Annotated in this window: 44 protein-coding genes and 1 riboswitch (2 of these 45 only partly in view); of the genes, 15 read left to right on the forward strand and 29 right to left on the reverse strand. The window is 70.6% G+C overall.

Annotated features, from left to right (window positions below; translation table 11 throughout):
* The 9 genes from ABH940_RS01040 to ABH940_RS01080 all read right to left on the reverse strand — a co-directional run.
* Positions 1-198 carry the 5' portion of an ABC transporter permease subunit gene (locus ABH940_RS01040; RefSeq protein WP_370065529.1) on the reverse strand. Its footprint begins 522 nt before the window's first position, so 198 of the gene's 720 nt are visible here — the first part of the coding sequence; its start codon is at positions 196-198; its stop codon lies off the left edge, out of view.
* A 17-nt stretch (positions 199-215) separates the two neighbouring features.
* Positions 216-1,136, reverse strand: a complete 921-nt coding sequence (locus ABH940_RS01045) for an ABC transporter ATP-binding protein (protein ID WP_370065192.1) — start codon at positions 1,134-1,136, stop codon at positions 216-218.
* A gap of 12 nt (positions 1,137-1,148) precedes the next feature.
* A complete protein-coding gene (locus ABH940_RS01050) occupies positions 1,149-2,060 on the reverse strand; it encodes an ABC transporter permease (RefSeq protein ID WP_370103953.1) in 912 nt (303 codons plus the stop codon).
* Positions 2,053-3,006: an ABC transporter ATP-binding protein gene (locus tag ABH940_RS01055; RefSeq protein WP_370065188.1), complete on the reverse strand. Its 954-nt coding sequence runs from the start codon at positions 3,004-3,006 to the stop codon at positions 2,053-2,055. Before ABH940_RS01055 ends, ABH940_RS01050 begins: the two co-directional genes overlap by 8 nt.
* 142 nt (positions 3,007-3,148) lie before the next feature.
* Positions 3,149-4,147, reverse strand: a complete 999-nt coding sequence (locus ABH940_RS01060; protein ID WP_370065186.1) for a hypothetical protein — start codon at positions 4,145-4,147, stop codon at positions 3,149-3,151.
* Positions 4,144-4,971 carry a hypothetical protein gene (locus ABH940_RS01065; RefSeq protein ID WP_370065185.1) on the reverse strand — a complete coding sequence of 276 codons (828 nt, stop codon included), beginning with the start codon at positions 4,969-4,971 and terminating at the stop codon, positions 4,144-4,146. Before ABH940_RS01065 ends, ABH940_RS01060 begins: the two co-directional genes overlap by 4 nt.
* Positions 4,968-5,783 carry a hypothetical protein gene (locus tag ABH940_RS01070; protein ID WP_370065183.1) on the reverse strand — a complete coding sequence of 272 codons (816 nt, stop codon included), beginning with the start codon at positions 5,781-5,783 and terminating at the stop codon, positions 4,968-4,970. The genes ABH940_RS01065 and ABH940_RS01070 overlap by 4 nt, the downstream gene beginning before the upstream one ends.
* A gap of 38 nt (positions 5,784-5,821) precedes the next feature.
* On the reverse strand, positions 5,822-6,601 hold the full coding sequence (locus ABH940_RS01075; RefSeq protein WP_370065181.1) for a hypothetical protein: 780 nt from the start codon (positions 6,599-6,601) through the stop codon (positions 5,822-5,824).
* A gap of 350 nt (positions 6,602-6,951) precedes the next feature.
* A complete protein-coding gene (locus ABH940_RS01080) occupies positions 6,952-7,839 on the reverse strand; it encodes an LLM class flavin-dependent oxidoreductase (RefSeq protein ID WP_370065179.1) in 888 nt (295 codons plus the stop codon).
* Between the two features lie 290 nt (positions 7,840-8,129).
* Between ABH940_RS01080 and ABH940_RS01085 the strand changes: the two genes are divergently transcribed.
* The 3 genes from ABH940_RS01085 to ABH940_RS01095 all read left to right on the forward strand — a co-directional run bounded on the left by ABH940_RS01085 (position 8,130) and on the right by ABH940_RS01095 (position 10,184).
* Entirely contained in the window at positions 8,130-9,383 is a 1,254-nt protein-coding gene (locus ABH940_RS01085; RefSeq protein WP_370103955.1) for a hypothetical protein, read from the forward strand.
* Positions 9,384-9,513: 130 nt separating this feature from the next.
* Positions 9,514-9,795 (forward strand): hypothetical protein, encoded by a 282-nt coding sequence (locus ABH940_RS01090; protein ID WP_370065175.1) that lies wholly within the window; start codon positions 9,514-9,516, stop codon positions 9,793-9,795.
* Positions 9,792-10,184 (forward strand): type II toxin-antitoxin system VapC family toxin, encoded by a 393-nt coding sequence (locus ABH940_RS01095; protein WP_370065173.1) that lies wholly within the window; start codon positions 9,792-9,794, stop codon positions 10,182-10,184. Before ABH940_RS01090 ends, ABH940_RS01095 begins: the two co-directional genes overlap by 4 nt.
* Positions 10,185-10,456: 272 nt before the next feature.
* Here the strand turns inward: ABH940_RS01095 and ABH940_RS01100 are convergent, their stop codons facing one another.
* Entirely contained in the window at positions 10,457-11,659 is a 1,203-nt protein-coding gene (locus tag ABH940_RS01100; RefSeq protein WP_370103956.1) for a serine hydrolase domain-containing protein, read from the reverse strand.
* 247 nt (positions 11,660-11,906) lie between these two features.
* Between ABH940_RS01100 and ABH940_RS01105 the strand changes: the two genes are divergently transcribed.
* Positions 11,907-12,668: a MarR family transcriptional regulator gene (locus ABH940_RS01105; RefSeq protein WP_370065169.1), complete on the forward strand. Its 762-nt coding sequence runs from the start codon at positions 11,907-11,909 to the stop codon at positions 12,666-12,668.
* Here the strand turns inward: ABH940_RS01105 and ABH940_RS01110 are convergent.
* Positions 12,658-15,978, reverse strand: a complete 3,321-nt coding sequence (locus ABH940_RS01110) for a BTAD domain-containing putative transcriptional regulator (RefSeq protein ID WP_370065167.1) — start codon at positions 15,976-15,978, stop codon at positions 12,658-12,660. The two genes, ABH940_RS01105 and ABH940_RS01110, sit on opposite strands and share 11 nt — an antisense overlap.
* A gap of 82 nt (positions 15,979-16,060) precedes the next feature.
* Between ABH940_RS01110 and ABH940_RS01115 the strand changes: the two genes are divergently transcribed.
* A complete protein-coding gene (locus ABH940_RS01115; protein ID WP_370065165.1) occupies positions 16,061-16,873 on the forward strand; it encodes an HAD family hydrolase in 813 nt (270 codons plus the stop codon).
* Between the two features lie 48 nt (positions 16,874-16,921).
* Here ABH940_RS01115 and ABH940_RS01120 read toward each other — a convergent pair whose 3' ends face one another.
* The 3 genes from ABH940_RS01120 to ABH940_RS01130 are packed head-to-tail and all read right to left on the reverse strand — an operon-like array spanning position 16,922 to position 21,016.
* The gene (locus ABH940_RS01120) at positions 16,922-18,754 is read right to left on the reverse strand and encodes a GAF domain-containing protein (RefSeq protein WP_370103958.1); all 1,833 of its coding nucleotides are present in this window, start codon (positions 18,752-18,754) and stop codon (positions 16,922-16,924) included.
* Between the two features lie 59 nt (positions 18,755-18,813).
* On the reverse strand, positions 18,814-20,298 hold the full coding sequence (locus tag ABH940_RS01125; RefSeq protein ID WP_370103960.1) for an ATP-binding protein: 1,485 nt from the start codon (positions 20,296-20,298) through the stop codon (positions 18,814-18,816).
* A 40-nt stretch (positions 20,299-20,338) separates the two neighbouring features.
* The gene (locus ABH940_RS01130) at positions 20,339-21,016 is read right to left on the reverse strand and encodes a response regulator transcription factor (RefSeq protein WP_370065159.1); all 678 of its coding nucleotides are present in this window, start codon (positions 21,014-21,016) and stop codon (positions 20,339-20,341) included.
* Between the two features lie 127 nt (positions 21,017-21,143).
* On the opposite strand from ABH940_RS01130, the gene ABH940_RS01135 reads away from it, so the two are divergent.
* On the forward strand, positions 21,144-21,794 hold the full coding sequence (locus ABH940_RS01135) for a hypothetical protein (RefSeq protein WP_370065157.1): 651 nt from the start codon (positions 21,144-21,146) through the stop codon (positions 21,792-21,794).
* Positions 21,795-21,837: 43 nt separating this feature from the next.
* On the opposite strand, the gene cydD is transcribed toward ABH940_RS01135, so the two are convergent.
* The 9 genes from cydD to ABH940_RS01180 form a co-directional block, all read right to left on the reverse strand.
* A complete protein-coding gene (cydD, locus tag ABH940_RS01140) occupies positions 21,838-25,266 on the reverse strand; it encodes a thiol reductant ABC exporter subunit CydD (protein WP_370103962.1) in 3,429 nt (1,142 codons plus the stop codon).
* 51 nt (positions 25,267-25,317) lie between these two features.
* Positions 25,318-26,313: a cytochrome d ubiquinol oxidase subunit II gene (gene cydB, locus ABH940_RS01145; RefSeq protein WP_370065152.1), complete on the reverse strand. Its 996-nt coding sequence runs from the start codon at positions 26,311-26,313 to the stop codon at positions 25,318-25,320.
* A gap of 37 nt (positions 26,314-26,350) precedes the next feature.
* Positions 26,351-27,892 (reverse strand): cytochrome ubiquinol oxidase subunit I, encoded by a 1,542-nt coding sequence (locus ABH940_RS01150; RefSeq protein ID WP_370065150.1) that lies wholly within the window; start codon positions 27,890-27,892, stop codon positions 26,351-26,353.
* Positions 27,893-28,207: 315 nt separating this feature from the next.
* On the reverse strand, positions 28,208-29,734 hold the full coding sequence (locus tag ABH940_RS01155; RefSeq protein ID WP_370065148.1) for a sensor histidine kinase: 1,527 nt from the start codon (positions 29,732-29,734) through the stop codon (positions 28,208-28,210).
* Complete coding sequence (locus tag ABH940_RS01160; protein ID WP_370065146.1) at positions 29,709-30,416, reverse strand: response regulator transcription factor; 708 nt, start codon at positions 30,414-30,416, stop codon at positions 29,709-29,711. The genes ABH940_RS01155 and ABH940_RS01160 overlap by 26 nt, the downstream gene beginning before the upstream one ends.
* A gap of 259 nt (positions 30,417-30,675) precedes the next feature.
* Positions 30,676-31,386 (reverse strand): hypothetical protein, encoded by a 711-nt coding sequence (locus tag ABH940_RS01165; protein ID WP_370065144.1) that lies wholly within the window; start codon positions 31,384-31,386, stop codon positions 30,676-30,678.
* Positions 31,379-32,596, reverse strand: a complete 1,218-nt coding sequence (locus ABH940_RS01170; protein WP_370065142.1) for an ABC transporter permease — start codon at positions 32,594-32,596, stop codon at positions 31,379-31,381. The genes ABH940_RS01165 and ABH940_RS01170 overlap by 8 nt, the downstream gene beginning before the upstream one ends.
* On the reverse strand, positions 32,593-33,393 hold the full coding sequence (locus ABH940_RS01175; protein ID WP_370065140.1) for an ABC transporter ATP-binding protein: 801 nt from the start codon (positions 33,391-33,393) through the stop codon (positions 32,593-32,595). Before ABH940_RS01175 ends, ABH940_RS01170 begins: the two co-directional genes overlap by 4 nt.
* Entirely contained in the window at positions 33,390-34,763 is a 1,374-nt protein-coding gene (locus tag ABH940_RS01180) for an efflux RND transporter periplasmic adaptor subunit (protein WP_370103964.1), read from the reverse strand. Before ABH940_RS01180 ends, ABH940_RS01175 begins: the two co-directional genes overlap by 4 nt.
* A gap of 205 nt (positions 34,764-34,968) precedes the next feature.
* On the opposite strand from ABH940_RS01180, the gene ABH940_RS01185 reads away from it, so the two are divergent.
* Entirely contained in the window at positions 34,969-35,571 is a 603-nt protein-coding gene (locus ABH940_RS01185) for a hypothetical protein (protein WP_370065136.1), read from the forward strand.
* A 247-nt stretch (positions 35,572-35,818) separates the two neighbouring features.
* Here the strand turns inward: ABH940_RS01185 and hisC are convergent, their stop codons facing one another.
* The gene (gene hisC, locus ABH940_RS01190) at positions 35,819-36,910 is read right to left on the reverse strand and encodes a histidinol-phosphate transaminase (protein WP_370065134.1); all 1,092 of its coding nucleotides are present in this window, start codon (positions 36,908-36,910) and stop codon (positions 35,819-35,821) included.
* Between the two features lie 312 nt (positions 36,911-37,222).
* Here hisC and ABH940_RS01195 point away from each other — a divergent pair, with 312 nt between their 5' ends.
* The 3 genes from ABH940_RS01195 to ABH940_RS01205 all read left to right on the forward strand — a co-directional run bounded on the left by ABH940_RS01195 (position 37,223) and on the right by ABH940_RS01205 (position 41,385).
* Positions 37,223-38,332: a LacI family DNA-binding transcriptional regulator gene (locus ABH940_RS01195; protein ID WP_370065132.1), complete on the forward strand. Its 1,110-nt coding sequence runs from the start codon at positions 37,223-37,225 to the stop codon at positions 38,330-38,332.
* Between the two features lie 342 nt (positions 38,333-38,674).
* A complete protein-coding gene (locus ABH940_RS01200; protein ID WP_370065130.1) occupies positions 38,675-40,174 on the forward strand; it encodes a metallophosphoesterase in 1,500 nt (499 codons plus the stop codon).
* 287 nt (positions 40,175-40,461) lie between these two features.
* Complete coding sequence (locus tag ABH940_RS01205; protein ID WP_370065128.1) at positions 40,462-41,385, forward strand: hypothetical protein; 924 nt, start codon at positions 40,462-40,464, stop codon at positions 41,383-41,385.
* 30 nt (positions 41,386-41,415) lie between these two features.
* Here ABH940_RS01205 and ABH940_RS01210 read toward each other — a convergent pair whose 3' ends face one another.
* The gene (locus tag ABH940_RS01210; RefSeq protein ID WP_370065126.1) at positions 41,416-42,444 is read right to left on the reverse strand and encodes an aspartate-semialdehyde dehydrogenase; all 1,029 of its coding nucleotides are present in this window, start codon (positions 42,442-42,444) and stop codon (positions 41,416-41,418) included.
* Between the two features lie 280 nt (positions 42,445-42,724).
* Positions 42,725-43,111, reverse strand: a complete 387-nt coding sequence (locus tag ABH940_RS01215; RefSeq protein ID WP_370065124.1) for a hypothetical protein — start codon at positions 43,109-43,111, stop codon at positions 42,725-42,727.
* 330 nt (positions 43,112-43,441) lie between these two features.
* Between ABH940_RS01215 and ABH940_RS01220 the strand changes: the two genes are divergently transcribed.
* Positions 43,442-44,194: a hypothetical protein gene (locus ABH940_RS01220; protein ID WP_370103966.1), complete on the forward strand. Its 753-nt coding sequence runs from the start codon at positions 43,442-43,444 to the stop codon at positions 44,192-44,194.
* A gap of 85 nt (positions 44,195-44,279) precedes the next feature.
* Here ABH940_RS01220 and ABH940_RS01225 read toward each other — a convergent pair whose 3' ends face one another.
* The 3 genes from ABH940_RS01225 to thiC form a co-directional block, all read right to left on the reverse strand.
* Positions 44,280-47,579, reverse strand: coding sequence for an N-acetylmuramoyl-L-alanine amidase (locus ABH940_RS01225; protein ID WP_370065121.1), 3,300 nt, complete (start codon positions 47,577-47,579; stop codon positions 44,280-44,282).
* A gap of 338 nt (positions 47,580-47,917) precedes the next feature.
* Complete coding sequence (locus ABH940_RS01230; protein ID WP_370103968.1) at positions 47,918-50,953, reverse strand: protease pro-enzyme activation domain-containing protein; 3,036 nt, start codon at positions 50,951-50,953, stop codon at positions 47,918-47,920.
* A 364-nt stretch (positions 50,954-51,317) separates the two neighbouring features.
* Entirely contained in the window at positions 51,318-53,141 is a 1,824-nt protein-coding gene (thiC, locus tag ABH940_RS01235; RefSeq protein ID WP_370065117.1) for a phosphomethylpyrimidine synthase ThiC, read from the reverse strand.
* A riboswitch (TPP riboswitch) is annotated at positions 53,137-53,274 on the reverse strand. Its footprint overlaps the gene before it by 5 nt.
* 80 nt (positions 53,275-53,354) lie before the next feature.
* Between thiC and ABH940_RS01240 the strand changes: the two genes are divergently transcribed.
* From ABH940_RS01240 to ABH940_RS01255, 4 genes are all read left to right on the forward strand, one after another.
* Positions 53,355-54,677: a YibE/F family protein gene (locus tag ABH940_RS01240; RefSeq protein WP_370065115.1), complete on the forward strand. Its 1,323-nt coding sequence runs from the start codon at positions 53,355-53,357 to the stop codon at positions 54,675-54,677.
* Positions 54,678-54,957: 280 nt separating this feature from the next.
* Complete coding sequence (locus tag ABH940_RS01245; protein ID WP_370103970.1) at positions 54,958-56,508, forward strand: hypothetical protein; 1,551 nt, start codon at positions 54,958-54,960, stop codon at positions 56,506-56,508.
* A 37-nt stretch (positions 56,509-56,545) separates the two neighbouring features.
* A complete protein-coding gene (locus ABH940_RS01250; RefSeq protein ID WP_370065527.1) occupies positions 56,546-56,767 on the forward strand; it encodes a hypothetical protein in 222 nt (73 codons plus the stop codon).
* Between the two features lie 191 nt (positions 56,768-56,958).
* A protein-coding gene (locus tag ABH940_RS01255) for a flotillin family protein (RefSeq protein WP_370065111.1) crosses the window boundary here: on the forward strand, positions 56,959-57,671 show its 5' portion. The gene runs 736 nt beyond the window's last position; the window shows 713 of its 1,449 coding nt (coding positions 1-713); it begins with the start codon at positions 56,959-56,961; its stop codon lies off the right edge, out of view.

Below are 57,671 nucleotides of genomic sequence, written 5' to 3' on the forward strand. Positions count from 1 at the left end.
CAGGCCGACCAGCGGGACCATCGTGCCGAGGGCGAGCGTGCCCAGGATGTTGGACGCGGTGCTCTCGTCCTGGCCCGCGACCGCGCGGATGACCACCGAGAGGACGATCAGCAGCAGAGGCAGGCCCAACAGCAGCAGGCCCCGGCGGCGGCCGAGCAGGCCGCGGACGGTCAGCCGGGCGACAGTGACGTTCATGATGAGGTCTCGGCCTTCCGTTACTTGGCGGCGACGAGGTAGGAGAAGACGCTCTCCAACGACTCGTCGGCCGGGGAGACGGTCAGCAGGCGGATGCCTGCCTCCTTGGCGACGCGCGGGACCAGCTCGGTGAACCGGTAGAAGTCGATCGCCTGGATCTGCAGGGCGCGCTCCTTCCAGTCCAGTTCGATGCCTGCCGTCGAGCCGTCGGCGATCAGCGCCGCCGCGAGGGCGCGGTCGTCGCTGGAGCGGACGGTGTAGCGGTGCGGACGGTCCGTCATCAGGCGGCGGATCTTGCGGAAGTCACCCGAGGCGGCGTGGCGACCGGCCACGACCACCTCGATGTGGCGGGCCAACTGCTCCACCTCCTCCAGGATGTGGGAGGAGAAGAGGACCGTGCGGCCCTCGCTGCCGAAACGGCGCAGCAGCTCCATCAGGTGCATCCGCTGGCGCGGGTCCATGCCGTTGAAAGGCTCGTCGAGGAGCAGTACGGCCGGGTCGTGGACCAGCGCGGAGGCCATCTTGACGCGCTGCTTCATGCCCTTGCTGTACGTGGAGACCTGCCGGTCCTGCGCGTACTCCATCTCGACGGTGGCCAGCGCGCGCTTGGCCGCCTCGCCCGGGGCGGGCAGGCCGTGGAGCTCGGCGTTGGCCAGCACGAACTCCCAGCCGGTGAGGAAGTCGTACATGGCCTCGCGCTCGGGCACCAGGCCGATCTGGCGGTAGGCCCCCTGGTTCTTCCAGATCGGCTTGCCGTCGAGGACGACGCTGCCCGAGGACGGCGGCAGGAAGCCGCTCATCATGTGGATCAGCGTGGACTTGCCCGCGCCGTTCGGCCCGAGCAGGCCGGTGACGCCGGGCTCGATCGTCATGGTGACGTCGTTGACCGCGACGACATTGCCGAACCAGCGGGACGCCCGGTCGATGCTGATGGTGGTCATGGTTCTGCCTCCTCAGATCTTCCGGTAGCGACGGACCAGCAGGGCGAAGGTGCCGCAGACGAGCACGGCGATCCACACCAGGAAGACCACGCCGCCCAGGGTGCTCGGCACGCCGATGTTGGGGCGGTCGTTCGGCACGTTGAAGATCCACTGGACCGTGGAGTCGATCAGCATGCCCGGGTTGAGCATCGCCACCCAGTGGCCGGACACCTCATGGCCCTTGAACCGCATCACGCCGAAGATCGCCTGGGCCAGACCCTGGGAGACCATGAACGTCGCGATGATCGCCGCGACCCCGAAGCCACGACGCGGCGTCAGCGAGGCGAGCAGCGAGCCGATACCGGCGTAGACCAGCGCATAGAGCGCAGCGGCCAGCACGCCGTAGCCGAAGTGCTCCAGGTTGTAGGTGAAGGCCATCGAGCCCAGCATCGAGCCGATCCACATGATCAGCATCGGCAGCATGGTCAGGATGAAGATCGCCGACGCCATCGCCGCGAACTTGGCGCGCACGTAGTCGGAGGAGCGCAGCGGCCTGGAGAAGTAGAGCGGCACCGTCATGAAGCGGAGGTCTCTGGAGAAGAGGACCGGCGCCTGCGCGGCGGTGAAGACCGCGATCACGAACTGCATGATCGTGAGGTAGTAGGTGTACTCGATCGGCAGCTTGCCGGACTTGAGGTAGACCGAGACCGCGACCATGATCACCGCGGGCAGCGCCATGATCACACACATGGCCATGGGCAGGATCTTCGACTTGCCGGACCGCCCCAGGCCGAACGCGCCGCGCAGGCTGGAGGTGTAGAGCGAGCGGGTGGCGTAGCCGGGGCCGAGGCGCGGGCCCTCGTAGTGGCGGTAGCCGATGTCGTGGATGACGTCGGCCCGCGCGCCCTCACGGGTGTGGGCGTCAGGGGTGCGGATGTCAGACATGGGCCACCTCCTCCTCCACGGCGGGGTTCACGGCGAAGACCTCGGAGATGTGGTGGCGGCGTTGCTCCAACCGCACCAGGCCGACGCCCAGGTCCGCGACGGCGTCGCGGATCGCGTCGTAGACCTCGTCGCCGGTCAGCTCGACCAGGACGACGTGGCCGCCGTCCACCGTGGCGTTGAGGCCCGCCTCGGCCAGGCGCGCCAGCAGCGCGGCGTCCGCGTCGAACTCCGGCTCGCCCTGGCGCTCCGTCACCTCGACGGCGAGCATCTGGGTGTAGGCCGTCATGTCGGCGGTCGAGGAGCTGCGCAGCAGCTTGCCGCCGTCGATGACGACGACGTGGTCGCAGGTGCGCTCCAGCTCACCGAGCAGGTGCGAGGTGACCAGCACCGAGATGCCGAACTCGCTGTGGACGCGCCGGATCAGGCCCAGCATGTCGTCGCGGCCGACCGGGTCGAGACCGTTGGTCGGCTCGTCGAGCAGCACCAACTGCGGGTCGTGGACCAGCGCCTGGGCCAGCTTGACGCGCTGCTTCATGCCCGTCGAGTACGTGCCGATCGGGCGGTAGCGCTCCTCGTACAGCCCGACGTGGCGCAGGATGTCGGCGGTGCGCTCACGCGCCGCCGTGGCCGGCAGGCCGGACATCCGGGCCATGTGGACGACGAACTCGGTGGCGGTGACGTCCGGGGGGAGGCAGTCGTGCTCCGGCATGTAGCCGACGCGCTCGCGGATGGCGCCGCCCTCGGTGGCGACGTCCAGCCCGAGCACGCGCGCGGTGCCCTCGGTGGCCGGGGAGAGACCCAGCAGGATCTTGATGAGTGTGGACTTACCCGCGCCGTTCGCTCCGACCAGCCCGACGACTCCGGACTGCACCTCGACGGTGAGGTGGTCCAGAGCAGTGACCCGGGGGAACCTCTTGGTGAGGTTGTCCGTAGTGATGACAGACACAGGATGAGGCTAGTCAGAATGTCGGCCCCGTCACATCAGGTCGACGGCTGACTTTTCCCTGGTCCTGCCCTTAGCCCTGGGATGTACGCGGCCGGGGTCGTCCCCTAGGGGACGACCCCGTTCCGTGGCACGGCGGGACCGGTCAGGCCGAGAGCAACTGGTCCTGCAGCTCCACGACCTGGCGGAAGTCGACCGTGGGGATCTGCCTGGGGTTGGTCATCTCGATCAGCGCCTCCGTGTCGCCCACGGTGACGTACGCGTAGATCACGGCAGCGTGCCCGTCCTCGGCGTCGAGCGAGCGTACGGTCGCGGTGATCGACCCGAGGTCCACCCCCGTCGCGTCCTGTGCGAGCGAGGCGGACGCCAGGTACACCCCGTCGGCCTCGACCGAGTCGACGTCGCTCGCGGTGCTGCCGGAGCGGAACTGCTGCAGGTAGATCTGCGTGTGCGTGCCGTCCGGCATGGTCCAGCCGGTCGCCGCGATGTGCCGCAGGCCCGCGTCGTCGAACGCGCCGAGCAGCGAGGCGCTGGTGCTGTACATCTTCAGGAACGACGCGGTCGGGTACCAGCCGTTCCGGCCGGGGAGGGTCGCGTCCGGGGTCGCGCCGTCCGGTGCGGGCACCAGCAGTTCACGCAGGTCGACGCTGTGGACGTGCTCGCTGTCGGCCGGGGCCGGGGCTCCCGTGGGCAGCTCCGGCAGGCTCAGCGCCGGGAAGGTCCAGCGGCCGTCCGCGGGCGTCCGCAGTCCCGGGATGTCGGTCCGCGCCGGCACCGTCACCAGCGCGGCGGTCACCGCACCGGCCACCAGCAGCACGGCGGTCGCACTGCTCCACCGCGCGAAGGTCCGCAGCCACGTCCGCTCCTTGCGCGGCTTGGGCGCGTACGCGGCGGGCAGCGCCCACACGGTGGCGGGCACCGGCTGCGGCGGAACGCCGGGGTGGGGCGCGGGCGGCGCAGCCGGGACGGGCTGGGGTTGCGGGGTCGCGGCCGGGACGGGCTGGGGTTGCGGGGTCGCGGCCGGGACGGGCTGGGGTTGCGGGGTCGCGGCCGGCTGCGCGGTCGCGGGCGGCTGCGGAGTCGAAGGCTCGGGCTCGCGCTCCGGTTCGGGCTGGTGGAATTCGTCGGGATCGGTCGTCGTCATACCTGGGCCGCCGGGGTCGCGAGTCGGGAGAGTTGCTGGCCGAAGAGGTCCGCTGCCGCCGCCTGGTCGAGCGGGGCCACGCCCTCGATCTGCATGGTGATCAGCAGGTCGCCCTCGGCGTCGTCGCAGCGCAGCACGCCGAGCGAGGAGCCGTACGGGTTGGGCGGCAGGTAGCAGTGCGCGTGCGGGAAGCCCGACACACTCGGGCCGCCGCCGTCACCGCCGGTGGCGCCGCGCAGGGTGGCCAGCGCCGTGGACGCGGCGTTGCTGCCCGGCTTCTCCTGGATCAGCGTGATCTCGGCGGACAGCCCGTCGTCCGGGTCCGCGTAGCTGCGCAGCGCGTAGCCCTGGAGGCCGGACAGGCCGAGATCCGAACTGAGGGTGCTGCGGTTGCCCGCGCTCAGGAACCGGTACTCGGCGGTGAACGCCGACGCGTACTGGGACGGCGTCAGCACGGTGTCGTTGCCGAAGGTCCGGTCGTCGGGACCCGGCTCGTCGGAGGACGGCACCGGCAGCAACAGCTGGTCGAGCGAACCGAAGTGGCTGCCGTCCGCACGGACGCCGTAGCTCGGCGCGGCGGGCGACGCGGTGCCCGCCGCCGTCGCCGGGGACGTGCTGGACGACGACCGGGTCGCCAGGATCAGCGCACCGGTGCCGCCGCCGACCGCGACCGCGGACAGCACGAACGCGGCGGCCAGCGCGACGAACCGCCCACGTCGGCGCGGCTGTCCGTCGGAAGCTCCGGGCGCGTCGGTCGCGCCGGACTCGGCGGTCTCCGCGGACGGATCCGTCTCGGCGGGCGGGGGGAAGGCCTCGGTGCTCACAGGCGCTCCAACTGGCTCTGCATGATGGACATGACCACCGACTGCGGGACGGAGTTGGGGCTGTCCGCGAAGATCTCGACCATGATGTCGCCGTGACGGGCGTAGCCCACGCCCTGGTAGTAGCTGCCGCCGTTTCCGTCGCCGTGGGACTTCGTCCCGGCGTACACACCGCTGTCGGACGTACCGGGGACAATCGCGGGGCTCACCCCGGTGTCGGTCGCGGAGAAGCTCAACTGGCCCTCCATCGCGGTCCTGAGCTGGGACTCGTCGGACTTCTGGAACTGCACCAGCCGGACGCTGACGCTCTGGTCGCCGTTCTGGACCCACTGCACCTCGGCGGCGCGGCGGAAGCCGTTGGTGAGCAGGTAACGGAACTCGCTGCCGGGGTTGGTGTAGCCGTTCGCGTAGGAGCTCAGGGACAGCCAGCCGTCGGGGGTGTCCGGGACGTCCCACGGCTTGCTGCCGGAGGGCGCCGGGACGAGCAGTGCGGTCAGGTCACCGTCGGTCCGCACCGCGTCGTCCTCGCTCGCGGTGAGGGCGGGCGCGGCGCCGCGCGCAGCCGGGTACCGCGGTTGTGCGCCGACCAGCGGCGGCAGCGGCGTCGGCGGACGCCCGGCCTGGATCGCGTAGCCGATGCCGCCGCCTCCGGCGATGCCGAGCACCAGTGCGCCGGCGACCAGCGCGACGAGCTGCCCACGCGACCAACGACGGCGCTGCTTGGGCGGTTCGGCCGCTGCGATGTCTTCACTGGGGGGTCCGGCGGGGACATCGTCGGGGTCGACCGCCGACGGCCCGGGCACGGGAGTGCTCACTTCTTCTCCTGGTCGATGCGTCGTCGTCGGTGACTGACTCACTGGCCCGTGCTCAGGCGCTGCTCCTGACGCTGCATCAACTGCGTCAGGAGGGAACGGCTGGGCGTGCCCGAGCCGGTGATGTCGATCTCGTACTCCACGTCGCCGACGTGCGAGACGCCGATGATCTGACCGTTGCCGCCGTTGCTGCTGCTCGGCGCGAACGACTGGCCCTTGGCGTCCGAGATCCCGGACACGCTGAAGGAGTCGCCCTGGTTGAAGGTCAGCCCGCTGACCCAGTCGGAGGCGTGACCCGAACCGTCGAAGTGGATCAGCTCGACCTTGACGGTCCAGACCCCGTCGTTGGTCAGGAAGCTGCGCGTTGCGCCGCCCTGGCAGCCGAGCTGGTCGAGGACGGAACGGCTGGTGGAGGGGTCGTTCATCACCTTGGCGATGTCGCCGCAGCTCTCGCTCGCGCCGTTCACGTCGTTGTAGACCTGCGCGCCGTCGGGGACGGGCAGCAGGAAGAAGCGCAGATCGCCGCTGTGGACGCTGCCGCTGACGGAGCCCTTGACCGTCGGGCCGGGGGTCGGCGTCGGGGACGTCGGAGCAGCCGTGGTGGGGGCGGCCTTCGGCGACGGGGTCGCCTTCGCGTCGGCGGAGGCAACCGGGCTGGGACTCGCCGCGGCGGCCGTGGCACCCCCACTGCCGCTACCGCTGCCTCCGGCCGCGACGACCGCGCCCGCAGTACCGGCGGCGAGCACCAACCAGCCCGCGACACCGAGGGCGATGTACGCGCCGCGTCGCGAGGTCTTCTTCCCGGACGACCCGGTCGGCACCGGAGCGGGTGGAACCGCCGGATATCCGGGCGGCTGGCTTTCAGGTCCCAAGGAAATTCCCCAACGATGCGATACGGGGCAGTCGGGTCGGAGCAGCGCACATCCCGTCACGGAGACCGGCGCCACGACCCTTGCGAGCTGCGAGTATGCCGCGCCGCACAGGAACTGCCCAACTTCTTTATGCGATCGATACCGGCCACGGGATCGCTCTCCCGGATACGCCCCAATTATCCGCAGCAGTTCCACCTTTGACGTGCGGAGAACAAAACGCGGGCCCCGCTGAAAAGCGGGACCCGCGTATGCCGACGAGCAGTGCTCCGCGTCAGCTGAGCTGCGTCAGCCGAGCTGCCTCAGCTGAGCTGCGCCAGACCGTCCGTGGCGATGCGCTCGAAGACCGCGAGGTCGTTCTCGAAGATCGAGTCCGGCACCGGCCAGTGCACGACGAGCTCGTCGATGCCGAGGTCGCGGTAGGTGCCGGCCCAGTCGACGAACGCGTCGACGGAGGCGAGGGGCCGCTCCGCCGTCGAACCCTGGAGCAGCATCTTGTCGATGCTGCCGAAGTCGCGCCCCTGTGCCTCGCACGCGGCGCGGAGCTTGCCGAGCTGCGCCTCGATCACGGCCGGAGCCTGCTCCACCGGCACGTCGCCGGGCCCACGCGGGTCACCGTAGGTGACCCAGCCCTGCCCGTACTTCGCCGCCAGCTTGAGCCCGCGCGGACCGGTCGCGGCGACGTAGAACGGCACGCGCGGCTGCTGGACGCAGCCGGGGATGTTGCGTGCCTCGACGGCGGAGTAGAACCGGCCCGGGGCGGTGGTCGTGTCCTGCGTCAGCAGCTTGTCCAGCAGCGGCAGGAACTCGTCGAACCGGTCGGCCCGCTCCTTCGGCGTCCACTCCTCCTGCCCGAGCGCCGTCGCGTCGAACCCGACCCCACCGACCCCGATGCCGACGGTGACCCGTCCGCCGGAGATGTCGTCGAGCGTCATCAGCTCCTTGGCCAACGTCACCGGATGCCGGAAGTTGGGCGAGGTCACGAGCGTTCCGAGCCGCAGCCGCTCGGTCGCGCAGGCCGCCGCGGTCAGCGTCGGAACGGCCCCGAACCACGGCTCGTCACGGAACGACCGCCAGGACAGGTGGTCGTAGGTGTACGCGGCGTGGAATCCGAGTTCCTCGGCCCGACGCCAGATCTTCTGTCCCTCGCTCCACCGGTGGATGGGGAGGATCACCGTACTCAGACGCATACCGCCGACCCTACGCGTTCGCTCTGGCAGGTGAGTTTGCGAACACCCCGCGTGACGGCGCCTGCGCGATCGCTAGCGTGGGCGCCGTGGACGTGCTGAGCAAGGCCGAACTCCAGGCGCTGATCGAAGAAGCCACCGTCGACGCCTACGGCGAGGACGAGCAGTGGACCTGCCCTTGCCAACGCCTCTGCCGGACGGCCCCGAATGGATCGAGGCCTACCGCCACTGGGCCGGCTGACGCCAAGCCGTTCGGACAGCACGTCCAACCGACTTGCCAGGGAGGGCAGGACATGGGGAGCACCACACAACGGGGCCACGGCATCAGCGATCGATCGCTCCGTGCCCTCCTCAAGCGCAGCGCCGAGTTGAAGGGTGAGCTGGTCGCCTTCGCACAGAGCCGACGCTTCGACCGATGGTTGACTCCGGCTCTGCTGGAAGCAGCGGGGCCCGAGCGGCGGCTGGGCGAGCTCGAGGCAATCCGGATCATCGACAACTTCATCCTGCGGTACCGCCTGCCGGACAGCTCAACCGTGGTGGACAAGTTCGTCGCCGGGCGACGGGACCTGGCCGAGAGCGACCGGCAGATGCTGCTCGGCTGGCGTGACCCGGTGGAGGGAATCTTCGAGATCCGACGCAAGGACGGGGACGCCGTCGTCCTGCTGAACCTGATCGACGACCTCGAGTACCGCACATACTCCAATGTCGGCCGCGCCGCGTTCCGCAGCGTCACCAAGGGTGACTTCCTCCTCGCCACCCTGGTGCCCGTCCACTCCGTCGATGGGGTGTGGCTGGCCTCCGGGGCCTTGGCGCCCTACCCGAAGACCAGCGCCACCGAGATCGCCCGGGCCGCGCTCGAACTGGCCACCAGTCATCCCGCACTCGTCTTCCGCAACCCCGAGAAGATCGAGCAGGGATGGGAGTCCATGCGGGCGGACCGGGCCGCGTTCGTCGAGTTCTGCGGTGGCGACGAGCTGGTCCTTTCCCCTGCCGACGGCGAGGACCGACTCAACTCCTACTACCGGCACCGGCAGGAAGCCACCATCGCCCAACTGCCCGAGCGCGCCCGCAGCAGGCGGCTGCCCAGCTTGGGCATGCCGTTCTTCGAACTTCCGCAGGAGCTCGCGGAAGCAGACACCGTCGGCGTCATCTACGACGACATCGACGGACTGAACTTCTACGCGGACTACGGGATGCTGCAGGAACTCTTCGCAGACCCAAACCTCACCGGGCGCAAGCAGCACCAGGATCTGCTGCGCACCTACCTGCGCGAAGAGTCGATCGCACCACTGCCGATCCGCCGACTGGCCGCCGCCCACCCAGAGACCGCCGACGCGGTCTTCCGCAAGCTGCTGCGAAAGCCCGGCTTCACCTGGTCCGAACACGGCGAGGATCTGCTACGCCGACGCAAGCCCTGGTACTACGCCCAAGAGCCGCGCCCCGGGGTGTCCGTGATCGGCGAGCGCCTCAGCGAACTCACCGCCAACGGCAGACAGCCTGCGCTCACCCGGGCGCGGCGCGTACCGCGTCAGCCCGATCGCCCGTGACAGGGAGGTCGACCTTCAGCGGCGGAGACTGCGGAAGATGCGAACTCCTTCGAATTGCCGTTCGCAGCTGCGCCGTGCCCGGCAGGTAGACACAGAAGCGTGTTAATACGCCATGTAATACACTGCTGCCATGGATGAGCCTCGCCGCGGCAAGACCCGCGTCACCAGCGTCTCCCTCCGCACCGAGACCCTGGAGGCCATCCGAGCGCGCGCGGGAAAGCAGGGCGTCTCCTCATACATCGAGAAGGCCGTGCAGCGACAGCTCCAGCGCGAGGCGATTGACGAGTTCATCGCAGCTGCCGAGGCCGAGCACGGGCCCGTCGATCCAGCAGAAGTGGCGGCGCGAGCTGAGCGCGTCCGGGCCCACCACGCCAGCCACCGAGGCGAATCCACTCCGGCGGACGCCGCGTGAGCGGCACTCTCGTTCTCGACAGCGAGGCTCTCTCCAAGCTCACCCGCCGACACCGCGACATGACCGTCTGGCTGGACGTCGCTCGCACTCTTGACCTGCTGGTTGTCACAAGCGCGGCCACGCTCGTCGAGGCACGCGATCCGAAAGTGCCGCAGGCGGCATTCGACCACGCCGTCTCACTGGTCAAGGTGCGCCCTGTCACGGAGGACGTTGCACGCGCCGCGAGCAAGCTGCTCACAGCCGAAGGGCTTCACGGCCACAAGTACGCGATCGACGCAATGCTCGCCTCGACGGCTCACCTGGAGCACGGCGACGTGACCGTCGTGACCAGCGACACCGAGGATCTACGCCGACTGTGCCACCGACGCATCGCAGTGGAACCGATCTGACCGGGCCACACCAGCAGCAGCACCCGCAGCTCAGACTGTGATGGGTGAACGAGGCTTGACCGAGGTCACGAGCGTTGGGACCGGAAGAGCGGGAGCAGCGACGGGGCAGAAGTCTTCATTAGACGCAGACTATCGTGCGCTTAATGCATACGCCTGCTTGAGGTGGGACTCCGCCGCAGATCAGACCCAGATGAGTGAATAAACGTTGGTGCCGGTCCGCGGCCCTCGACCGGCAGCAGGTCCGTCACGTCACGTGGGTCGAGCCCGTCCAGTCACCGCGCGGTGGCCGCCGGTGCGGGTGTGCAGAATTCCGACTCGAGCTCGGCGGTGAAGACGCCGACCGGGCTGCCGAAGGTGCCGTTGGCCCAGTCGCCGTTGACCTCGGTCGAGAGGAGGTGGCGGCCGTCGCGGGTCCCGAAGGTGTAGGACCACGAGCCGTCGATCGCGCCGCCCATGCCCCACACCGTGCCGCAGGAGAGGTTCACCGAGGCGACGCCCAGGCCGTACGTGGTGCCCGGGATCCAGTTCTTTCCCGGGTCCAGCATGGTGAACATCTCGCGCTGCTGGGTGGGCGGCAGCATCCGTCCCTGGAGCAGGGCGCGGAAGAAGGTGATCAGGTCGCCGTCGGTGGAGATGATGTCGCCCGCGCCGAAGCCCCAGGAGGGGTTGAGGTCGGTCACGTCGTAGAAGGGGGCGTTCGGGTCCTGCTCCATCAGCTTGGAGTAGAACCGGCCGTGCGGGCCGTCGATGCCCGTGTCGTCGCCGGTCGGCTCGTAGGTGTTGGAAAGGTGCAGCGGCCCGGTGATGCGCCGGGCGATTTCCTTGGCCAGGCTGTGCCCGGTGGCCTTCTCCACGATCAGCCCGGCCAGCACGTAGTTGGTGTCGGAGTACTCCCAGCCAGCCCCGGGGGCGAAGCTCGGCTTGCTGGCGACGGCGATCTCGACCAGCTGTCGCGGGGTGAAACTGTCGAAGCGGTTCGTCAGGAAGGCCTGGCCGACGAACTCGTCAGCCAGCTGCGGCGCGTTGGCGTAGTTGGAGATGCCGCTGGTCATGTCCAGCAGCTGGCGGATCGTGATCTCGGATCCGTCGTAGCCGTTGCCGTCCACCAGGCCGGGCAGCCAGTGCTCGACCGTGTCGTCCAGGCTGAGCTTGTGCTCGGCCTCCAACTGGAGGACGACGGTGGAGACGAAGGTCTTGGTGGTGCTGCCGATCCGGAACCCGTCCTGCGGCTGGAGCTTGCGCCCGGTGCTCAGGTCGGCGGTGCCGGCCTGGCCGAACCAGGTGGAGTCGCCGTTCTCGATCTGGGCCATCGCGCCCGGCAGACCGGCCTGGGTGACCGCCTGGTCGAGCACGGACTGGACTCCGGCGTGCTGGGCTCCGGCACGCGGGGCGTCCTGGGCGAAGGCGGCGGGAGCGGTCGCCAGCATGGCTCCGGTGAGGACGACGGTGACGGCGGCGCGGACGGTGTTCTTCACGGTGGTTCCCCCTGATGCGTTGTCGTACTGCAGGATTTTGCTTCGCGGTCTGTGAAAGACAGTAGGCCGATCTTTGCCGATCAGGCAACGGTCCAATGGCTCAACATGCCAGTTATTGCAGGTGAATGACGGTAAATCATTGCAATGAGCTTGACGATTAATGCAATGGACTCCCGCATCCGTTGCAATGGGCTCTGGATGAACGCATACTCGGCCGCAGCACAGTGGAAAGAAGGGGAGCGTCGACATGCCAGGTGCCAGGCTGACCCAGGACGACCGCCGCAGGATCGCCGTCGGACTGGCGGAGGGCCTCGCCTACGGGGAGATCGCCCGCCAGTTGGCGCGTCCGACGTCGACGGTCACCCGCGAGATCGCCCGCAACGGCGGCCCGTCCGGCTACCGCGCGGACAGCGCACAGCGCGGTACCGCACAGCGCTCGCGGCGCGGCAAAGCGGCGCCGCAGCGGCGGCCCGACGGCGGAGTGCGCGGCGGCGCGGACGGCCGTGATCCGGCCGCGGTCCAGGAGTACGCGACGCAACTCGCGGAGCTGCTGGTGCACATCGGCCTGCCGCGGATGGTCGCCCGGGTACTCACCTGCCTCTACGTCACCGACAGCGGCAGCCTGACCTCGGCCGAGCTGGTGCAGCGACTGCGCGTCAGCCCGGCGTCGGTGTCCAAGGCCATCGGCTACCTGGAGGGCCAGGCGCTGGTGCGGCGCGAGCGGGACGAGCAGGGCGAACGGAGCGAACACGGCCGCCGCGAGCGCTACGTCATCGACGACGACATCTGGTACCAGGCCATGCTGGCCAGCGCCCAACGCAACGCGATGCTCGCCGAGTTCGCCCGGAACGGCGCCGAGCTGCTCGGTCCGGCCACGCCGGCCGGAGCCCGGCTCGACACGGCCGCGGTCTTCCTGGAGCACACGGGAGAGGACCTCGTCCGCGCCGTGCAACGACGTCGCGACGAGGAGGGAGGGGCAGAGGAGGGACAGTCAACGGTCAGTCGGTGAGGAGTAGCCCCGTCACGAACGCGACCGCGTCCTTCGGATCGCGCAGCGCGCCGCGCGCGAACGCGGCGTCGTACGCGGTCGCGCCCAGCTCCTCGCGAAGGGACTCGCTGAGCCCGGCGACGTGACGTCGGGTGCCCGGGAGGGACAACGACTCGGCCACGCCGCACAGTTCGGCCGCCGTGCCGGGGCGGCCGGAGGCCGACTCCAACGCCGCCGCGGTGACCGCGAGTTCGCCGTAGGCGGGCAGGTTGCGGGTCCGGGCGACCACCTCGGACGCGGCACGGAGGCAGTCCCCGGCCTCCCTGCGGTCGCCCTCGCGGAGAGAGATCCGAGCAACCGTCATATGTGCTGCTGCCTCTGTCAGTTCGCCGCTCGTCCAGCCAACCAACCTGCTGGCCATGGCCGATGCGCAGAGCTCCCGGGCCCGCGCGGTCTCGCCCCGGTGGAGGGCGACCTCCGCCAGGCCGAGCCGGGCCTGGGCCAGGTTGTCGCTCACGCCGAGCGGCTCGACCAGGCGGACGGCGCGCAGCAGGTCGGCCTCCGCCGCCTCCAGGTCGTCCGCGCGGATGCTGAAGTCGGCGCGGCTCCAGAGTAGTTCGGCCATGTCCTCGACGGACTGCAGCTCGCCCGCGAGGGCCAGCGCGCGGTCGGTGCAGGCGGAGGACGCGGCCCGGTCACCACGGCGTCCCATCGCGCGGGCGAGCTCCATCAGGGCCATCACCATGCCCCACCGCTCGCCCTGCTGCCGGAAGCAGCCGAGCGCCTCGCGGAACTCGCGCTCCGACTCGGCCAGGTCGGCGCGGAGGAACCAGTGCTGGAACCCCATCCCGGTGTGCAGCAGGCCGCGGTACCAGGGGTCGTCGCCCAGGCTTGCGATGGCCTCGTTCTGCGCGGCCGTCGAGAGCTCGTCCGGAACGCCGACGAACGGCGCCCACTGCACGATCAGGAACGGGAACCGCAACGGATGCGCGAACATCAGCCGGTCCATGACCGGGCGGCACAGGTCGACCGCGGCGGCCAGCTCCGGGGTGTCCATGCCGCCGGAGATCGCGGTCATCACGGCCAGCACGAACTGCTCGTCCCGACCGGGCGGGATCACGCCACCGAGCCCGTCGAGCAGCCGGACGGCCAGGGCGCGACCCTCGGTGCGGAGGCCGCGCAGCATCCAGTAGCCGGACAGCGCGGCGAGCAGGTCCAGCGCCTGTTCGGGGTCGGTGGCGACAGCGTGCCGCAGCGCGGCGGTGAGGTTGCTGTGGTCGGCTGACAGGCGTGCCAGCCAGTCGAGTTGAGCGGCGGTGCGGAGCTGCGGCTCGGCCGCCAGGGCGAAGGCGGCGAAGTGGGTCAGGTGCGCGTCCGCGTAGCGGCGCTGCTCGTCGGCCGCGGCGAGCCGTTCGGCGGCGTAGGCGCGGACGGTCTCCAGCATCCGGTAGCGCATGCCGTCCGCGACCGCATCACCGCTGTCGCCTGCCGGGGCCTGATAGGCCACCACCAGGGACTTGTCGACCAGCGCGCCCAGCAGGTCAAGGGTGCCGTCGCCGGCGACGGGGTGGCCGCCGCAGACGGCCTCGGCGGCGTCCAGGGTCCAGCCGCCGCTGAAGACCGAGACACGGCGCAGGAGTTCGCGCTCCGGCTCCGGGAGCAGGTCCCAACTCCAGTCCACCACCGCACGCAGGGTCTGCCGGCGCGGCTGGGCGGTCCGGCTGCCGCCGGTGAGCAGACGGAACCGGTCGTCGAGCCGGTCCGCGATCTGACGTGGCGTCAACATCCGTAGCCGGGCAGCGGCCAGCTCGATGGCGAGCGGCAGGCCGTCCAGGCGGCGGCAGATCTCGGCGACGGCCGCCGTGTCGGCGGGATCGAGGGTGTCCGGCGCGAAGCCGGGGCGGACGGCGGCGGCGCGCTCGGCGAAGAGGCGCAGCGCCTCGCCGTCCGGGAGCGGGTCCAGCGGGCGGACGTGCTCGCCGGGGACGGACAACGGCTCCCGGCTGGTGGCGAGGATCCGCAGCTCCTGGCAGGCGCCCAGCAGGCTCTCGGCGAGCGGGGCCACCTCGGCGACGATCTGCTCGCAGTTGTCCAGTACCAACAGCAGGTCGCCGCGCCGGGCCAGTGCGGGGGCAAGCCGGGCGACGGCGTCGCCGGTCGGCGCGGTGGGGCCGAGGACGCCCGCCTCGCGCACTCCGAGCGCCCCCAGCAGCGCCTGCGTGAGCCCGCTGCCGTCGCCGACCCGGGAGAGGTCGGCGAAGCACGCGCCCCCGACGCCGTCCCCTGAGCTGGTGGCCTCCTCTGAGCTGGTGCCGCGCCGAAGTCGGCGCGCGGCGAGTTCGAGGGCGAGCCGGGTCTTGCCGGTCCCGCCGGGGCCGGTCAGGGTCACCAGCCGCGCGGTGCGGAGCGTGGCGTCGAGCGCGGCGAGCTCGGGTTCGCGGCCGACGAAGCTGGTCAGCGGACGCGGGACGGGAGGCAGGGCCGTGATCGCGGGCACGGACCCGCGCGGGGCCGAAGCCTCCGCGACAGCGGCCTCCCGGACAGCAGCCTCCAGGACAACTGCCGCCGGGACAGCCGCCGACGCCCGCAACGCCGGGTCGGCGCGGAGGATGGCCAGGTGCAGCTCGGCCGTCTCCGGTCCGGGATCCGCGCCCAGCGCGTCGGCAAGGGCCTCGCGCAGTGCCGCGTACGCCGCGAGCGCATCGGCCTGGCGTCCGGCGGCATAGAGGGCGCGCATCAGCAGCGTGGTCAACCGCTCGCGCAGCGGATCCGCCGCGACGGCCTGGCGCAGTTCGGCGATCACCTCGCCATGGCGGCCCAGACGCAGCGCGGCCTCGGCCCGGGTCTCGACCGCGCCCAGCCGCAGCTCGGTCAGGCGGACCACCTGCCCGGCGGCGAACGGCACGCCGCCGACGTCCGAGAGCGGCTCGCCGCGCCACAGCCCGAGCGCCTCGGTGAGTGCCGCATGCGCCTCCGCCGCCGCGCCGGCGGCCAGCGCGGACCGGCCCTCGGCGGCGAGCCGCTCGAAGACGTGCGCGTCGACCTCGTCCGGCGACACCGACAACCGGTAGCCGCCGGGCCCGCCCTCGATGGTGGCCCCGACCTGCGCCAGCGCTCCCCGCAGCCGGGAGACCTGCGACTGCAGCGCGTTGGCGACGTTGTTCGGCGGCGACTCGCCGTAGAGGCCGTCGACCAGCCGGTCGGTGCCGACCGTCCGTCCGGCGTCCAGCAGCAGCAGCGCGAGCAGCGCACGACGGCCGGGACCGCCGAGGGCGAGCTCCCCGCTGTCGCCGGTCCACGCCTGGGTCGTACCGAGAATGCCGAACCTCACCCGGTGATTCTGTCCCATGGGACACCGGGCGGGAGGGAGGTTCCGCCGGAAGATCCACACTGGAGGATGTGAGGATGGAGGGGTGATCCCCTCCCTCATCGCCACCGATCTCGACGGCACCCTGCTGCGCAGCGACGGCACGGTCTCGGCCCGCACCGAGGACGCCCTGCGTCGCGCCGAGGAGGCGGGGATCTGCATCGTCTTCGTCACCGGCCGCCCGCCGCGCTGGATGGGCGCGGTCAGTTCCGCCATCGGCCCGCACGGCGTGGCCATCTGCTCGAACGGCGGCGCGCTCTACGACGTCCGGCGCAAGGAGCTGCTGTCCACCTCCCCGATGCGCCGCGAGGACGCGCTGGCCACGGTGACGGCGCTGCGCTCGGCGCTGCCCGAGGTCAGCTTCGCCTTCGAGTATCCGGCGGGCTTCTCGCACGAGCCGCAGTATCCGCGCACCCTGTGGGACATGGACGCGGCCGAGCAGGTCGCCCCGGCGGAGGAGATCCTCGCCGGTCCGGCCGGGGACCAGGTCTTCAAACTGCTGGCCAAGCACCCGAGCCTGGACCCGGACGCGTTCCTGCGCCTGGGCCGCGAGGTGGTCGCCGACTCCGGCGAGGTGACCCGCTCGGCGTCGGTGGCGATGCTGGAGATCGGCGCGGTCGGCGTCAGCAAGGCCACCGCGCTGGCCCGCTGGTGCGCGGAGCGCGGCATCCCGGCCGAGCGGGTGGTGGCCTTCGGCGACATGCCCAACGACCTGCCGATGCTCGCCTGGGCGGGCACGGCCTACGCGGTCGCCAACGCCCACCCCGAGGTGCTGGCCACGACGGCGCGGCACGCCGCCGACCACGACGAGGACGGCGTGGCCCGGATCGTCGAACTCCTGCTGGACGGCGGCGTCTGAGGCGTCCAGCCCCGGCTGCCCTGGACCCCTCTCACCGCACGGCGGTTCTCACAGCACGGCGGTCCAGGAGACCGTGGTGCCCTTTCCGTTCGGGCCCGGTCCGTGCCAGGCGGAGCCGGAGAGGGCCTCGGCCCGCTGACGCAGGTTGCGCAGCCCGCTGCGGCGACCGCCCTCCGGGATGCCGACGCCGTCGTCGGTCACGGTGAGCAGCACGGCGGGCCGACCGGCCGCGCGCAGGGCCGAGTCGGGGTCCTCACCGTCGACGACGGTGTCCCGCACCGCCCCGGCCACCACCCCGGCCACCGGCGGCGGACTGTTCGTCAGGTGGCCCTCGGCGTCGATGTGGACGGTGCTGTCCACACAGACCTCGACCTTCGACGACCGCGCGTGGCGCGCCGCATTTGAGAGCATCTCCCGTAGTGCCGCCGTCAACTGACGACCCGTCGGCTCACCGATCATCGACTCGATCGGCCCCACGAACGTGATCGACGGACGGAAGCCGAGCGGTCCCACCGCCTGTGCGCCCTCGCGCAGCAGCTTGCTGCGCAGGTCCTCGTCGCCCTCCGGGGTGTCGTCGTGCTGGAGGGCGTAGATGGTGGTGCGCACCTCCTGGATGGTGGCGTCGAGTTCGTCGACCGCCTTGCCGAGCCGGGTCCGCACCTCGGGGACCTCGGCCAGCCGGGCCGCGCTCTCCAGCATCATGCCGGTGGCGAACAGGCGTTGGATGACCAGGTCGTGCAGGTCACGGGCGATCCGGTCGCGGTCCTGGTAGACCGCGAGCCGCTGCTGGTCGTGCTGGCCCTCGGCCAGCCGCAACGCCAGCGCCGCCTGGGCGGCGAAGCCCTCCGCCAGCGCCTGCTCGTCCGGGGTGAACGGGGGCAGGTCACGTCGACGCCAGACACTGACCGCGCCGAGCACCCGGCCGGCGCTGCGCAGCGGCAGCGTCATGCTCGCCCCGAACGCCCTCCGGACGGTGGAGCGGACCTCCGAGTTCTCCCGCATGTCGTCGATGATGACGCTGTCCCCGGCCAGCAGCCGGGCGGTCCGCTCGCTCGGCGGGATCAGCTCGCCGGTGACGAAGTCCGAGGCCTCACCGGACGCGTGCGAGATGCGCAGTCCGCCGTCGCCGGTCGGCAGCAGGATCATGCCGATCGCCGCGTCGGCCAGGTCGCGCAGCAGTTCAGCGGTGGTGATCAGCGCGATCTGCGCGTCCTCGGCGGTCAACATCACCGTGGTCACCTCGCGGGAGGCGGCGATCCAGCGCTCGCGGCGCAGGCCCTCCTCGTAGAGGCGGGCGTTCTCGATGGCGACCCCGGCGGCCGCCGCCAGCGCCTCGACCACCTGCTGGTCGGCGGAACTGAAGTGCCGTCCGTGGTGCTTCTCGGTCAGGTAGAGCGTGCCGAAGAAGTCGTTACGGACCCGGATCGGCACGCTGAGGAAGGTGTGCATCGGCGGATGGCCGTGCGGAAAGCCCGCCGCGCTGGGGTGCTGGGTCAGGTCCTCCAGCCGCAGCGGCTCGCAGTGGTCGGTGACGTAGCCCAGCAGGCCGAGCCCGCACGGCGGCCCGCCGATCTCCAGCTCCTGCTCGGCGCTGATGCCCACCTGGATGAAGTCCGACAGACCGTGGGTGTGCGGGGCGAGCACGCCCACCGCCGCGTACTCGGCGTCGACGAGATCCGCCGCGGTGGAGGCGATCCGCTGCAGCGTCGCGTGCAGGTCCAGCCCGGAGCTGACCGCGACGACGGCCTCCAGCAGCTCCCGCATCCGGTCGTTGACGGCGGCGACGGCGTGCAGGCGCTCGGCGACCTCCGACACCAGGGCGTCGACCTCGAGCGAGCCGAGATCGGGGCTGAAGTGTCCCTCGCTCTGTTCCATGGCCATGGTCAGAGCCTAGTTTGTCCGGATTGGCCTGCTCCGGATTGGTCAGCCGGGCCGGGTTCTCACCTGGGGAGGCGGGCCTCGAAGGTCGTGCCTTCCCGAGGGGTCTCCTGGTCGACGACGCCGAGGGTGCCACCGTGGTGGTGGGCGATGTCACGGGCGATCGGCAGGCCCAGGCCCGCGCCGCCGTGGTCGCGGCTGCGGGCGTCGTCGAGACGGGTGAACCGTTCGAAGATGCGCTCCCGGTCGGCGGGGTCGATCACCGGACCGTCGTTGCGGACCTCCAGCACCGCCTGCTCCCCCTCGGCGCGGACCCGGACCTCGACCGAGGCGCGGGCGTGGCGCTGCGCGTTGTCCAACAGGTTGGTCACCAGCCGGCCCAGCCAGAGGTGGTTGCCCGGGACGACGACCTCCGCCGCGAGGTCCAGGTCGACGGGGCAGCGCTCCGCACCGCGGATGCGGACCGTGGCGGCGACCAGTTCGCCGAGGTCGACCGGGTCGGCGGGCCGGTCGACCGCGCCGGTGCTGCTGCTGAGCCGGGCCAGGAAGAGCAGGTCGGCGGCGAGGGCCTGGAGGCGCTCGGTGTCCTCCAGCGCGCCCTCGACCAGCTCGACCCTGACGTCCGGGTCCGGGTGGGCCAGCGCCACCTCCAACTGGGTACGCAGCACCGCGATCGGGCTGCGCAGCTCGTGCGAGGCGTCGGCGATGAACTGCCGCTGCCGCTGCCCGGCCACGTCGAGCCGGTCCAGCATCGCGTTCATCGTCGTCGCCAGCCTGGCGATCTCGTCTCCCCCGCGCGGGATCGGGACGCGGCGGTGCAGGGCCTGCTCGCCGATCGCGGCGACCTCGGTGCGGATCGCCTCCACCGGGCGCAGCGCCCGGCCGGTCACCCGCCAGGTGACGAAGGCGACCAGGAGCAGCAGCAGCGGGCAGCCCACCGCGAGGGTGAGCGCGGTGGTCGACTCGGCGGCGTCGGCGGCGACGAGGGAGACGCCGGTGTGGATGACGACCTCGTCACCCTTGGGCGTCACCGCGGCGATGGTGGTGACCTGCTGGTTCTCCTCCAGGCCGAGGATCTTCAGGTCCCACGGGGTCAGCGCGGTCACCAGCCCGCCGTCCGGTCCCGGCACGGCCTCCACCGCGCCGCCCAGGCCGGGGGCGGGCTTGATCCGCGGGACCGGGCTCAGTGCGGGGCGGCCCGCGACGTTCTGGCTGGCGGCCACCACCGCGCCGTTGGTGTCGACCACCTGGATGAAGTCGGTGCCGTCGCCGAGCGGCAGCACCCTGGTCAACTTGCCGTTCGTCACCAGCCTGGCCACTACGTCGGCCTGCGCGCGGGCACTGGTCGCCGCCCGTCCGTGCAGGTCCGCGCGGAGCAGGGAGAGCATCGACAGCGAGGCGACCGTCAGCGCGACGGCCACCACCGCGCAGGCCGCGAAGGTGGCCCGGGCGCGCACCGAACCGGGCGTCACCCGCATCCGGAACGCGCGGGCGCGACGACGCAGCAGGCGCAACAGCAGGATCCGCGCAGGCGGTTCAGCGCTCACGGGCCCGGACGGATCGACCACCTCAACCGCCTCAATCACCTCAGCCACCGTCCACCGCCAGCCGGTACCCGGCGCCGCGGACCGTCTGCACGGCGGCCCGGCCGAACGGCGCGTCGATCTTCCGCCGCAGCGCGCTGACATGGACCTCGATGACGTTCGGGTCGCCGTCGTAGAACTCGTCCCAGACGTGGTCGAGGATCTCCCGCTTGGAGACCACCTCCCCGGCGCGCAGCGCGAGTTGCTCCAGCACGGCGAACTCGCGGGCCGTCAGCCGCACCGGCGTGCCGGCGCGGGAGCAGATCCGCGCGGCGACGTCGACGACCAGGTCCCCGAGCCGGACCACCTGCGGCGGCCTGCTGCCGAGGCGCCGCGCGAGGGCGCGCAGCCGCGCGACCAGGACGACGAACGAGAACGGCTTGGAGAGGAAGTCGTCCGCGCCGGTGTCGAGCGCCTCCGCCTCGTCCCACTCGCCGTCCTTGGCGGTGAGCATGAGGATGCCCACGTCGTTCCCGGCCGCGCGAAGCCGGGAGCAGACCCGGTAGCCGTTCAGGCCAGGCAGCATGATGTCGAGCACGATCAGGTCGTAGGGCTGACGGGTAGCCTGCCGCAGTCCGGCGAGGCCGTCGTGCGCGACATCGACGGCGAAGCCCTCCGTCTCCAGCCCACGCTGCAGCGCGGCGGCGAGCCGCCGTTCGTCCTCCACCACCAGTACGCGCACGGGTTCAGGGTGACACGGCGCTCTGCGGGGAAGCTGAAGAGATCTTCAAGATCTTCAGCAGTGCTTCAGCGGTGGTCAGGCATTCTCGGCTCGCCCGGCACGACCTCCGAAGACCTGTGGAGCCGAGATGACCGACCCCGTGGACCCCCTGTTCCCCGCCTCGTCCGCCCCTGAGCCGGACCCGGCCGCTGACCTGGACCTCGACCTGACCAAGGAGCCCGCACCTGCACCCGCGCCTGCCACCGAGCCGACTCCTGCTCCCGCCCGATCCGGATCCGGTCTCCGCCGAGGGCTGGGCGGACGCCCGGCCCGGTGGGTGCTGACCGGCGTCGGAATCGTCGTGCTGGTCGGCGGCACCGCCGCGGTGACGGCGGCCGTGGTCAACCACGACAGCCGCGGCGTCGCGGTACGGGCGTTCCCCGGCGGGCCCGGCGGACTCCCCGGCAAGGTCGTCCTCGGCGGCCCCGCCGGTGTCGCGGGCGACGGGGGCGTCGTGGTCAAGGGCGGACAGGTGGTCGCCGTCACGGGTGCGGGTCCGGCGGGTGCGCTTCAGGGCCTCGCCCCGGCCCCGCTCCCGTCCCTCCCGGCGGACCAGGCCGCGGACAAGGCCGCGGCGGCGGTCCCGGGCGGCAAGGTCGAGACCCTGACCACCGTTCCCGAGCAGGGCGGCGGCAGCGCCTGGCAGGCCGTCGTCCTCGGCACGGACGGCGTCAGCCACCTGGTCACTGTCGACGGCACCTCCGGCACCGTCACCAGCAACACCACGGTGGGCGGCTGAGCTACACGCCGCGCGCTCCTGTGCGGCTCCGGTGTAGCCCGGCTCAGCCCACGGCCACCGGCGCGGCCTGCTGCTCGTGCGCCCACAGTGCACGCAACGGGCCGTCCACGGCGACCAGTTCGTTCCAGGCGCCGCGCTGCACCACACGGCCGTGGTCCAGGACGAGGACCTCGTCCACCGCCGCAAGTCCGGTGAGGCGGTGGGTGATCAGCAACGTGGCCCGGCCCTCGGTCGCCGCCAGCAGGTCCGCGGTGAGGGCGTCGGCCGTCGGGAGGTCGAGGTGCTCGGCGGGCTCGTCGAGGATCAGCACCGGGAAGTCCGCCAGCAACGCCCGTGCCAGCGCGAGGCGTTGGCGCTGGCCGCCGGAGAGGTTGGCGCCGTGCTCGCCGACCATGGTGGAAAGGCCGTCCGGCAGCTCGCGGACGAACGCGCCCAGCCGGGCGGCGTCGAGGGCCGCGAAGAGCTCGGTGTCGCCGGCGTCGGGGCGGGCCAGGCGGAGGTTCTCGCGCAGCGAGCTGTCGAAGACGTGGGCGTCCTGCGCACAGAGACCGACCGCACGGCGGACGTCCTCACCGGTCAGCGTGGTGGCGTCGGCGCCGCCCAGGGTGACGCTGCCCGACGCGGGGTCGAGGAACCGGAGCAGGACGTTGGCCAGCGTGGTCTTGCCTGAGCCGCTCGGGCCGACCACGGCGATGCGGCGCCCCGGCGTAAGGTCCAGGTCGACGTCGGCCAGCGCGGGCGTGGTGCGGCCGGGCCAGGTCGCGGTCAGGCCGCGGACCTGGAGCGGCAGCGGGTCGGCGGGCGCGGCGGCCGGGTGCTCCGGCTCACGGACCGGCTCGGGCGCGTCGAAGAGCTCCGCGAGCCGCGCGGCCGAGCGCGCGCTGCGGTGGCGGATCTGGGCGGCGGCGGTCAGGCCGGTGACGCCCTCGAACGCCGCCAGCGGCGTGAGCAGCAGCACCGCCAGGTAGACGCCGTGGAGCTGCCCGGCGGCGACGGCCGCGATGCCGACCGCACCGCAGGCGACAGCAGTCAGGCCGGTCAACGCGGTGGTCAGGCCGACGCCGAGGCCGAGCCCGGCAGCGGAACGCCGCTGCAGCCCGGTCAGTTCGGCGTCCGTCGCGCGCAGCGCGGTGAGCCGGGCGGGGAGTGCGCCGCTGACGGTCAGTTCGGCGGCGCCGTCGAGCAGCCCGACGACCTCCCCGCTCAGCCGACCGCGCGCCGCCGCTTGGGCGCGCTCGGCGCGGAGCGAGAGCAGCACCGCGAGGCGCGGCACCACGAGCCCGGCGAGCAGCAGTCCGAGCGCGAGCACGACTCCGGCGAGCGGCAGCAGCCACGCCACCGCACCCACCGTCAGCACGCCCGCCAGCGCCGCGACGGCCAGCGGGAGGCGGTAGCGCAGCCAGTGGTCCTGCATCGCGTCGACGTCCGCGACCATCCGGGAGAGCAGGTCACCGCGCCGGAACGTCGCCCCGAGCCCGGCGGGCGCGAGGCGCTCCAGCCGGGCGTAGACGGTGGTGCGCAGCGCCCCGAGGCTGCGGAAGACCGCGTCGTGGCTGACCAGCCGCTCCCCGTAGCGGAGTACGGACCGGCCGATGCCGAAGGTGCGCACGGCCGTGACGGCGACCATCAGGTAGAGCACCGGCGGCTGCTGCGAGGCCCGCGAGATCAGCCAACCGGAGGTGCCCATCAGCGCGGTGGCGCAGACCAGCGCGAGCGCGCCGAGCAGGATCGCCAGGCCGAGCTTGGGCTTGGGGAAGCGCGACCACCCACCGACGGGGGAGTCAGCAGTTGCCGAGACGGCGACCTGCGGGGGAGCCGCCGCAGCGGTGCGCGCCGCCGGAACGAGGGGCGTCTCGACCGGCTCGGCAGCCGCCGCCACCGCACCGAGGTGGATCCGGCGGTCCGCCAGCGCCAGCAGCGCCGGGCGGTGCGCGGTCAGGATCACGGTCCGGCCGACGGCCAGGTCGCGGATCGCGGCGACGACCGCCGCCTCGTTCTCGTTGTCCAGGCCCGCCGTCGGCTCGTCCAGCAGCACCAGCGGGCGGTCGGCCAGGAAGGCGCGGGCCAGCGCCAGGCGCTGCCGCTGTCCGGCGGAGAGGCCGGTGCCGTCCTCGCCGAGGACGGTCCGCGTACCGAGGGGGAGTGCGGTCACGAACTCCCAGGCCTGCGCGGCGGTCAGCGCCGCGCACAGCTCGGCGTCGGAGGCGTCGGGGCGCGACAACCTGAGGTTGTCGGCGATGGTCCCGGCGAAGAGGTACGGGTGCTGCGGGACCCAGGCGATCCGGTCGTGCGCGGGCGCGGTCACCTCGCCCGAGGCGACCGGTACGAAGCCCAGCAGCACGCCCAGCAGCGAGGACTTCCCCGCGCCCGACGGGCCGGTGACCGCGACGGTCTCCCCCGGCGCGATCCGCAGCGACAGGCCGTCCAGCGCCGGGCGCTCCCGTCCGTTGTAACGGACCGTCAGGTCGCGTACCTCGACGCCGCCGTCCTCCGACGGGCGGACGACCGACTCCGGCGCGGGCGTCTCCAGCACCTCGAAGATCTGCTCGGCTGCCGCCAGGCCCTCGACGCTGGCGTGGTAGTGGGTGCCGACCTGGCGGATCGGCAGGTACGCCTCCGGGGCCAGTACCAGCACCACCAGGCCGGTTTCCAGGTCCATGCCGCCGTTGACCAGCCGCATGCCGATACTGACGGCGACCAGCGCCACCGACAGCGTGGAGAGCAACTCCAGTGCGAAGGAGGAGACGAAGGCGACCCGCAGGGTCCGCAGCGTGGCGCGGCGGTACTCGTCGGTGATCTTCCTGATCGACTCGGCCTGCGCCTTGGCCCGGCCGAAGACCTTGAGCGTCGGCAGTCCGGCGACCACGTCGAGGAAGTGGTGCGAGAGCCGTCCGAGCGTGCGCCACTGACGGTCCATCTGGCTCTGGGTGGCCATCCCGATCAGCACCATGAAGACCGGGATCAGCGGCAGCGTCGCCACGATGATCGCGGCGGATACCCAGTCGGCGAAGACGATCCGGGCCAGCACCGCGACCGGCACCACCACGGCCAGCGCCAACTGCGGGACGTAGCGGGCGAAGTAGTCGTCCAGCGCGTCCACCCCCCGGGTGGCCAGGGTGACCAGCTCACCGCTGCGCTGCGGCGACAGCCGCGATGGCCCCAGCGCCGCGGCCCGCTCCAGCAGTTGCTCCCGCAGCTGGGACTTGACCCGCGCCGAGGCCCGGTGGGCCACCGTCTCGGTGGCCCAGGCGACCACGCCGCGGCCGAGCGAGACCGCGGCCAGTGCGGCCAGCGGACCGCCCAACCGGCCCAGCCCCTGGCCGTGCTGGAAGCAGCCGACGACGATCTGGGCCACCAGCATCGCCTGCGCGACGACCAGCCCCGCACCGACCAGGCCGAGCGCGACCGAGGCCAGCAGGAACATCCGGGTGGCACGGGCGTGCCGCAACAGGCGCGGGTCGACGGGCTTCACGACGGGTACTCCTCGGACTGCGGGTGATGCTCGAACTACTGGGGTTGCGGGTCAGGCCGGGATGTTCGCGACGCTGATGCGGCGGCGGAACACCCAGTAGGTCCAGCCCTGGTAGAGCAGGACGACGGGGGTCGCGATCGCGGCGAGCCAGGTCATGATCCCCAGCGTGTACGCCGACGACGACGCGTTGCTGACGGTCAGCGACAGCGCCGGGTCGATCGAGGACGGCATGACGTCCGGGAAGAGGGTCAGGAAGAGCATCGCCACCGCGGCGACGATGGTCACCCCGGACAGCAGGAACGCCCAGCCCTCGCGGCCCAGCCGGTTCATGCCGATCGCGCCGACCAGCGCCACCACGGCCACGACCATGGCGAAGAGGCTCCAGCCGTCGCCGTGGTGCGCCTGGGTCCAGATCAGGAAGCCCAGCGCCAGCAACGCGGTGACCAGGCCCAGCTTGGTGGCCAGCGCGCGGGCGCGCTCCCGGATGTCCCCGGCGGTCTTCAGCGCGGTGAAGACCGCGCCGTGGAAGGTGAACAGGAAGAGCGTCACCAGTCCGCCGAGGATCGCGTAGCCGTTCAGCAGGTCGAGGAAGTTGCCGACGTACTCGAAGTTCGCGCCGATCTTCGTGCCGTGGACGATGTTGCCGAAGGCGACGCCCCACAGGAAGGCCGGGAACAGCGAGCTCCAGAAGATGGCGTGGTCCCAGTTGCGCTTCCAGCGCGCGTCGTTGCGCTTGCCCCGGTACTCGAAGGCCACGCCGCGGACGATCAGGCAGACCAGGATCAGCAGCAGCGCCAGGTAGAAGCCGCTGAACAGGGTCGCGTACCACTCGGGGAAGGCCGCGAAGGTCGCGCCGCCTGCGGTCAGCAGCCAGACCTCGTTGCCGTCCCAGACGGGGCCGATGGTGTTGATCAGGACACGGCGTTCCCGCTCGTCCTTGGCCAGCACCTTGGTGAGGACGCCGACGCCGAAGTCGAAACCCTCCAGGAAGAAGTAGCCGATCCACAGGACCGCGATGATCACGAACCAGACGTCGTCGAGATGCATGATCCAGGTCTCCTCAATACGCGTTCAGTACGCGTGATCAGTACGCGAACGCGAACGGCTTGTCGGCGTCCTCGGAACCGGCCGGGGGGCCGCCCAGGGTCGGGTCGTGGCGCGGCGGCTCCTCGTCCAAGGGGCCGGCCTTTGCGTACTTGACCATCAGCTTGACCTCGATCACCGCGAGGATTCCGTAGAGCAGGGTGAAGACGATCAGCGAGGTCCACTGCTCGCCGACGGAGACGCCGGGGGAGACCGCGTCGGCGGTGGTCATCAGGCCGTAGACGACCCACGGCTGACGGCCCATCTCGGTGAAGATCCAGCCCCAGGAGCAGGCGATCAGCGGGAAGAGCATGGTCCAGACGAAACCCCGCCACATCCACTTGTTGAGGAAGGGGCCGAGCTCCCGGTTCTTCGTCAGCATGAAGAGCGGCACCTCGTCACCGGCCCGTCGGTACTCCGGGGCCAGCCAGAACTTCCGCCTGGTCAGCCAGAGGCCGATGACGGCGATGACGAACGAGGTCATCCCGAAGCCGATCATCCAGCGGAACGCCCAGAAGGTCGTCGGGATGTTGGGCTCGTAGTTGGGCGCCTTGTCGCCGTACTTGGCCTTCTCAGCGGCGTTGATGTCGTTGATGCCGGGCACCGGTGAGGAGAAGTTGCCCTTGGCCAGGAAGGAGAGCAGTCCGGGGATGGTGATCTCGACCGAGTTGCGGCCCTTGGACACGTCGCCGTAGGCGAAGACCGAGAAGGGCGCGGGCGCCTGGGTGTCCCACAGCGCCTCGGCCGCGGCCATCTTCATCGGCTGTTGCTCGAACATGACCTTGCCCAGTGCGTCACCGCTGATCGCGGTGCCGAGGCCCGCTATCAGGCAGACCACCAGCCCGAGCCGGAGCGAGGACTTCATCGCGGCGACCGTCACCCGGTCCTGGTCGCCTCGCGCCAGCCGCGACGCCTTGCGCAGCTGGTAGGCGGCGATGCCGATCATGAACGCGCCGCCCACCAGGAAGGCCGCGGTCAGCGTGTGGAAGACGACCACCAGCGTGGTGTTCTGGAAGAGCACCTTGGGGAAGTCGGTCAGCTGGGCCCGCCCGTTGACGACCTTGTAGCCGACCGGGTGCTGCATCCAGGAGTTGGCGGCCAGGATGAAGTACGCGGAGAGGGTTGTGCCGATGGCGACCATCCAGATCGCGGCCAGGTGCAGCTTCTTGGGGAGCCGGTCCCAGCCGAAGATCCAGAGTCCGATGAAGGTCGACTCGAAGAAGAAAGCGATCAGCGCCTCGAAGGCCAGCGGCGCTCCGAAGATGTCGCCGACGAACCGCGAGTAGCTCGACCAGCTCATGCCGAACTGGAACTCCTGGACGATGCCGGTGACCACGCCCATGGCCATGTTGATCAGGAAGAGCTTGCCCCAGAACTTGGTGGCCCTGAAGTACTTCTCACGACCCGTCCGCACCCAGGCGGTCTGCAGGCCCGCGGTGAGCGCGGACAGAGCGATCGTCAGGGGGACGAACAGGAAGTGGTAGACGGTGGTGATGCCGAACTGCCATCGCGCCATCGTCTCGTGCGCGAGCGCGAGATCCACTGCGGTTCCCTCCTGATCATCCGAGCATCATGTCCATCTATGCACGGTTAATCCGACATAGGTGGGACGTCCCCACTGAACACAAAATGTTAGTGAGCTTGTGAACGTGAACACGATCACAAGCCATTATCACCACGGGTTTCCGCAGAGACTGACAGGGGGGTGGGGTGAGTCGGCAGAGCCACTACGTCCAGGCTGAGCTGGGCGAACAAGCCAAATCGGCAGTTGTCCGAGGGCCTCGGGTGTGTCGCCGGGCACACTCTCCGTCAGATGTGATGTGCGACTCAAGGACGGAGTCGGACGCGGTCAGGAAACTCAGGCGTGGACGGCCGGCGCCGGGGCTCCCGGCAGGAACACCCGGAAGGTGGCGCCCGCGCCGGGTGCGGTCTCCAGTTCGACGCGTCCCCCGTGGGCGGTCGTCAGCGCCGAGACGATGGCCAGACCGAGGCCCGCTCCCCCGCCGTCACGACGACTGCGGGACGCGTCCACCCGGTAGAACCGCTCGAAGACCCTGGCGGCCTGTTCGTCCGTCAGACCCGGTCCCTGGTCGCCGACCTCCAGCACGCCCTCGCCGTCGATCGTGCCCACGCCGATCCGCACCGCGGTTCCGGCCGGGGTGTGCTTGACCGCGTTGCCGACCAGGTTGGTGACGACCTGGCGCAGCCGCGCCTCGTCCCCCAGCACCACCGCCGCGCCGGGCGTCGGCGCACCGGCCGGGCCGGTCAGGCTGACGCCACGGGTCGGGTCGAGCGCGGTGGTGTCGTGCAGCGCGTCGATGGCCAGCGTGCGCAGGTCCATCGGCGCGAGCTGCAGCGGACGCTGCTCGTCCAGGCGGGCCAGCATCAGCAGGTCCTCCACCAGTCCGCTCATCCGGACCGACTCGGACTCGATCCGCTCCATGGTCCGCTTGACGTCCGCGTCGGTGGCCAGCGCGCCCATCCGGTAGAGCTCGGCGAAGCCGCGGATGCCCGCCAGCGGGGTGCGCAGCTCGTGGCTGGCGTCCGCGACGAAGCGGCGCATCCGGTCCTCGGAGCGGGTCCGCTCCGCGAAGGCCGCCTCGATCTGCGCCAGCATCGAGTTGAGGGAGCGGGCCAACCGGCCCACCTCGGTGTGCTGGTGGGCGTCCGAGTCGGGGACGCGGTGGGAGAGCGGATGCCCGGCGGCGATCGCCTCGGCTGTCTCCTCGATCCGGCGCAGCGGCTTGAGCCCGGTCCGCACCGCGAAGAAGCCCGCGACGGTCAGCAGCAGCAGGACGGCCGCGCCGACGGCGAGGAAGCCCTCGTTCAGCCGGGTGATCATCGCGTCGGTGTCGTCCAGCGAGGTCGCCACGACCACGCCCGATCCCGGCTGGTTGTTCACCGGCAGGATGAGCACCCGCCACTGGCCGCCGCCGTGGTCGGCGGGCACGGTGAACGGCTTGCCCATGGCGGCAGCCAGCGCCGTCGGGTCCAGCGTGGGCAGGACGGGCTTCGGGTCGCTCGCGTCGAGCTGCTGGGACTTCAACTGCCCGTAGGAGCCGTCCGGCCCGACCGCGACCGTCACGTACTGGCTGGGCAGCCACCCCGCGCCGTACCGCAGGCCCGGCAGGACCGGATGGCGGGCGGGTTTCAGCGCCACCCGCTCCATCTGCTGGCCGAAGCGGTCCAGTTGGCTGTCGACGCGCTGCATCTGGTTGTCGCGGACGCTGCCCAGCACGAGGGTGTCGCTGACCGTCAGCCCGAGCGCGACCAGCGCGACCAGCAACGCCAGCAACCGAACCCGCAGCGAGAACCGCCCGACGAGATGGTGCCGCGCCCGCCGCCGCAGGGCGAGCCGCCTACGCAGTCGGCCGGCGAAGGACATAGCCGATGCCGCGCACCGTGTGGATCAGCTTGGGCGCACCGTCCGCGCCGGAGTCCATCTTGCGGCGCAGGTAGGAGATGTAGGACTCGACGATGCTGAGGTCGCCGCCGAAGTCGTAGGCCCAGACGTGGTCCAGGATCTGCATCTTGGAGACGACGCGGCCGGTGTTGGTCATCAGGTACTCGAGCAGCTTGAACTCGGTCGGGGAGAGGGAGACCTGGCGTCCGCCGCGGGTCACCTGGTGCCCGATCGGGTCCAGCTCCAGGTCCGCGACCACCAGCCGACCGTCCTCGGCGGGCCCGCCGGTCCGGCGCAGGATCGCCCGGATCCGGGCGATCAGCTCCTCCAGGCTGAACGGCTTGGTGACGTAGTCGTCGCCACCGGCGGTCAGCCCGTTGATCTTGTCGTCGACCCCGTCCTTGGCGGTCAGGAAGATCACCGGGATCTTGTCCCGGTCGCTGTCGTCCCGCAGCCGCCGCACCAGGGAGAAGCCGTCCACGTCCGGCAGCATCACGTCGAGCACGACGAGGTCCGGCCGCGCCTGCTGCACATGCGCGACCGCCTCCGCGCCGGACGCGGCGGAGGCCACACGGAAGCCTGCGAACCTCAGCGAGGCGGAGAGCAGCTCGCGGATGTTCGGCTCGTCGTCGACGACGAGCAGGCTTGCTTCGGCGGTGTCCATGGGCGCCCCCGGTGAGTTCAGGTCTGGCTCCGGCAGAGTAACGGGACTAGATGAGGACTTCATGAGTGAACGCTGTGGAGCTCTCTTTCCGAAGGATTAGGACAGAGGGACGCTGCAGACGTCTAGGCCCTGTCTGACAGACAGGGCCTAGGGGCGCGGGGAACTGCGCGGGCAACCACCCTGTGCGGATGGGCCCTGACCGTTCGGCCCGCCGGCTGCGTGGATGGCTTGCGCGCAGTTCCCCGCGCCCCTGAAGGCTTCAGCCGCCGACCTGGGTGACTGTCGATGCCGAGACGTCGCCGGAGGAGTCGGTCGTGCCGCGGACGGTGACCGTCGAGCCGGGCTTCAGGTCGGTGACGGTGCCTGTCGTGGAGAGGCTGACCTTGGTGCTGCCGCTGGTCGTGACCTTGACGATGTTGCCCGACGCGTCGGAGACGTAGATCGTGCTGCCGTCGACGAGCTTGACGGTACCGACCGTCGAACCCCCGCCGGCACCAGCCGCGCCGCCGCCGAACCCACCACCGCCGAATCCACCGAAGCCACCGCCGCCACCCGCGGCACCGCCCGTCCGGCCGGAACCCGTCGCACCGGAGCCCGTCGCGCTGGAGCCGGAGGCTCCCGCGGCAGCGAAGTTGCGGCCGCCGAAGCCACCCCCGCCCGTCGGGGCCTGGCCCTTCTCGACCTGGACGCCGCCGATGAAGCCGAGCCCCGCGACCACCGCGGCGCCGAGCACCAGCGTCAGCCACGGCAGCTTCCGCCGCGGCGGGGCCGCGAGCTCCGCGCTGATGTCCAGCGCGTCCGGCGGCTCGGCCAGGATGTCCTCGGGGGACAGCTGCTCCGTCGGTTCCTCGCCCATGTTCACGGCCTTCATGTTCACGGCGTTCATGTTCACGGCGTTCATGTTCACGGCGTTCCTCGCGTTCTCGTCCACGAGTTCCACGCGCACGTCCTCCTTCTGCAGATCACTCATGGCGCAGCGCCTCGATCGGACGCAGGCTGGCCGCCCGGCTCGCCGGGTAGCTGCCGAAGAACAGCCCGATGGCCACCGCGATGCCGAACGCGCCGTACACCGACGCCGGGATCACCACCGGCTTGATGCCGACGATGGTGAAGTGCGCGCCGATCAGCGCGATCACCACGCCCAGCCCGGCCCCGACCAGGGACAGCAGCGTCGACTCGGCCAGGAACTGACCGAGGATGACGCCCTTGGGCGCTCCGATCGCCTTGCGGATGCCGATCTCGCGGGTCCGCTCGGCGACCGTGACCAGCATGATGTTGGTGATGCCGATGCCGCCGACCAGCAGCGAGATCGCCGCCACCGCGCCGAGCAGCACGGTGAAGGTCTGCGTGGTCGAGCTACGGGTGCTCAGCAGCGAGGTCTGGCTGCTGACCCGGAAGTCGACCGCCGACGCGTTGGTGATCCCGTGGGTGCCCATCAGGATCGTGGTGATCTCGTTCTGCGCCTGCGTCGTGGTGTCGGCGGAGGTCGCCTCGACCAGGATCTGGCTCAGCGAACCGAAGCCGGTGTAGGCGTTCTGCACCGTCGGCAGCGGCGCGATGACCACGTCGTCCGGGTCGTTGAAGCCGCTGGTGCTGCTGCCCTTGGTGGCCAGCTCGCCGACCACCGTGAGCGGCGTGCCGCCCAGGATGATCTGCTTGCCGATCGGAGAAGCGGTACCGAACAGGTCCGACGCCGTGGTCGAGCCGATCACCGCGACCTTGCGCGAGGCCAGCACGTCGTCGTCGCTGAAGTAGTCGCCCTGGGCGACCTTGCTGTTGGACGCCTCGAAGTAGGCCGGGTAGGTGCCGATCACCGAGCTGACCGTGTGCGAGGTGCCGTCGTAGAGCGCCGTCTGCGAGGTCTGCACCTCGGGGGCGACGCCCTTGATGTCCGGAGCCTGGGTCGGGTCGGCCAGCGCCTTGGCGTCGGTGACCGTCAGCGGCTTGGTGCTGGTCGCGGTCGACTGGGCGCCGAAGCCCGCACCCGACGAGATCGTCAGCGAGTTGGTGCCGAGCGCGTCGATCGAGTTCTTGACCGCCTGCGACGAGCCGTTGCCGACCGCCAGCAGCAGGATGACCGCGGCGACACCGATCAGGATGCCCAGCATGGTCAGTCCGGAGCGGACCTTGTTGGCGGACAGGCCGTGGACCGCGAAGCGGAGTGTCTCGAAGGGGTTCACCGGATCGCCTCCTTGGCCAGGACGTCCGCTGCGGAAGCCGCGGCAGCTGCCGGACCTGCGGATGCTGCATTCGCCGCGGCCATCGCCGGGGGCGGCCCGACGACCGGAGCCTGTCGCACGTCGCTCACGATCAGGCCGTCGACCAGCCGGATCACCCGCTTGGCGTGGCGCGCGACCTCGTCCTCGTGGGTGATCAGCACGACCGTGCGGCCGGACAGGTTGAGGCGGTCCACGATGCCGAGGACCTCCCTGGTGCTGTGGCTGTCCAGGTTTCCGGTGGGCTCGTCCGCCAGCAGCATCGCCGGTGCGGTGACCAGCGCGCGGGCCACGGCGACGCGCTGCTGCTGGCCGCCGGAGAGCTCGTTGGGCTTGTGGTCGGCACGCTCGGCCAGGCCGACCATGCTCAGCGCGGCCAGCGCACGGCGACGCCGCTCGGCGGCCTTGACGCCCGCGTAGGCGAGCGGCAGCTCGACCTGGGCCACCGCCGAGGTGCGCGGAACCAGGTTGAAGGACTGGAAGATGAAGCCGATCTTGCGGTTGCGGACGAGCGACAGCTGCCGCTCGTCCAGCCCGCCCACGTCGATCCCGTCCAGCAGGTAACGGCCGGTGGTCGGCACGTCCAGGCAGCCGAGGATGTTCATCAGGGTCGACTTGCCCGAGCCGGAGCTGCCCATGATGGCGACGTAGTCACCCTGATGGACCGTCAGATCGACGCCCGCCAGGGCGTGCACGACCGCGTCGCCCATGCCGTAGGTCTTCACCAGGCTGCGGGCCGCGATGACGGGCGCGGGGCTCATCCGAGGCCACCCCCGCCACCGGCGCCACGACCGCCACCACGGCCACCGCCGCCACCACCGAAGCCGCCGCCACCGATGCCGCCCGGGAAGCCGGTGCTCGGGAAGCCGTTGCTGCCGCTGGTGGAGACCACCGTGATCTGGACCTTCTGGCCCAGGGTCACGCCGGAGAGGATCTGGTCGTCGGTGTCGCCCTGGACGCCCAGGGTGACCGGCGTCCGCTTGGTGGTGCCGTTCGGCTGGACCACCTGGACGCTGGCGCCGGAGCCGGTCCCGTTGACCGCCGAGGTCGGCAGGTAGAGCGCGTTGGAGGCGTCACCGACGTCCACCTGGACGCTGGCACTGAGGCCGGTGCGCAGGTTGGAGGTGTCGCCGAGGATCGCCAGCACCGCGGCGTACTGCACCGCGCTGGACGAACTGCCGCCGCCGGAGCCGGAGCTGGAGACGGGAAGCGAACTGATCGAGAGCACCTTGGCGTTGAACACCTGGCTGGTGTCGGCGTTCAGGGTCACCGTGGCGCCCTGACCGGCCTTGAGCTTGAGAGCGTCGCCCTCGGAGAAGTCGGCGTTGACCTCCATCCCGGTGGGGTTGGTGATCACTACGAAGCCGGACAGGGTGGACGAGTTGGACGAGGAACTGCTGGAGCCCGAGCCGCTGCCGCCAGAACCGGAACCGCTGCCCGAACCGCCGCCGGAGCCGGAGCTGCCGCCGGTCCCGGAGACCGACGCACCGACCTTGCCGGCCACGGAGGCGACGGTGCCGGAGACGGGCGCCTTGAGCACGGTGCCGTCGAGCGCACGCTGGGCGGCGTCGACGGCGTTCTGGGCGGTGGTGACCTGGTTCTGAGCACTGGCCAGCTGGGCCTGGTTGACGGTCGGGGTCGGCGAGGGCGCCGCAGCAGCCTGGCCGCTACCGCTGCCACCGCCAGAGCCCGAGCCGGAGTTGCCGCCGCCACCGCCCGAGCCGGAACTGGTGGACGCCTGCCCCTGCTCGACCTGGGTGAGGTTGGCCTGCGCAGCGGTCAGCTGCGTCTGGGCGGCGTTGAGCGACTCCTGTGCGGAGGTGGGGTCGACCTTGGCCAGGACCTGCCCGGCGGAGACCTTCTGACCAGCCGCCACATCGACTTCGGTGAGCGTGCCGCCGGTGGTGAAGCTCACCCCGGCGTCCGACGGCGAGGCCAGCGTGCCCGACCCGGAGACCGTCGCAAGGACATTGCCGCGCGCGACCGTCGCGGTACGCGTCGTCGTGGACGTCGTGGTGCTGCTGGAGCCCTCGGCCACGGTCGCCCACGCACCGCCGGCGACGGCCAGCAGCGCCGTGACGAGCACGGAGTTCAACAGGACGGACTTACGCCGTCGTGGAAGCACCTTCATGCGCCACACCTTGGCCGGGCGCTCCCAGCGGGCTCTGGGAGAAACCTTGGAGTTCGCTGGTTGGACATACCGGGCAGAACGCAGCATTGCCGTCTTTTGTGACTCCGCGCATCGGTTCGGGCGCCCCTGCGGGCGAATCCGGTCCCAGCGGATTCGAAGGATTCACCCAGGGCACCAACACCCCCGTGCGGTTCCTTCTTGACCCATGACGACACTCAGCCCTCGCACGGCCTGCGCAGCAGGTCTGCTCAGCCTCGGCGCGCTGCTGCTGTCCGGCTGTGCCTCCTCGGGCACCACCAGCAGTTCCTCGGCGTCCTCCCAGGCTTCCTCCTCGTCGAGCAGCCGCGGAGGTGCGGCGATGGCTGCGTACCGGCAGTGCCTCAGCCAGCACGGCGTGACCATGCCCTCCGGCCGCCCGACCGCTCACCCGAGCGGTGGCTACGGCGGCGGTGGCGGCTACGGCGGCGGTGGCGGCTACGGCGGCGGTGGCAACGGTGGTGGCGGCTTCGGATTCGGCGGCGGGGGCGCTTCCGCCAACCCGACGATGGCGGCGGCGATGCAGGCGTGCGCGTCGCTCCGCCCGAAGTTCGGCGGCGGCGGCAACGGCGGTCACGGTGGGTTCAACTCGTCCGCGATGGCGGCGTTCACGAGCTGTATGAAGGACCACGGCGTCACCCTCCCCGCGACCGGCGGCATGCGCGCCCTGAACACGGCGGACCCGAAGACGTCCGCGGCCTTCAACATCTGCAAGGTCCTGATACCCACCCGCAGCCCGGGCGCCGCGCCCTCAGCCTCGCCGTCGGCCTGAGGTTGCAACACCTGTAGGGGCGCGAGGAACTGCGCGAGCAACCACCCTGTCGGGATGGCCCTGCTCGTTCAGCGACACCACACACAGTGGCTTGTCGCGCAGTTCCCCGCGCCCCTTACGAAGTTGCAGCTACCGGCGGGAGCAAAGCACCCGCTTGCTCGCGCCCACGCGGCGGAGCCGCACATCAGCCGAGCCCCGCGCCCCTATGTGTTGCAACGTCCCCGGCGCCGAACGCTGAGGCCCCTGCCTACAGCTGCTTGCGGAACACTTCCGCAGTCTGCAGGAAGAGGTCGTTGGCCTCCGTCTCACCGATGGTGATCCGCGCGCCCTCGCCCGCGAACGGGCGGACCACGACGCCTGCCGCCTCGCACGCCGCCGCGAACTCCATCGTCCGCTCACCCAGCCGCAGCCAGACGAAGTTCGCCTGGGTCGTCGCCACCGTCCAGCCCTGGGCGACCAGCGCCGCCACGACCCGCTCCCGCTCCTCGACCAACGCGGCGACGCGCTCCAGCAGCGCGTCCTCCGAGCGCAGCGAGGCCACCGCCGCATCTTGCGCGAGCTGGCTGACGCCGAACGGCACCGCCGTCTGCCGCAGCGCCTGCGCCACCGGCTCGTGCGCGATGCAGAAGCCGACCCGCAGACCGGCCAGGCCGTACGCCTTGGAGAAGGTGCGCAGCACGCAGACGTTGGGGCGGTCGCGGTAGAGGTCGAGGCCGTCCGGCACCGCCTCGTCGCGGACGAACTCGTTGTACGCCTCGTCGAGGACGATCAGCACGTCACGCGGCACCGCGTCCAGGAACCGCTCCAGCTCCTCGCGGTGGGCAACCGTCCCAGTCGGGTTGTTGGGGTTGCAGACGAAGATCAGCCGGGTGCGCTCCGTCACCGCGGCCAGCATCGCGTCCAGGTCGTGGGTCTCGTCCGCCTTGAGCGGGACGCGGACACTGGTCGCGCCGCTGATCTGGGTGATGATCGGGTAGGCCTCGAACGAGCGCCAGGCGAAGATCACCTCGTCGCCCGGACCGGAGGTCGACTGCAGCAGCGACTGCGCGACGCCCACCGATCCGGTGCCGGTGGCGACATGCGCCTCCGGGACACCGAACCGCTGTGCCAGCTCGGCGATCAGGCCCGCGCAGGACATGTCCGGGTAGCGGTTGAAGCTCTGCGCCGCCTCTACCGCCGCCTCGAGGACGCCCGGCAGCGGCGGGTAGGGGTTCTCGTTGGAGGAGAGCTTGAATGCGGGCGTGCCGTCCGCGCCCTGCGCCGGCTTGCCCGGCTTGTACGCGGGGATGCCCGCGAGGGCCGCGCGCAGCCGGGGGCTGGGGGTGGTTTCGCTGCTCACCGTTCTCGTCCTCCATAAGTCGCGTCGCCCGCCACGTCTTCTTCGTCGTGGCACGCGTCGCCGTATCCGGTCGAGATCACCATACGAGCCGATAGCCGGAACCTCACCCGTGCGAGTGACATGTGCCGGTATGGCTCCGCGCAGACTCATGGGGCGACACCGTACGTCCATGGCCAAAACCCAGGCGATCTGCCCCGAATCGGTCGTTGGTGCAAGGAGAAAACACACCGATGTTCATGGAGAAACGTATCTCCGACCAACCGGGACAGACCATCCCCTTCTGACAGTTCCGCGCCATACGATCGGCCAGACATGACAGCAGCAGCGAATCACCACGGCCGTCGGGCGACCACCCGTGCGCGTCGGCTGGAACGCGCCGGGATCAGGGACGTCGCGGCGGCGGCCGGCGTCTCGATCACCACGGTGTCCGACGCGCTCAACGGCAAGGGGCGCCTGCCGGACGAGACCCGCAGCAAGGTGCGCGAGGTCGCCGAGCGGCTGGGCTACCGCCCCTCCGCCGCGGCGCGCACCCTGCGTACCGGCCGCTCCGGCCTGATCGGCCTGACGGTGACGACGTACGGGCAAGAACCGTTCACCTTCACCGAGTTCGCCTACTTCGCCGAGATGGCCAGGGCCGCGACCTCGGCCGCGCTCAACCGCGGCTACGCCCTGGTCGTGCTGCCGGCGTCGTCCCGGCACGACGTCTGGAGCAACGTCGCGCTGGACGGCACGGTCGTCATCGACCCGGCCGACCACGACCCGATGGTCGTCGACCTCTACCGCCAGGGACTGCCGGTCGTCAGCGACGGGAAACCGGGCAACTGCCCTGTCACCGCCTGGGTGGACAACGACCACCACGCCGCCGTGCTCGGCATCCTGGACCACCTGGCCCAGGCGGGCGCGCGCCGGATCGGTCTGCTCACCGGCACCAGTACGGACACCTACACCCGCCTCAGCACCGAGGCCTACCTGGGCTGGTGTCGCAACGTCGGCCAACAGCCGCTCTACGAGGCCTATCCGGCCCACGACCCGTGCGCGGGCGCGGTCGCGGCCGACCGCCTGCTGGCCCGGCCGGACCGGCCGGACGCGGTCTACGGCCTGTTCGACCCGAACGGCACCGACCTGCTCGCCGCCGCGCGCCGCTACAGCCTGCGCGTCCCCGAGGACCTGCTCTTGGTCTGCTGCAGTGAGAGCGACGTCTACGCCACCACCGAGCCGCCGATCACCACCCTCTCGCTCAAGCCCCGCCGGATCGGCACGACCGTCGTCAACCTGCTGATCGACGCGATCGAGGGCCTCACGCCGGACACCCAGGACGCCTCCGGGCAGGTGATGCCGACGGAGCTGATCGTCCGACGGTCGTCGCAACGGCGTGCCCACCGCACCACGGTGGCCGCCCCGCGCCCGCCCGGCGAGACGTGACCGGGAGCCGGGCCAGGTGAGTTGACGGAGTTCCACGGACCCCGCGGACCTCGTCGGAACCTGCCGGAGTCCCCCGGAGTCCACCGCAGTCCGCGGCAGTACGCCGGGTTCGGGGAAGGTCCGACGGATTTCGCGGGGCTCCGGAGGCGTCCGGGCGACTCCGACCGGTGGGCTGGAATCCGGTTCGGTCGCCGTCCGTCACCAACCGCCTGACCTGCCCCTTTTTGTCACTCATTGCTCCACCGTTGGCCGGTGGTCGATCCGCGCAGAGCGAACGATTTCAGCAGCCTGATCCCTCCCAGGTGCGGACGCCGGGAAGGACAGCTTTATACGATGGGCGGCATGACACCCGTGGACCGTCCCGCCTGGCCTGACCAGCCGGACCCAGGCCCGCACGCCACGCAGGCAGCGGACGGGTCCACGGCGTTCGACTTCTTCGCGCCCGCGACCCAGCCGCAGGCGCAGCGTGCGCCCCGAGAGGCGACGCATCCGGAGCCCTCGGGCACCCTGACGGAGTTCGGCATGCCCGTCGTGACGCGCAGCGAGACGCCGACGGTGGCACACGCAGGGACGCACGCGGAGACGCACGGGGGCGCGCAGGCGGGGATCCACACCGACCTGGGGCCGGAGATGAACCTCGACCTCTCCGCGCACATGGCCGTCGCCGCGCAGTTGGGCGGGCCTCAGATGAGCGTGCCGCCAAGGCCCGCCGCCGCGATGCCCGCGGCTGCGATGAACGTGCCGCCGGTGTCCGTACCGCCCGTTCATGCCGCGTCGCCGGTTCCGCCCGCGTCGTCCGTTCCGCCCGTGCCGACTGTTCCGCCCGTGCCGACTGTTCCGTCCATGCCACCGGTCTCTCCGGCGGCGGCCGCGGCCGGACCGCAGGTCGGCATGGCCGCCGCGCCGCAGGACCCGCCGACGCTGGAGCTGGGCGCGCCGATCCAGCCCAACGGCCCGGCAATGCCCGGCCCGGCGATCCCCGGCCCGGCCGACGCCACGCTCGTCGACGGCATCCAGCCCACCCCCGAGGGCCCGCTCTACGTGATCGGCGACGTGCACGGATACCTGCAGGAGCTGCTCGACGGCCTGCACGAGCAAGGGCTGATCGACTCCGAGGGCCGGTGGAGCGCCGGGCGTTCCCGGCTCTGGTTCCTGGGCGACTTCACCGACCGGGGCCCGGACGGCATCGGCGTCATCGAGCTGGTGATGCGTCTCGCCGCCGAGGCCGCCTCGGTCGGCGGCTACTGCCGGGCTCTGATGGGCAATCACGAACTGCTGCTGCTCGGCGCGGACCGCTACGGCGACGAGGCGGTGCAGTCGAGCGCGGGCACCGCGTCGTTCCTCGCCGCCTGGCGGCTCAACGGCGGTCAGCCCACCGACATGGAGCGCCTGGAGGACCACCACGTCGCCTGGCTCTCCCGGCTCCCCGCGATGTCCGTCGAGGACGGCCACCTGCTGGTCCACTCCGACACCACCGCGTACCTGGAGTACGGCGACTCGGTGGACGCGGTCAACGACGCCGTCCACCAGGTGCTGAACCACGGCGACGCGGACGAGTGGTGGGACTGCTTCCGGCGGCTGACCAAGCGCTTCGCCTTCCGCGGCGACAACGGCGCGCAGTCGGCGCGGGAGTTGCTCGACGTCTACGGCGGCCACCGCGTGGTCCACGGCCACAGCCCGATCCCGTACCTGCTCGGCGACGCGCCCAGCGAGGACGGCCACTCGGGCATCCAGGTCACCGGTCCGCACGTCTACGCGGAGGAGCTGGCCGTGGCGATGGACGGCGGCGTCACCATGGAGGGCGAGGGCCGACTCCTCATCGCCCGACTGCCGCTGAGCTGAGCCAGACCGAGCTGAACCAGGCTGAACTGAGCTGAGCCGAGCCGACAGTTCGTCCGTTCCTCCGTTCGCATGCCGCACGCATGCGCGAGCAGCTTGCACGCGGCAATTGCCAGAAGCAACTCCTGCCCCACCCGGCGCGGGAAATTCTGGAAAGCGACTGTCACTGTGTCAGTGCCCGCGCCTAGCATGAGGGTCAGTCACTCACCACTGACGAACAACCCCCAGCTGAGCAGCCCTGACGGCCTGCCTCACGGCAGGTCGCGATATTTCCACGGGGGAGCATAACGATGGATATCGCTCCGCACATGCAGGCCGAGGACAAGCCCGACTACGTGCGGATCCTGGACGAGGCCCTGCAGAGCTCGCACATCCGCGACTCCCTGCGCGCGGCCCGGGGCGACGTGACCGCCGCCCAACTGCACGACCGCGCCCTGCGCGACCTGGACGAGGTCGCGTCCGGGGCCTGGCCGGAGTACGAGCACTACCGCGCCCTGCGCGAGCAGTTCGCCGAGCTCGCCGCAGGTCCGGACACCGACCGGCTGGGCAGCGTCGACCCGCCCAAGTGGGTCGCACCGGACACCCCGCTCGAGGCGGCCAACCGGGCCGGCTTCACCGCGATGGCCGCGGTGCTGGCGCCGGTCCTGGCCTGGCTCAGCGCGCTGGTCCTCTGGCTGACCGGTATCGCGGTCCGCGCGGGGTCGCCCGGTCTCGCGCTCGGCCGTCAACTGGGCACCGCCGCAGGCGTGCTCGCGATCGCGGGCGGTGCGGCGCTGGTCGTCGCCACGGTCGGCCTGCTGCTGACCGCCCGTCGGGACGCGGCGGCCCCGCCGCTCCGTCCCCAGCCGGAACTGGCCGCCGACATCGCCAAGGCCCGCGAGGTGTGGCGCAGCGCGCTGCGCGACCGCGCGGTCCTGCCCTATCTGGAGCGCGAACTCGCCTCGCGCGCCGCCGCGAACCACATACCCAAGCCCCCGGCGCGCAGCCGCGTCGACCTCATCCGGCAGAGCCCCCGGCTGGGCTTCAGCAGTCCGGGTTTCACCAGCCCGGGCTGCGAGGGGATCACCGACGGGCACGGTGCGGAGAAACCGGAGAAGGAACGCGAGGACGAGATCTACTTCTCGTCCCCGGGGTTCAGCTCCCCCGATTTCACCTCACCTGGCTACAACGGGCCGGAGCACCTCGGCCGTTTCCTCCCGAACCCGGAGGACTGAGGGCCCGCCCCGCTGCTCCCGTTGGCCGCGTCAGCCCTGCAGCTCCGCGGCGACCAGCTCCGCGATCTGCACGGCGTTCAGCGCCGCGCCCTTGCGGAGGTTGTCGTTGGAGACGAACAGCGCCAGGCCGTTGTCGACGGTCTCGTCACCACGGATACGGCCGACGAAGGACGGGTCCTTGCCGGCCGCCTCCAGCGGCGTCGGGACCTCGGAGACGACCACGCCCGGCGCGTCGGCCAGCAGCTCGTACGCACGCTGCGGGCTCAGCGGGCGGGCGAAGCGGGCGTTGATCTGCAGGCTGTGACCGGTGAAGACGGGCACGCGGACGCAGGTGCCGGAGACCTTCAGGCCGGGGATCTCCAGGATCTTCCGGCTCTCGTTGCGGAGCTTCTGCTCCTCGTCGGTCTCGTTGCTGCCGTCGTCGACGAGCGAACCGGCCAGCGGCAGCACGTTGAAGGCGATCGGCTTGGCGAACTTCTGCGGCTCCGGGAACTCGACGGCGTCGCCGCTGAAGGTCAGCTGGTCCGACGCCTCGGCGACCTTGGCCGCCTGCTGGTGCAGCTCGGCGACGCCAGCGAGGCCACCGCCGGACACGGCCTGGTAGGTGGCGACGACCAGCGTCTCCAGCCCGGCCTCCTGGTGGAGCGGCTTGAGCACCGGCATGGCAGCCATGGTCGTGCAGTTCGGGTTGGCGATGATGCCCTTGGGGCGGTTGGCGATCGCGTGCGGGTTGACCTCGGAGACGACCAGCGGGACGTCCGGGTCGCGGCGCCAGGCGGAGGAGTTGTCGATCACGACGGCCCCGGCGGCGGCGACCTTCTCGGCCAGCGCCTTGGACGTCGAGCCACCCGCCGAGAAGAGCACGATGTCCAGGCCGCTCCAGTCGGCCGTGGCGGCGTCCTCGACGACGACCTCGCCGCCCTTCCACGGCAGCGTGGACCCGGCCGAACGCGCGGAGGCGAACAGCCGCAGCTCCGTCACCGGGAACTCGCGCTCCTCCAGAATCCGGCGCATGACGCCGCCGACCTGACCAGTGGCACCCACGATTCCAATCCTCATGCCCTCTACAGTAAGCGCCCGGCGCAATGAAGCGAGCGGATATCCGAGGGCCGGACAGCCCCTGAGCTGCGACGACGGGGCACGGACAGGAAGCCTTCCGGGCCGGACAGCCTCCCTGCCGCAAAGCGTCCGGGGGTGGCGTGAAGAACCCGTACGAAAATTTCCCGTGCACCCGCCGGTCCGGGCGGCGACATGGGTCGCGAGTCTATGTCCGACAACACGCTCGACCATGCCCCTCTCGTGCGCAAGCAACACCGCTGAGCGAGGGGCTGGGCCGCTGCTACGCGTGCCCGCGCTTCAGGTGCAGCGCCAGCGTCAGCAGCAGAACCGGCAGCCCGACCGCGTGAAAGGTCACGTCCACGGCCGTCCCGGACCGCACGGTGAACGCCATCCCCACGACGAACCCCGCGACGGCGAACGCGAGCGCGCCGAGCATGAGTCCCCAACTCCGCTCGGGTGAGCGCCACATCCGGTAGCCGGCGGCCAGCAGCACCACCCCGATGACCGCCTCGGCGACCCCTGCCGACTCCGGGTCGTAGGGCGGCCCTCCGCCCGAGATCACATGCGTCAGGTGCAGCGCCGCCATGACCAACAACGACACCCCGGCTCCACCCGCCAGCGCCACCACCCGCGCACCCGGCGCGAGTTCGCTCCGATTCATCGCCATGCCCCCAGCCTCCGCCTCCCGCCCCACCCGGGCATCGCACCGGGGAAGGCAGTCCCGCTACCCCCGAGGGAGTACACGGACGCCGAGCAGACCATCGGACAAGTACGACAGAAGGCGTAACCGGGAGGCATACGAATCGTTGGCCAGGGTGCGCGTAGGCAAACCAGGGCGAGACGACTCGAAACTTCTGTGAATCTGTGAGCAGTCCGGGTAGGACCCGGCGGGATGAATCCGTGGCCGTATGCGACCTACGCCCCTAGCCGCTGGGTGGTGCGGTGCAGGACCTCTGTCCATTGCTCACATACGGATTCACGAAGGGACGGCACACCCATGCCACCCGAACTCGCTCTCGTCGAGTCGCGCACCCTGCGCGCGAGCCTCAACCACCGGGTCGAGGCGCTCGACAAGGTCAAGACCCTGATCATGCTGCCCGACGGCACCTACGTCACGACCCGCATGGTCGCCAGCTACTTCGAGGTCCCCGAGAGCACCATCAAGAACCTCACCCAGCGCCACCGAACCGAACTCGAGGCCAACGGCTTCCGCATCCTCAAGGGTGTGGATATGTCAGGCTTCGTAGGACGCAATATGAGTCCTACGCAGGTCAGCGGGCGCGGAGTCGCAATCTACGACCGCCGCGCCGTCCTCAACGTGGCCATGCTGCTGCGCGACAGCACGGTCGCACGGCGGGTGCGCAGCCACCTCCTCGACGTCGAGGAGCAGGTTGTCCACAAGGCCGCCGACGTTCCACAGCCCCGCGCGTACCGGCCGTCGCCGGGCGCCCGGCTCGGTCCCGGGCCGCACTGGGACGAGTACGAAAAGACCTCCAGTAACCCCGAGTTGGAGGCCTGGCGACGGGTCATCGACGGCGATGTCGTCGATGACCCGTCCGGCGGTGAGGACACCGAGGACGGTCTGCCACCGGACTGGCCCGAGAGCGTCGACCGTCGCCTTGACGCGATGGGCCGCGTGACCGGCGCCATGAGCCACAAGCTCGACGGCGTCGGCCAGGACGTCCGCCGGATGCGCAAGGACGTCAACGCCCTGCGCAGCGATATCCACAGGGCCAACCACCGCCGTTGAGCGGCCTGTGGACAACCCACTGAAGTGAAAGGCTCGGGCCCGGCGATCAGTTGACCGCCGGGCCCGAGTCGTTGTGCAGCCAGGATCAGGGTGTGTAGAAGCCGAGCACGTCCGCGAGGACCTGGACCGAGCCCGCGTGGTTGTAGAAGTCGATCTTCCCATCGACCACCGGGACGACGACCATGTTGCTGATCGACTGCCCGGTCGAGAAGTCGAGGCCGGTGGAGGCACCGGTCTTGGCGCTGTCCGGGTAGACGCTCACGTAGCTGTTGGCCGTCGGGCTGACCACCGTCACGTTCAGCACCACGCCCGTGGCGTTCGTCGGGACCGCGCCCACTCCCGTCACCGGGAGGGTGAGCGTCGCGCCCGCGCCGATCGCGCCGCTGGCGCCGAGGCCGTAGCGGGTGTCGAGCAGGTGCCGGGTGGTGATCGGCACGTAGCTCGCTCCGCTGGTGCTGGAGCTGTAGTAGCCCGTCACGTCGGCGGTGGCATCCAGCGAGCCGGAGTGGTTGTAGAACTTGACCGTGCCGGTCGAGTCCACCGGGACGATCATCGTGTTGGCGACGATCTGGCCGGGCGCGAAGCTCATGCTGGTCGAGGACGTGGCCGGCGAGCCGCCCGGGTAGAGGGCCAGGTAGCTGTTGGCCGTGCCGCTGATGGCGGTGACGTCCAGAGCCACGGCCGTGACCGTGCCGTCGCTCGGCACGCCGCTCGTGCCGCCGGTGACCTTGACCGTGTCGACCCCGCCGGGACCGAGCTTGCCGGCCGCGGTGAGGCCGGTGCCGTTGCGGGTGTCGAGCAGGTGCGCCGCGGCGATGCCGGTGAAGGTCCCGCCGCCGGTCAGCGAGGAGCTGTAGTAGCCGGTGATCACCACGGAGACGTCCACCGTCCCGGTGCGGTTGTAGAAGTCGACCACGCCGTTCACGACCGGGACCGTGACCAGGTTGGAGACGATCTGCTTGGGCCCGAACATCAACGTCACGGACCCTGGGGCGTCCTGGTCACCGTAGACGCTGACGTAGCCGGACGCCGTCGGGTTCACCGCAGTCACGTTGAGCACGACCGCGCTGACGCCGGTGGCCGGAATCGAGATGCCCCCGCTGCTGAGCCCGGCGACCTTGAGCGAGACCGCGCTGTTGGCGCCGATCGGCGCCTTGGCGACGCCGCCGGTGCCGTCACGGGTGTCCAGGACCCGGGTCGGCGTGACCGGGAAGAAGGTGCTCTTCGCCGGGGTGGCCGCGGAGGTGAGCTGCACGTCCGTGGTCCGGACGAAGACCAGCCGGTGGTTGAACGAGATCGGGTAGTACTGCAGCGAGCCGGTGTAGTACTTGCAACCGCCGCCCGTGACACAGCTGTTGTAGTCCGGGTAGTAGGTGTTCGAGTCGTAGTAGTCCCCCAGCGTCGCCGGGCCGGCGAGCGGATAGCTCTGTCCCGCCGGAAGCGTGTAGCTCAGCGGGACGAGCGGCTGCGCGACGCTCTCGTTCGAGGTGTAGGCCGAGGCGTCCGGATACGCCCGTCCCCAGATCTGCACCGCCGTGGACCCGGTGGGAGTGACCAGCTGCGCCGACGGGTCGGAGTCCGCGTACGCGTACGTGCCACCGGGGTTGTAGAACCACGCCTTCTGCCCGCCGTACCAGATCGCGGTCCAGTCGCCCTGGACGGCGGCCACGACGAAGGTCTCGCCGTAGGTGGCCCGGTCGGTCCAGTCCCAGGCCGTCTGGTTGCCGGTCGGCTGCTTGTTGGCCGTGAAGATCGGGTCGGTGATCAGCGCGGACGAGCTGCTCGGCTGCTGGTAGAGGTAGACGAAGTTGACCGGGTGCGCCGGGCAGGCGGTGGTGCTGTTGCCGCAGCCCAACACGGTCGGCTCGTAGGACGTCGCGTACGGCGGGGCGATGGTCACCGTGCCGCCGACGACGGCGTCGCCGTCACCGTGCAGCGGGGCGCCCAGCAGCGACATGTAGTAGTTCCAGTTCCAGTACGGCCCCGGGTCCCAGTGCTGGGTGAGGAGGTACGAGTCCTCGATACCGGGCACCTCGTCGTGGCCGATGATGTGCTGCCGGTCCAGCGGGATGTTGAACCGGGCGGCCAGGTACTTCACCAGCGTCGCGGACGACTGGTACTCGGACGGCGTGTACCAGGAACTGGTGGTGACCGCCCAGCCCTCGTGCTCGATGCCGACCGAGTGGGTGTTGAAGGTCTTGTTGTCGGAGTGCCAGGCCATGTCGGCCGTCGGCACCATCTGCGTGACCGAGCCGTCCTGGCCGATGACGTAGTGGGCGCTGACGAACGAGGTCGGGTCCTGGAACCCGTTGACCGCCGCCGCCTTCGTGCTCTCCGTGTCGTGGATGACGATGTAGCGGATGCTGCCGTCGGTGGTGCTGCGGTTGGCCAGGGCGTAGTTGCCGTAGTCGGTGTTGTCGGTGGTCGAGTCCAGCGAGTAGTCCGCCGGGACGAAGTCGCAGCTCAGGCCAGTCGGGCACTCGGGCGCAGGCGTGGCCGCGGTCGCGGTCGCCGCAGTCGTGGCCGTCGTGGTTGCAGCGTGCGTCGTCGTCGTGCTCGTCGTCGTGCTCGTCGACGGCGTGGCGGTCGAGCCGAGCGTGGCCGCCGCCTCGACCTTGGGGGCGATGCCCTTGGCGGCGAGGGTGCCGCTGGACATGCTGTCGGTGACCACCAACTGCGGGTCGGCGGTCAGCGTGACCACCTGGCCCTCGTCGGTCGTCGCCCGCAGGCCGGTCCGGACGCTCTGGAACACCCGGTCCGCGAACTGCTTCGCCGTCGCCGCGTCGTCCGCGTGCGCGTACTCGGCGACCGCCGGGTACCAGCCGCCCGGATCGCCGGGGAGCGAGCCGGTCAGCTTCTGCTCGTAGGAGGCGAGCAGCGCCGCCCCGCCACGGATGCTCTGCGCCGAGTCCGTCCTGAGCGCGCCCGTCGGCTGACCGATCAGCTTGGCCGCGGCGTCCAGCGTGTGCAGCGCGGGGGAGTTGGTGTTCACCGCGAGCGCGGCTGCTGCCACCCGTGGCGCGGCGGCGTGCGAGGCCGACCGCTTGTGGCCGTCACCCGCGCCGTTGCTCTCCGGGCTGGCGGAGTTGCCCGTGGGTGTCGCGAGGTCAGCCGGGTCGACCTTGGTCAGACCCATCACGTTGTAGTTCCCTGTGGTGCTGGGCGAGCCCTGGTGGGTGTCCCACAGGGACTCCTCGTAACCGAGCGCCATCAACACCTGCTGCGGCACGTGGAACTCCGTTGCCGCCGCCGCGAAATCACTCTGCAGTGCAGTCACCGGCAGGCTGGGCGTCGCTGCTGCCGCGGTCGACCCACCCCCGGTCGACGCCTCGGCCACTGCTCCGGCCACCAGTGCGGCGGCGATCAACGCCCCGGTGGCACCCATCCATCTTCGTGACCGTCTTCGGCCGCGTCTACCACTCACCTGTCCACCCCTGTGGGTCCGGTTGTGCCGTGGTGCGATCCACGCGCCGCGCACTGTGCGTCACCTGCGTGGGGCAGGAGACGCAAGGGGCACATGTTCGCAATCCGGTGAGGCTAGCAACACCGCTCTCACGGGCCGCGGCATCTGACGCATACGTCCGATTCGGGAGAGGAAGCGTTACGCCATCTTGACTGATCCGTTCGGACCACCGACCGAACGCGGCAGGGCCCCGCCGGTGAAAGTCACCGACGGGGCCCTGCACAGGAGTTGACGCTATTGAGCGCTACTCAGGCCACGACTCACGGGGCGTAGTAGCCGAGAACGTCGGCTGCCACGTTGACCGCACCCGCGTGGTTGTAGATGGCGATCCTGCCGTCGACCACCGGAACGATGACCAGGCTGGAGATCGTCTGCTCGGCCGAGAAATCGATGCTGGTGGACGCCGAGTGGCCCAGCGAGTCCGGGTAGATGCTCAGGTAGCTGCCGGCCGTGCCGCCGATGGCGGTCACGTTCAGCACCACGGCGTTGGCGTTGGTCGCCACGCCGCCGACGCCGGTCACCGGGAAGGACAGGGTCCCGCCGGAGCCGAGAGCCTTGACCGGGCTCGCAGCGTTACGGGTGTCCAGCAGGTGCGACGGGACGACCGCGCTGAAGCCGGAGCCCGTGGTCGCGGTGGTGTAGTAACCCGTCACGTCCGCGGTCACGTTGACGCTTCCGGAGTGGTTGTAGAACTTGACGGTGCCGTCCGTGCCGACCGGGACGATCACCGAGTTGGCGATGATCTGGCCGGGCGCGAAGCTGATGCTGCTCGCCGTGCTCGGACCCGAGGTGCCCGGGTACACGCCGATGAAGCTGTTGGCAGTACCGGCGATCGCGGTGACGTCCAGCGCCACGGCCGTGACCGTGCCGTCGTTCGGGACCCCGGCCTGGCCGGTGGTCGGGACGGTGATGGTCGCGTTGGCGCCCAGCGGCGCGATCGTGCCGCCGGTGCCGGTGCCGCTACGGGTGTCCAGCAGGTGAGCCGGCGAGATGCCGACGAAGGTGCTGCCGCCGGTCGTCGCCGTGCCGTAGTAACCCGACACGACCGCAACGACGTTGACGCTGCCGCTGTGGTTGTAGAAGTCGACCTTGCCGTCCTTGACCGGAACGACCACCGAGTTCGGCACGATCTGACCCGGCGTGTAGGCGAGCGTGGTGCTGCCGTGGCCGGTGCCGTCGCCGTAGACGCTCAGGAAGCTGCTGGCGGTCGGGCCGACAGCGGTGACGCTCAGCATGACCGCGGTGACCGAGCCGTCGTTCGGCACGCCCGCGACGCCCGCGACCTGCAGGACATCGGTGGCGTTGGCGCCGAGCGGCGTCTTGAAGCCGCCGGTGCCGTCACGGGTGTCCAGGACGCGCTGCGGCGTCACCGGGAAGAAGTCGCCGTGCGCGGTACCGGTCTTGGTGCCGCAGAGCTGACCGAGCAGGCCCGGGAACTTCGGCGTGCCGAGGCCGGAGGCCAGGTCGTAGCCGGCGCCGGCCGCGTAGAGACCGCCCTTGTAACCGGAGGCCGCCCAGTCGTTGTTACCGGTGGTGATGTCGGTGAACGACGAGCTGTAGCTGCTCCGCGCGGCGGCGTAGACCACCGGGTTGAGCTGGCCCACCGAACCGTTGGCCTGGCAGCCCGACGAGGCGTCGGCCTGCACCAGCATGGCGGCCCAGGTCGGCGCGGCACCGCTGGTGCCACCGACGACGCCCCAAACGTTGCCGCCGTTGTGGTCCAGGGAGACCAGGTAGCCGGAGCTCTGGTCGGCCAGGGCCGAGACGTCCGGAACCTGACGGCAGGTCTCACCGGACGCCGCATTGCAGGCGTTGCTGTAGCCGGGGCCGGTGAAGCCGCTCTGGTAGAGGAAGGAACCGTTGGCGCTGCTGCTGCCGCTGTTCCACTCGGCGGAGACACCGCCGCCGCCCGCGCCGTCCGCGTAGGCGGTCCCGTTGTAGTTCCAGACGGCCTGCTTGAGCGTGGAGCCCAAGCCGTTCATCCAGGTGCCACCGACGCCGGTGACGTCCGGGTCGCTCGCCGGGTAGTCGACGGCCAGGGCGTTGGAGTCGCCCGACTGGCGGTAGCAGTCGGTCGAGCCACCGTCACCGGCAGCCGCCACGACGCTCTGGCCCTGGGCCGCCGCCTCGGCGAACACGTTGTGCGAGCTGGCGAAGAAGCCCGGGTCGGAGCTGATCACCGCAGGCTCGCAGACGCCCCAGCTGGTCGAGATGACCTTAACCTGGTCGTCCGTCACCATCTTCTGGTACACGTCCAGGACGTTCTGGTCCGTCGCGTTGACGGCGTCGGGACCCTGGTAGTCGATGATCGACGCGCCGGGCACCAGGCCGATCAGGTCGTCGATGTCGAGCGCGGACTCGACGCCGTCACCATTGTTGTCAGCGTTCGCCGCCGCCGTCGGGCCGCCGTCCACCGGGACGTAGCTGACTGACGTGTGGGTGCCGAGGCACGACTGGTAGTCGGCGATGTCCGACGTGTTGACGTTCTCCAGCTCGAAGACGCCGACCTTGACCCCGGAGCCCGCCGTGAAGCTCTTGTTCAGTCCGTAGGCCGAGGCCAGCGAACTGGGGCTGTAGTACTGCTTGGTGTCGTACAGGCCGCCGTTGTTCAGGTTGGTCGTGAGACCGGAGCAGACGGTGGGGCTGGTGACCGCGGCCGCGTGCGAAGCCACTCCGGTGGAACCGGAGGTCGGCGCGCTGCCGACCAGACGCGGCTTGGTGTAGTGGCTGGTCACGGCGCTGACGTCGGTCAGACCGCTGATGCTCGACACCTGCGTGGCCACGCCGCTCGGCAGAACCGGCGCGGCGGTGTTCAGGTACGCCGTGGTGCCGTCCGCCAGCTTCACGTTGGTGAAGCTCGTGCTCAGCGCCTTGGAAGCCGTGGCGATCGACGTGGTGACGGGGATGGAGAGCCCGTCCTGCGTGACCGTGCCGGGCGTCAGACCCTGGCTGCGCAGGGCCTGCTCGACGCTGTCGATCGTGCTCTGCGTCGGGCCGAAGGTCTGCGCGAACTGACCGGTGCCGAGGTAGTGGTGGTACAGCGGCGAGCTCTTGTCCGAGACCGCGGACACGAACGCGCTCAGCGCGGCGGGGTCGCGCGGCTGGAGGTTGACCGCCAGGTGCAGCGTCGTGCTGCTCGACGGGGTGGTGCCGGTGCGCACCGCTCCGGCGGGGACCCGCGGGGTCGCGCCGATCCGGGCGGGCTGCTTCTGGGCAGCGGTGGCGGCGGTCGCGGTCGCGGCATCGGCGGTCCCGGCAAGCGCGGTGACGACGCCGAAGGCGGTCACCACAGCCACGCCTGCGACGCGTGCCCGGGAACCCGCGAATCGACCGTTCTGCCCCGAGACAACCGAATCGGTTGTTATTCGGGCACGGCCGACCTTTCTGGCCATACAGTGCTCCTTCAACTGACAGGGCGCCAGAAAATCGCACGCGTGGCACAGTCGGCCGCGCAGCGGAAAGTCAGCCCCCAGGCAGAATTGACGAAAAGTCCCAAATGTCGTGCAGTGCGCGATCAATCAATCGAATATCTGCGCACTGATCGCCAATTTCTACCAGGCCGCACTGACATCTCACAGACCCGGGTCCGCTTGGGCCAGTACGACGCGGACCGGCCGCACGCCCTTCGTAGGCGCACAGGCCGGTCCCCGTAAGTAACGGTCAGTCGACCACCGGCAGGTACACCTTCGCGCCCTGGGCCTTGAACTCCTCGGACTTGGCCCGCATCCCGGCCACGACCGTGTCGTCGCCGCCGTTTGCGGCGCCGTCACCGCCGTACATGTCCATGACGGCGCGACTGATCTTCATCGAACAGAACTTCGGCCCGCACATGGAGCAGAAGTGCGCCGTCTTGGCCGGCTCGGCCGGGAGCGTCTCGTCATGGAACTCACGGGCCGTCTCCGGGTCGAGGGCCAGGTTGAACTGGTCCTCCCAGCGGAACTCGAACCGGGCGTCCGACAGGGCGTCGTCCCAGGCCTGGGCGGACGGGTGGCCCTTGGCCACGTCGGCCGCGTGGGCGGCGATCTTGTAGGTGATCACGCCCGTCTTGACGTCGTCGCGGTTGGGCAGGCCCAGGTGCTCCTTGGGCGTGACGTAGCAGAGCATCGCCGTGCCCCACCAGGCGATCATCGCCGCGCCGATGCCCGAGGTGATGTGGTCGTAGCCGGGTGCGACGTCCGTGGTCAGCGGGCCGAGGGTGTAGAACGGCGCCTCGTCGCAGATCTCCTTCTGGAGATCCATGTTCTCCTTGATCTTGTGCATCGGGACGTGGCCCGGGCCCTCGATCATCACCTGGACGTCGTGCGAGCGCGCGATCCGGCCGAGCTCGCCCAGCGTCTGCAACTCGGCGAACTGCGCCTCGTCGTTGGCGTCCGCGATGGAGCCCGGACGCAGCCCGTCACCCAGCGAGTAGGTGACGTCGTAGGCGCGCAGGATCTCGCACAGCTCGTCGAAGTGCGTGTAGAGGAAGTTCTCCTGGTGGTGCGCCAGACACCACGCCGCCATGATCGAGCCGCCGCGCGAGACGATGCCAGTCTTGCGCCGGGCCGTCATCGGCACGTAGCGCAGCAGCACTCCCGCGTGGACGGTCATGTAGTCGACGCCCTGCTCGCACTGCTCGATCACGGTGTCGCGGTAGACGTCCCAGCTCAGCTCCTCGGCCTTGCCGTCGACCTTCTCCAGCGCCTGGTAGAGCGGCACCGTGCCGATCGGGACGGGCGAGTTGCGCAGGATCCACTCACGGGTGGTGTGGATGTTGCGTCCGGTGGAGAGGTCCATCACGGTGTCCGCACCCCAGCGGGTGGCCCAGGACATCTTCTCGACCTCCTCCTCAATCGAGGAGGTGACCGCCGAGTTGCCGATATTGGCGTTGATCTTCACCAGGAACTTCGAGCCGATCAGCATCGGCTCCGACTCCGGGTGGTTGACGTTGGCCGGCAGCACCGCGCGGCCCGCCGCGAGCTCCTCGCGGACGGTCTCGGGCGACATGCCCTCGCGCAGCGCCGCGAACTCCATCTCCTCGGTGATGATCCCCCGTCGCGCGTACGCGAGTTGGGTCACCGCGGCGCCGTCCCGCCCGCGCCGAGGACGGCGGGGACGGCCGGGGAAGACCGCGTCGAGGTTGGCCAGCCCTGCCCCACCGCGCGGCGAGGTGTGCTTAAGGCCGTCGTCCTCGGGACGCGACTCACGGCCGTGGTACTCGTCGACGTCCCCGCGCTGGCTGATCCAGGCGTCGCGCAGCGGCGGCAGGCCGCGTCGGACGTCCGGCTCGTAGGCGGGATCGGTGTACGGACCGGAGGTGTCGTACAGCGGCACGGTCGCGCCGTTGCTCAACAGCACCTCGCGGAACGGGACGCGCAGATCGGGGCGGGTGCCCTGGTGGTACGCCTTGCGCCAGGCCGGCGTCGGGTAACCGCCCGCCGTGCTGGAGGCCGTGACGGCCTGCTCGGAGACAGACTGCTGCTGTGCGTCGTCGTGCGTGGTCATCAGACCCACTACTCCCTACGCCGGCATTACCCGGTCAGGTTCCTGCGGTCGGCGCAAGCATTCGACGTCCCCATGTCGGGACGGCGGTCAGCGCCCTCTCAGCCCGGTGCTCCGAGCTCCCGCGTCTACAGATGAGATGGGCACACAGTATCGACGGGTGTCGTCTTTGGCGAGGGCGCGTCCGAGGACCGGTCACCGCGATAGCTTCGCGAAGTGGCAGCGCCGCACCTCTCCCGATCCCACGCGCACGAGCACCAACACCCGCGCGGGGACGACCACGCGGGCAGCCACGGCCACTCGCACGACCACGGTCCGGCCAGCCCCGCGTCCGCGCGGCTGCGCGTGCTGCTGGCGGCTGTACTGGTGCCGTTCGCGCTGGCGGTGCTGTGCGGGCTGTGGTTCCTCTGGCCCGCACCGATCCCGCCGCACGCGGTGACCGGTGTCGGCTTCGACCAACTGACGGTCACCGGCACGGTGACAGCCACCCGCACCGTCTCCTGCGGTGCTGCCGCCACCCCCGGTTCCGGAGCCGTCGGCAACTGCACCGCCATCACCGTCCGCCTGACCAGCGGCAAGGACGCGGGCCGCTCGGTCGGCCAGAACCTGACGCCCGACCAGACCGCCGTCTACGTCACGGGCGAGCAGGTCATGATGGACTACTCGCCTTCTGCCCCGGCCTCGCTCCAGTACACCGTCGAGGACGCCGACCGCAGCGCGCCCGTCGCCCTGCTGGCCGCGCTCTTCGCCGTCGCCGTCGTCCTGGTCGGCCGGCTGCGCGGGCTCGCCTCGCTCGGCGCGCTGGCGATCAGCTTCCTGGTGCTGGCCCTCTTCGTCCTCCCGGCGATCCTGGGCGGCGAGAACCCGCTGGCCGTGGCGGTTGTCGGGGGCGGGCTGATCATGCTGCTGGCGCTCTACCTCTGCCACGGCGTCTCCGCCCGGACCTCGGTGGCCGTGCTGGGGACGGTCGTCTCGCTCGCGTTGATCGGCGGGCTCGGCGAGCTGTTCATCGGGCTGACCCGGCTCACCGGCAACACCTCGGACGAGACCGCCTTCGTTCACTCTCTCTTCCCTGGCATCCAGCTGCCGGGCCTGCTCCTGGCCGGTGTCGTGATCGGCTCGCTCGGCGTGCTCAACGACGTGACGGTCACCCAGGCCAGCTCGGTCTGGGAACTCCACGCCGCCGACCCGCAGATGAGTGCCCGCGCGCTCTACCGCTCGGGCATCCGGATCGGCCGCGACCACATCGCCTCCACGGTCAACACCCTGGTCATGGCCTACGCAGGCGCAGCCCTACCGCTGATGCTGCTCTTCGCCCTCTCCCACCGCGGCATCTGGCAGGTGGCGACCAGTGAGATCGTCGCCGAGGAGGTCGTCCGCACCCTCGTCGGCAGCCTCGGCCTGATCGCCTCCGTCCCGCTGACCACGGCGCTCGCGGCGTTCATCGCCAGCCGGGATGTGGATGAACCAGGACAACTCCCGCAACAATGCCCGTCGGTGCGGGGCCGAGCACACGCCTCGCACCGGCGACGTCGGTGACCTTACAACTCTTACGCATCTCCAGTGCTCGGATGGCACACCAACCGCTAAAGTCCTGACGCTGATCATCATCGGGTGATCCCTTTGCTCTGCTTCCACGAGGAGCCCCGTGCGCATATCCCGCCGGCGCCTCAGATCCATGGCCATGCTCGTCGGCACGGCCATGTGCGCCACTTTGCCCGCCATCTCGGCGGCCCACGCAGTGAACTCAGCTCCGACGGTCACAGTGACGGTCAACGGCCAGACCCCGGGCTCGACAGCACTCACAGCTTCGGGCGTCGTGAACATTTCCGCGACGATCACCCCGGTTGCCGGTAACCCGGTTCAGAGCGTCACCTACGCCCTCGGCGCTGTCAGCGGATCGATTCCCGTTCCGTCCGGACAGTGCGCCACCACATGCACCCTTCAGGCGTCCATCGACTCAGCTGCTGTCCGGCCCTTCGCTTCCGGCGGTACCGAGATCCCGGCCGTTCCCGACGGCCGGGCCCTTCTCTCCGTCGACGTGTACAGCGCGGCTCCGCCCAGCACCACCTACATCGGCCTCGTGGTCAACAACCACCGCCCGGTTGCAGGTCAGCCGCTTTCGCCGTCGACGGCGAACGTCACCGCCACCAAGCAACTGAGCTGGACGATCCAGCCGAGCGTCTCACCCACCGCACCCAGCGGGACCACCGTCACGGACGTGGAACTGGAGGCTCCCGACGTCCCCGGTCTGCCCGTCACACACTTCACAAAGAACGCCGACGGAAGCTGGACGGTGACCGCCGACACCAGTTCACTGACCGGCGGCGAATACTGGATCGCGGCAGTCGCCACAGACAGCAACGGCGTGGTCAGCAATCCGCAGGTCGTGGATCTCCTGGTGGACAGCGGTTTCGCGCTGTCCGCTCCCGCCGCCACATCGTTGACCCCGGGCTGGGGGAGCCTTCAGCTCGCCTACACGTACAAGGGCAACTGGCACACCTGCGGGGTCACCAACGGCGACGTCACCCTCGGCCCCACCGACGTGGAGCTGGAGGTCGACGGTCAGGTTTGGCAGGACTCGCCGGCTACTCCGACAGGGCTTGCGGTCAACGCTCAAGGGCAGTGCCTGCTGCCCGCCCTCGGCAGCGCTACGGGCACATCGGCCAAGCCTCTGCCGTACGGAAGGCACACACTCACCTGGGTCGTGACCGACGGCCAGGGCATCAAGGACAGCGTGAACGAGTCCGTCGACGTGGGCCTGCCATTGACCTCATCCTGGCCGACCGAATCGCAGACCGTGCTTGCGGGCAGCACCATCCACCTTGCTCCGACGATCTCCTCGCCCGATGGCAGCAGCACTCTTCAGGACTGGAGCATCACGAACCAGAACGGCACTGTCCTCGCTTCGGGCTCCGGCACCACGCGGCCTTCGCTCAGCCTGTTCACTCCCGCCAACCAACCGACGTACGGCGCACTCACCCTGCACCTGGTCTCCAGCGCGGGGCTCACCACCACTCAGAGCTTCGCCTACCAGACCGTCTGGCAGACTGCCGCGTTCGCACACCTCTCAGCAGCATCGGTCGTCAGCGGAACGTGGGTCAAGATCTCTGCGGACCTGTGGGCCAAGGTGGCGGGCAAATGGATCCAGCCTGCCGGGCAGGCCACCGTCCAGTACCAGTGGGCCTACCCCGGCAGTGGAGTCTGGCACAACGGCTCCTACTACCAATTCGTGCCAGCCGGCGCCACTCTCACGCCCACGTGGGTGCGTGCCTCCAGCAGCGCCTGCTTCCGCGTCGTGAGCCAGGTGAACGGCGTCGACTACGCCCCCTCCACCAGCGCGCCGGTCTGCCTGACCGTCAAGCCCTGAGCTGGCTATCGTCCTCACCATGACTGCCAACGCACGCATGGTCGGCCTCCAGGGCCGGGTGACCGGAACTGTCGGGCCGGGCCTGGTCGGTGAGGTGATGGTGCACGTGCCGGCGCGCGGCGGGACGGAGGCCTTTCTGGCCCATCCCGCCGTGCCCGGCGAGCGGTTGCCCGTCGGGACGCCGGTGGTGGTGCAGGAGTACCAGCCGCCGCGCACCGTCTACGTCGCCGCGCTGCTGGCGCCGACCACGACGGGGTGACCACGGCGGGTTGACCACGGCGGATCAGGGCGAAGTGACCATCAAATTCGCGTCAAGAGACGCTCCCGCGCGTTAGCGCCGCGGCCGGAGGGTGCACACTCTCCTCCGGCCGCCATAAAAAGCCCGCGTTCCTCCTGCGCCACCAGTTCGACGCAGCCACGGGCCGGCGGCGCAGAAGGGGGCATGCGCCGATGTTCATCGGTGTTATCGCGGGGGGCATTGTTGTCGCCCTGCTGATCGTGATCGTGCTGTTCAAGCTCATGTGGCGGGTCGCGGAACCCAACGAGGCGCTGATCATCTCGGGTTCCAAGCACCGGACCGAGGGCCTCGACGAGGGGCTCGGCTTCCGGATCGTCACCGGGCGCGGGACCCTGGTCACCCCGGGCATCCAGGTGGTCCGCAAGCTCTTCCTCGACCTCAACGAGGCCGACCTCGACGTCGAGTGCGTCACCAGCCAGGGCATCCCGGTCCGGGTCAAGGGCGTGGTGATCTTCAAGGTCGGCGACGACCACGTCTCCATCGCCAACGCGGCCCGCCGGTTCCTGGACCGCCAGGACCACATGGGCGATCGGGTGCACAACGTCTTCGCCGGTCATCTGCGGTCCATCGTCGGCGGGTTGACCGTCGAGGAGATGATCCGCGACCGCGAGCGGCTCACCGGCGAGACGCGCTCCGCGTCCGGTTCGGAGATGGAGAAGCTCGGCCTGATCATCGACTCGCTGCAGATCCAGGAGATCGACGACCCGACCGGCTACATCAAGAACCTGGCCGCCCCGCACGCCGCCGCGGTCCACCGCGACGCGCGCATCGCCCAGGCGGAGGCGGACCGCGCGGCCACCCAGGCCGAGCAGGAGGCCGCCGCCCGCAAGGCCGAGTCCACCCGCAACAGCGAGATCCTGCAGGC

The organism is Streptacidiphilus sp. BW17, assembly GCF_041262485.1.
Taxonomy (GTDB): Bacteria; Actinomycetota; Actinomycetes; order Streptomycetales; family Streptomycetaceae; genus Streptacidiphilus.

What these genes read in the sequence shown, in the direction of transcription:
- ABH940_RS01045 (WP_370065192.1), bottom strand. Translation starts at nt 1,136, where the DNA reads ATGACCACCATCAGCATCGACCGGGCGTCCCGCTGGTTCGGCAATGTC.
- ABH940_RS01050 (WP_370103953.1), bottom strand. Translation starts at nt 2,060, where the DNA reads ATGTCTGACATCCGCACCCCTGACGCCCACACCCGTGAGGGCGCGCGG.
- ABH940_RS01060 (WP_370065186.1), bottom strand. Translation starts at nt 4,147, where the DNA reads ATGACGACGACCGATCCCGACGAATTCCACCAGCCCGAACCGGAGCGC.
- ABH940_RS01080 (WP_370065179.1), bottom strand. Translation starts at nt 7,839, where the DNA reads ATGCGTCTGAGTACGGTGATCCTCCCCATCCACCGGTGGAGCGAGGGA.
- ABH940_RS01085 (WP_370103955.1), top strand. Translation starts at nt 8,130, where the DNA reads ATGGGGAGCACCACACAACGGGGCCACGGCATCAGCGATCGATCGCTC.
- ABH940_RS01090 (WP_370065175.1), top strand. Translation starts at nt 9,514, where the DNA reads ATGGATGAGCCTCGCCGCGGCAAGACCCGCGTCACCAGCGTCTCCCTC.
- ABH940_RS01105 (WP_370065169.1), top strand. Translation starts at nt 11,907, where the DNA reads ATGCCAGGTGCCAGGCTGACCCAGGACGACCGCCGCAGGATCGCCGTC.
- ABH940_RS01120 (WP_370103958.1), bottom strand. Translation starts at nt 18,754, where the DNA reads ATGGCCATGGAACAGAGCGAGGGACACTTCAGCCCCGATCTCGGCTCG.
- ABH940_RS01135 (WP_370065157.1), top strand. Translation starts at nt 21,144, where the DNA reads ATGACCGACCCCGTGGACCCCCTGTTCCCCGCCTCGTCCGCCCCTGAG.
- cydB (WP_370065152.1), bottom strand. Translation starts at nt 26,313, where the DNA reads ATGCATCTCGACGACGTCTGGTTCGTGATCATCGCGGTCCTGTGGATC.
- ABH940_RS01155 (WP_370065148.1), bottom strand. Translation starts at nt 29,734, where the DNA reads ATGTCCTTCGCCGGCCGACTGCGTAGGCGGCTCGCCCTGCGGCGGCGG.
- ABH940_RS01160 (WP_370065146.1), bottom strand. Translation starts at nt 30,416, where the DNA reads ATGGACACCGCCGAAGCAAGCCTGCTCGTCGTCGACGACGAGCCGAAC.
- ABH940_RS01165 (WP_370065144.1), bottom strand. Translation starts at nt 31,386, where the DNA reads ATGAGTGATCTGCAGAAGGAGGACGTGCGCGTGGAACTCGTGGACGAG.
- ABH940_RS01175 (WP_370065140.1), bottom strand. Translation starts at nt 33,393, where the DNA reads ATGAGCCCCGCGCCCGTCATCGCGGCCCGCAGCCTGGTGAAGACCTAC.
- ABH940_RS01180 (WP_370103964.1), bottom strand. Translation starts at nt 34,763, where the DNA reads ATGAAGGTGCTTCCACGACGGCGTAAGTCCGTCCTGTTGAACTCCGTG.
- ABH940_RS01185 (WP_370065136.1), top strand. Translation starts at nt 34,969, where the DNA reads ATGACGACACTCAGCCCTCGCACGGCCTGCGCAGCAGGTCTGCTCAGC.
- ABH940_RS01195 (WP_370065132.1), top strand. Translation starts at nt 37,223, where the DNA reads ATGACAGCAGCAGCGAATCACCACGGCCGTCGGGCGACCACCCGTGCG.
- ABH940_RS01200 (WP_370065130.1), top strand. Translation starts at nt 38,675, where the DNA reads ATGACACCCGTGGACCGTCCCGCCTGGCCTGACCAGCCGGACCCAGGC.
- ABH940_RS01205 (WP_370065128.1), top strand. Translation starts at nt 40,462, where the DNA reads ATGGATATCGCTCCGCACATGCAGGCCGAGGACAAGCCCGACTACGTG.
- ABH940_RS01210 (WP_370065126.1), bottom strand. Translation starts at nt 42,444, where the DNA reads ATGAGGATTGGAATCGTGGGTGCCACTGGTCAGGTCGGCGGCGTCATG.
- ABH940_RS01215 (WP_370065124.1), bottom strand. Translation starts at nt 43,111, where the DNA reads ATGGCGATGAATCGGAGCGAACTCGCGCCGGGTGCGCGGGTGGTGGCG.
- ABH940_RS01220 (WP_370103966.1), top strand. Translation starts at nt 43,442, where the DNA reads ATGCCACCCGAACTCGCTCTCGTCGAGTCGCGCACCCTGCGCGCGAGC.
- ABH940_RS01225 (WP_370065121.1), bottom strand. Translation starts at nt 47,579, where the DNA reads ATGGGTGCCACCGGGGCGTTGATCGCCGCCGCACTGGTGGCCGGAGCA.
- thiC (WP_370065117.1), bottom strand. Translation starts at nt 53,141, where the DNA reads ATGACCACGCACGACGACGCACAGCAGCAGTCTGTCTCCGAGCAGGCC.
- ABH940_RS01250 (WP_370065527.1), top strand. Translation starts at nt 56,546, where the DNA reads ATGGTCGGCCTCCAGGGCCGGGTGACCGGAACTGTCGGGCCGGGCCTG.